The following is a 55,498-nucleotide window of genomic DNA, read 5'->3' on the forward strand; positions in this document are numbered from 1 at the left end:
GCTGGTCAGCCGCCTGATCGACCAGTTGCAGCCCCCCATCACCAAGGAAGCCGATTCGTGATCACCCTCGACCTGATCCTCCCCGACACCCGCTACCCGATACATATTGGCCACGGACTCCTGGAACAGGTCGAACTATTGCTTCCCCACCTGCCCATCCCCAAGGTGGCCATCGTCAGCAACGAAACCGTCGCGCCGCTGTACTTGGCGCGGCTGCGGCAAGCGCTTGAAAGCCGCGGCGTGGCCTGCGCCAGCATCGTCCTGCCCGACGGCGAAACGCACAAGGACTGGCAGACGCTCAACCTGATCTTCGACGCCCTGCTGTCCGGCAACGCCGAACGCAAGACCACGCTGATCGCGCTGGGCGGCGGCGTGATCGGCGACATGACGGGCTTCGCCGCCGCCTGCTACCAGCGCGGCGCGCCCTTCATCCAGATTCCCACCACGCTGCTGGCGCAGGTGGACTCGTCGGTCGGCGGCAAAACCGCGATCAACCATCCGCAGGGCAAGAACATGATAGGCGCGTTCTACCAGCCCAAGGCGGTGATCGCCGACATGGACCTGCTCGCCACCCTGCCCGACCGCGAACTGTCCGCCGGCCTGGCGGAAGTGATCAAATACGGCCTGCTGGGCGACGCCGACTTCCTTGCCTGGCTGGAAGACAATATGGCCAGGCTGAGGGCGCGCGACAGCGCCGCGCTGCAATACGCGGTGCGCCGCAGCTGCGAGATGAAGGCCGCCATCGTCACCGAAGACGAAAAAGAAAACGGCGCGCGCGCGCTGCTCAATCTGGGACACACCTTCGGCCACGCGATAGAAGCCGGGCTGGGATTCGGCGCCTGGCTGCACGGCGAAGCCGTCGCCGCCGGCATGGTGCTGGCCGCCGCCGCCTCCGCCGAGCTGGGCTGGCTTGCCGCCGCCGACCTCGATCGGGTGCGCCGGCTGATCGCCGCCGCCGGCCTGCCGGTGACATCTCCCGCCATGCCCGTCCACCGCTGGCTGCAGCTGATGAGCCACGACAAGAAAGTGGAAGCCGGCACCATACGCTTCGTGCTGCTGCGCGCATTGGGCCAGGCCGTGATCCAACCTGGCCTGGCGGACAGCCTGCTGGAGAAGATTCTGCGCGAAAACAGCTGAGTCCACGGCTGAGCGGCCCAGGTAGGGATTTATACGGATTGCCAAGCCGCCTTCCTCGTCAGAATAATCAACAGACTACATAAGATGTTGTACCACCGAGGGGGAGAAACAGAATGGATGTATTTACGGCCTTGGCCAGCAGCTTGGCCCTGATGCTTGTCTATTATTCGCTTCGCCAGTTCTGGCGTCGCCTGCGCTACACCAAGCCGGTCCACCGCGGCATCGATCCGGTTGGCGAGGCCGAAGTCTATCTCGCCTACGGCCGCACCAAAGAGGCGGTCCGGGTGCTGAAAGACTCCCTCAAAGACGATCCGGACAATCTCCACGCCAAAGTGGCATTGCTGCGCGCCTATTCCAGCGCCCGCAACAGCGAAGCCTATGTGTTGCTGGCGCGCGATGTGCAGGCGCAGGTGCAAGACCAGCCGGTCTGGCACACCATCCAGGAGAACGGCCGCCAGCTCGCGCCACAGGATCCGTTGTTCGACGCCAAGTTGTAAACCGGCCAGTCATGTAACTGATGCGCGCCCCAGTCGGCGCGCAACTCGAGCTTATACAAGCAAAACCGGCTACCAACGCGGCACGGCACGTTGCCCAACTCAGCACCATCCTGGCGCACAATGCCCCGCGTAAGCCCACTCGCAGACGGAGGGGCGCTTCATGCCATTCGCAGCACCATCCACACCCCTCGCAAACGCAAAAAAACCACTCAAGGAGTGGTTTCTTTAACCGGATATCCGGCTATGGTTACGCTGATACCTGACTAGCCTTGCCATACTGCAATTTATATAAGGTGGACAGCAAAACCGCCTGTACCGTGGCATATACAGAAGCGTACATAACCAAGCCGAGCGTGATATGGGTGTAACCGACAATGAAAAAGATAACATTGCAAACCAGCCCAATCTTGCCGATCTTCACAAGCTCGGGCTCGCCTGAAACCGCCGCCTTCCAATAAGGATAGCTGCCCCCTACATAGAAAATGACATACGCCAGCAAACCGACCGAGCCCAGACTGGCCGCATTGAAGAACAACTCGCCATGAGTATCAGCCGCATCCGCAACCGGAAGACCAACAAAGCCCTGCTCATATAGTGCATGCATCACCGGTGGTAAATCCCGGCCGACGCCAAAAATCGGATGCATCTTGAATATATGCCATGAAGCCAGTGCCATATCCATACGCATGCTTACCGAGCCATCTTTTTTTCCAACAAAAAAGGCATGGTATTCCGATACCGCCAAGTCTATGCGGTATTTGACGATTGCACTGCAGAAGTAAGACAGCACGAGAAGCGCGAACACAAGCAACAAAATACCGGCAAAACTCTTCCAGTTAAAACCAAACACGGTTGTAAACAGGAATAGCGCTGCAACGACACCCGCAGCCCAAACCCCGCGCGACTCCGAAAAATACAGAACCAAGTATGTAGTTGCAATCACGACAATCGAGGCAACCCGATTCCAGCCACCAAGACTATATGAATAGAGGAAGAAAATCGTGCCAAACAACAAGCAGAATGCAGAATACGGAATAGTATTCGTAAATGCTGTCGCAATGCGCAGATCACCGCCATGGGTCATATTCCAATAGCCGAATATCAGCATCAAGAACACGGCAGCGGCAAAAATCCACCGTGCCGATTTCAGATCGAATCTGGCGCTATGGCACATCGCTACGAATAACGGAATAGCCAGCATGGTTCTGGAGGCTGAATCCGCGAAACGAAATCGAGGATCGCCGGAAATCAGCTCTCTACAAATAATCGCCAAGCCAAGAATAGACATGGCGAAAATCCAGGGCCTATACAAATCCCAGCATATCTTGAAATAGTTTTTCCTGAAAGAAAGGGCTATGCCAATCAAGGAAAGCAAGCAAGCCACTATCGTAGCGCTACCCCTCCAGACAAAACCCAATGCGATGACAATAAATGTCAATCCCCAAACAAGCCAATCATAACGTAAGTCGCGCTGACGCTCTATTGCCATATCAATCATCTCACCGCCCTCTTTAAAAGGAAAAATGGCCGTAAAGCCCATGGTGCCAACGAATAGAAGAACATCCTGATTTTAAAGCTCAAAGCGACTCCTGGTGCATCTACCAAATATTTAAACCTGCCCATCCAACCTGCTTGCTTTCTTAACATAAACTCAATCAGACACTCTTTTTGATAGAGATTCACCAGATACGTCAGCAGTGCCGGCGTGGCATGCTTATTCCCAGCGACTTCTATCATATGCAACAACTCGATTTTGGTATTATCCAGCTTTTTAACAAATGCCGAGACAACAGCTTCAACAGTCAAGTGTCGCTTCTTATATGTCGTGCCCCCCCGCCTATACAACACCAACGGTTCAGGAATTGTCACAGCCCCACCGGCCCCAAACGCCCTAAAAGCCATGACCATGTCCTCAGCCACCACGCCTCGCGGTATGCCGGAAAATTCATCATATAGCCGCCGCGTCCATGCCTGAGCTGCTCCGATCAAAACCGGATGCCCCTGAAGCCAAGCATCCACGCTATTATAGTTCGCAAGGTCGTCAACCTTGATCACCCCATGCACATTACCAGCCGAATCCAAATCCTGCAGATAAGAAGCCAGCAAGTCGGGCTTTCGGCCATGCGCAAGCCAACAAGCCACTAATGATGAGACTCGTTGCGGCAACGAAATGTCATCGCCAGCGGTAACGACAAATAGCTCGCCTGAAGCATGAGATACCGCAACATTCAGATTAGCGCCGATTCCGACGTTGGATATATTGCAATTCAAAATCAGCTTATGCGGCCCCTGGTAGTTATCGCAATACGCCGATACAATATCAAAAGTTGAATCACTCGAACAATCGTCCGAAACAACAATTTCCAGATTGGCATAATCCTGAGAAAGCGCGCCTTTTAGCGCATCTAAAACATAATGCTCTTGATTATAGGTAATCAGGAGCATGGAAACTTTTGGCAGTGATTCCATCAGTTACTCCAACAATGCCAGCAAATCCAGCACATGATCTTCCAATGAATAAGGATAATGAATAGACTGGGATGCCAAGGAGGCCGGGTCTCTTTCCAAGTGCTTAGCCTGCCTGACCACTCGCTCCAGGCATGTCCTCAATGCCGCCGCATCCCGTTTGAAGACATGACAGCCTGGCTCGGACAATATTTCCGTCGCACCTACCGTATCGGCAAATAAAACGGGGGTGCCGCACAAAATTGATTCTGGGCCCACCATGCCAAATGCTTCATATTTTGAGGCCAGGATCGTCGCATCCGCCGCCGCATACAACGGGGGCATTTCATCGCAGAACCCTGCGTTGATAACCTTATCGCTTTTCAGCGGCGCTTTTCCCGCCGCTACCAACACAACATCTTCATCCATGCGACCAATCGCATCCAGGATGATGTCTGCGCCCTTCAAATCATGATTATTTGATGGAAACAAGAGCATGAACTGGTTTGGTCTGATACCAAGCTTCTGTCTAACCTCTTCGCGATTGGCCCTGGCATCCAATGAAAACTTGTGGGTGTCTACGGGAGGATATAAGACTTTTATTTTGGCCTCATCAATACCATAATATTTCTGGATTTCCTTCCCCACTCTCCCAGAATGAGAAACGATAGTCGATGCGCCAGCATAAAACCTGGTCTCATTCGCGATGGTCAATCTGTCATAAATACCAACACTGGATTTACCCTTGTCATTCAGGTGACCGATATGCGTACCACCCACAATCGCCAAGTCGACATCACCGAACACCCTTGATATGCCAATGGTTTTCCAGCCAGTTCGACAAGACCTCAGAGCCATACGTTCAAACAATATGTTATTTAGCCTGGAGAACGGTGTTCTATTTGGGAAAACCACGAAATCAAGGCCATTCGGGGGATCGGGCCAATTCACAACTCGCGCGATGACCTTTACCGGAATACCCCTGCGGCACAACTCCGCTATCACATCCATCACATAGCGTTCCATTCCACCGCCCTGGCGAATGGAGTGAAAGATAAAATTGATGCCAGAAATATCACTCATTCCGATTTTCCATTCGACAGCCAACCAGGATCAATATCCAATGAGGAAATACCTTTCAAGGCCTTGACATGCTCGCTGCGGATTGACGCCTCGAATCTTCTCCAGTTTTCACCCTCAAAACTTCTATCATTTTCCTTATGCCAGAGATGCAGAACCGGCATGGCGAAACGGCCATTCTTGATGCCCACTCCATTGCGAATCAAGCGAACAGCGAAGTCCGAATCCTCATAGCCCCAGCCGGAAAATGTGGCATCAAATCCATCTACCATCAAATAATCTTCGCGCCAAACACCGATATTGCAACCACGCAGCAATTTCCAACTATCTTTTCTTTTCTTGCGCCACTTTGGCAAATCAAGCCGCAACCAACCCAAAAAATTGTTGATATTTTTCCTCAGCCGATGAGCAAGCCAGGAAAATCCCGTCCAATTGGATACCGGACGGCATTCACCGGAAACATAGCTCAGGGTAAATCTTTCGGACATCAATACCCTATTGCCGGCGACCACCCAGCCGCGTTCGGCAAGCTTGGCGTGCTGAAACAGGAAGTCCGACTGTGGGATGCAATCCCCGTCCAGGAATATCAGATAATCACCCCGCGCCTGCAGCGCCGCCCGGTTCCGAATCTCCGCCAATCGGAATCCCAAGTCCTCATGCCAAACATGCTGGAGCCGATCATGGAAAATCTTCTGATGGGCCTTCACCACCGCTTGGGTTGCAGGACCGGAGCCATCGTCGGCAACAATGATTTCCCAATCACCGGCAAGCATGCCCGATTGGTGGTGAAAACCAGACAATACTGCATCAAGCGCATCAGGCCGATTATAGGTACTGATCAAAACTGTTATTTTCATTCATCAAACCAGCCATATGAATTCAGACAGCAGATGCCTTGGAAACCTGCCGTAGCCGAAATAGCCTTGTGGCGAACACGGACACATCAGACCTTTCCGCTCCTTCTCAGCTCCAAAGCATGGGCATACTTCAGATAAGAACCGATGCCTTTGCACATCGACAAGGTCAAGCCATCCAAACCGGCCAGAAATCCCAGCTTGATCACATAGTGGCGGAAAAAAGCCCAGCCGCCATGCAGCGCCGGATGCCAGGGATAGATTTTCTTGCCGCTTTTAGCCAGGCCCACTGAAAGCCATTCGGCATACTTGCATTTTGCGATCATGTCCGGATAATTCCGGTACGAATAATGCGTAATATGAACCGCTACCTTCGTCGAAGTCGCCGCCTTGACACAAGTATGCGCGACAACCGGCGTGAAATCGGCCCGGTGGCGATTGAACAACCTCTTCACATAATCGGGGTATTGACCGGCATAAGGCGTGAAGCGGTCGCCAATATAATTGCGGCGACGCGTTTCGACCAGATCCACGCCCAGGGCGTCCAGATCGGTATTCTTCACATAAGCGATGAAATCCGGCTCCAACCTTTCATCGGCATCCAGATTCAGTACCCAGGCATGCCGGCAACGCGGCAAGCCCAGGCTTCGCTGAGGACCATCGCCCAAAAAAGGTTTCTGTACAATGACGGTCGCGCCTTCGGCCTCAGCCAGCGCAATGGTGCCATCGGTGCTACCTGAATCGACAACAACGATGTCATCACAAACCGCTCTCAACGACCGCAGGCAATCGACAATATTGTGCGCTTCATTAAGCGTTATCACCAAACCACTGATAGCCATCCGCATTCTTTCATCTCAGCTGCCAAATTGCAGCAGATATAGCTTTGAATAAATTCCCTGTTTGTCCAGCAGGTCCTGGTGTTTGCCGATCTCGGCGATCTCGCCCTGGTGCATCACTACGATGCGGTCGGCACTTTCTATCGTGGACAGACGGTGAGCAATGACGATCGTCGTCCGGTTTTTCATCAGATTATCCAGCGCCGACTGCACCAGCCGCTCCGACGCGGTATCCAACGCGCTGGTTGCCTCATCCAGAATCAGAATTGGCGCATCCTTCAGAATGGCCCGCGCGATCGCCAGCCGTTGTCGCTGGCCGCCGGACAGGCGAGTGCCGTTTTCGCCGATCAGGGTATCAAGCCCCTGCGGCATCGCCTCGATGAAGTCCAGCGCGTTGGCTGCGCGCGCCGCTTCGCGGATCCCGTCGCGCGTGACATCGCCCAAACGCCCGTAAGCGATGTTCGCGGCGACGGTGTCGTTGAACAACACCACATCCTGGCTGACCAGGGCGATCTGCTCGCGCAGGCTGACTAGGCTGATCTGCGTCAGCGGCACATCGTCCAGCAGTATCTGGCCGGCAGTCGGCTCGTAGAAGCGGGGAATCAGGCTGGCCAACGTGGTTTTCCCACCTCCGCTGGAGCCAACCAGCGCGATGGTTTCGCCAGCGCGGATGTCTAGGTTGATATCACGCAATGCCGGTCGCTCCGCGCCTGGATACTGGAATGACAGCTGCTTGAACCGGAAATTTCCTTTGGTCGAACCCAAACGGATCCGGCCCTCATCCGGCTCCGCACGCTCGTCCAGGAATTTGAACACGCTTTCCGCGGCGGCTAACCCCTTCTGCACCGTCTGACTAATGCTGGTGATGCGCTTGATCGGCGCGAACAGCATCAGCATCGCGGTCAGGAAGGACATGAAATCGCCGGCGGAAAAACTGCCATGCTGCGCCAGCGTGCCAGCGAAATACAGGATCACCGCCAGCGCGCAGGCGATGATCAGCTGGGTGACGCCGGTGCTGGCAGCGCTGGTAGCCCGCTCCTTGACCATATTGTGGCGGATAGACTCCGCCGAGCGGCTGAAGCGCTCGCTCTCGTAGTCCTGGCCGCCGTAAACCTTGACCACGCGCTGGCAGTCTATGCTCTCGCCCAGAATCTGGGTCATTTCGGCCATATCCTGCTGGTTTTTGCGCGACAGACCGCGCAGGCGCTTGCTGACGTAGCGGACACACCAAGCCACGATCGGCATCACCGCCAGGCAGATCAGCGTGAGGCGCCAGTCGGTTATCAGCAGCAAGGCCAGCAGGCCAATCACCGTGATGCCGTCTTTGATCACCACGGTGATCACATTGAAACCGGCCTCGCTGATCTGCGTCACGTCGAACACCACCCGCGAGACGATGCTGCCCGACTGGTTGTTGTCGTAGTAATTGACCGGCAGCCGCACCATGCGGGCGAACATTTCCTGCCTCAGCGTCTGCACCAGATGGCCGGACAGCCAGCTGGAAGTATATTCGTTGATGTAGCTGGTCAGGCCGCGCAGCATGAACAGGCCGACGATGGCCAGCGGCGTCCAGACGATGGCGTGTGGATCGCGGTTGACGAAGCCGCCGTCGATCAGCGGCTTCATCAGCCGGGCGAACATCGGCTCGGTAGCCGCCGCGATGGTCATGGTCAGCATCGACAGGATGAAGACCTTCCAGTAGGGCCGCAGGTACAGCATCACCCGCTTGTAGAGCGCGAAACTGGTTTTGTTATCTAAGAATGACATGGACGAATTCTATCGAAACTGCAGGTTGTGATTCCAATCGCCAATCCGGCTCGCTCGCTGATCTGATGGCATATCGCCGCAGCGTAACAACCGGAGTTCAGGCAAACATGTGCCGGCAGGTTTTTTTGTTAGCAAGCGTGACTCGGGCGGGTTTCGGCCAACAGCGACTCGACCTCGGCCAGCACCTGGGCCACCGCGATCCGCTCGATGCATTCGCTGCGCTCGCCGCCGCCACAACCGGCCAGATTGCAGGGTCGACAGGGCAGGTCCAGCGAAACCTGGCGATGCGGCACCCGCCATGGGCCCCACACTTTGTCCCGCGATGGGCCAAACAAGACCACCACCGGCGTTTGCACCGCCGCGGCAAGGTGCATGGGCAGGGAGTCGACGCCGATGAACAATCGCGCCTGCGCGATCAGCGCCGCCAATTGCTTCAACGACAGCTGTCCGCTCAAATCCACCACCGGCCGCCGCACCCCTGCCCGAACCTCGCGGATCATGGCGTTTTCCTCCGCCGACGGCGCGCCGCTCAACACGACCTGCCACTCTTGCTCATGCAAAGCGTTGATCAGGCCGGCCACCTTGTCCGCCGGCCAGCATTTGTAGAACCAGCGCGACCCCGGGTGAACCAGGATGAAACGGCCCGCCGCGACGCCATTGGCTTGCAGCAAGGCGCTCACGCTTTGCTCGGCTTCGGCGCCGGGCACCACCGAAAGGGCGGTTTCCGCTTCCTTGGGATAAATTCCCAGCCGTCGCAGCGCGTCGAGATGCCATTCGACGATATGGCGCTTGTTACCCAGCACCAGACCATGGCGGTGGGTGAAAGTTTTCCGGAAAAAGCGCCCGCGATCGGGGACGTCCGGCACCACCGACCAGCGCGGCTTCAGCAGCCTCACCAACGAGGTAGCGCGATTATTGTCGTTGAGCACCACGATCAACTGGTAGCCCCGCGCCTTCAGGCTCGAATACAGCGCCAGCTCATGGCGCAGCCGCGCCCAGGCGCCCAGCTTCTTCCAGCCGCGGTCTATGGTGAAGACATTGGAGATGGCCGGGTGCAGGGTCAGCATTTCCCGGGTTTCATGGTAGACCAGCGCGTCAATCTCGATGTGAGGCGCATGGTTTTTCAGCACGGTGAACACCGGCGAGGTCAGCAGCACGTCGCCGTGGTGCATCAACCTGATCACCAGCGCCCGCCTGACCTGGGATAGATCGATCGCGTCTTTTAGCATAAATAAAAACCGGGCTTAATCGCCCGGCTCTGCATTCAGCAGTTGCAGTAGATCGGCTATTTTATCAGGGTCTTCCGATCTGAGCATGCGCGTCGTGATCGAGGCGATCTCGTCCAGGTGGGTGGTCAGCACCTGTTGCTTCACCGACAGCAGATTGGCCGGATGCATCGAGAACTTGCGCAAGCCCATCCCCAGCAGCAGGCGGGTGAGCTTGGCGTCGCCGGCCATCTCGCCGCACACCGACACCGGCACATTGGCCTTGATGCCGCACTTGATGGTGTGCAGGATCAGCTTCAGCACCGCCGGGTGGATCGGGTCGTACAGGTGGCTGACGGTGTCGTCGTTGCGGTCTATCGCCAGCGTGTACTGGATCAGGTCGTTGGTGCCCACCGACAGGAAGTCGACCAGCTTGGTGAAGCTGCCGGCCACCAGCGCCGCCGACGGGATTTCTATCATCGCGCCCACTTCGATGTCTTCGGCGTAGCCTATGCCCTCGTCGCGCAGCTCCGACTTCGCGTATTCGAACTGCGCCAGCGCCTGCCGCAATTCCGGCAGCGAATTCACCATCGGGAACAGCACGCGTATCCGGCCATAGGCCGAGGCGCGCAGCAGCGCGCGCAGCTGGGCGCGGAACATCAAGGGCTCCGCCAGGCACAGCCGGATGCCGGTCAGGCCGAGCGCCGGGTTGTCGGCCTGGTCGTGGCCCAGCCATTTCGGGCTCTTGTCAGCGCCCAAGTCCATGGTGCGGATGGTCACCGGCATGCCCTTCAGCGCCACCGCCACGTGGCGGTAGGCCTCGAACTGCTCGTCCTCGGTCGGCAGCGTGTCGCGACCCAGAAACAGGAACTCGCTGCGGAACAACCCCACCCCCACCGCGCCGGATTCGCGCACGTCATCGACGTCCTGCGGCCGCTCGATATTGGCCAACAGCTCGATCACCGAGCCGTCGCGAGTGACCGCGCTGGACTTGCGGATCGACGACAGCTTGCGCCGCGCGCCGCGCCAGGCCCGCTGCCGGCGCCGGTATTCGTTCAGCACCAGCGTGTCCGGATTGATGATCACCACGCCCTGCAGGCCGTCGACGATGATCATCTCGTCCTCGCGGATCAGCTCGCGGCCGTGGTGCAGCGCGATCACCGACGGCAGATCCAGGCTGCGGCCCAGGATGGCGGTGTGCGAGGTGGCGCCGCCGACGTCGGTGATGAAGGCGGCGAAGTTGGAATCCTTGAAATACACCATGTCGGCCGGCGACAGGTCGTGCGCCACCAGGATGTGGTCGTCGACCAGGTCTTCCTGCGCCGGCAATTGCGGCGCGTCGCCGTCCAGGTTCTTGAAAATGCGCTCGACCACCTGCAGCACGTCGTTCTTGCGCTCGCGCAGGTAGTCTTCCTCGATGGCGTCGAATTGCTCGATCAGGTGGTCGCACTGCAGCTTCAGCGCCCATTCGGCGTTGCAGTGCTGCTTTTCGATGATTTCGCGCGGCTCGCGCGAGATGGTGACGTCGCCCAGCAGCATGATGTGCAGCGACAGAAAAGCGCCGAGCTCCGCCGGCGCGTTTTCCGGGATGCTGCCCCACAGCATCTCCAGCTCCTTGCGCGTGGCGCGCACGGCTTCGTCGAAACGCGCCTTTTCCGCCGGAATCTCGCCCTCTTCCAGCAAATAGTGCGCAACATCGTCCATGCTGCGCGAAATCAGATGGGCCCGGCCGATGGCGATGCCGCCGCCGATGGCCACCCCGTGCAGGATGATGCTCATTGTCCCCTCCCCTGGCGGGCCGATGTTATTGTCGCTGTGCCCGCCCCATTCCCGCCGCCGACGGCGGCGGGCTCCCTGAACGGCCGGGGAAAGCCGGCCACCCGCTCAGCGCCGCGTCACTCCGCTTCGTCAAAGCGGTTGTTGATCAGCGCGATCAGCGCCTCCAGCGCCTGCTGCTCGTCCTCGCCGCTGATCTCCAATTCCACCTTCGCGCCCTTGGCCGCGGCCAGCATCATCACGCCCATGATGCTCTTGCCGTTGACGCGGCGGTTGTTGCGGGCGATGAAGATATCGCTCTTGTAACGGCTGGCCAGCTGGGTGAATTTGCTGGACGCGCGCGCGTGCAAGCCCAGCTTGTTGATGATTTCGACTTCAGATCGCAGCATTTCCTTCCCCCGGGATAATGTAAAGCACGCCTTCCAGCCCGCCGGTGATCGCCTTGCTGACGACGATCTCCAGCGGCTGGCTGCTGTAGCACAGCGCTCGCACCAGCATCGGCAGACTGGCGCCGGCCACCGCCTCGACCCGGCCTGGGCGGATCAGCCTGCTGGCGATATTGGATGGCGTGCCGCCGTACATATCGGTCAGCACCATCACGCCGTCGCCCTGATCCAGCCCGTCCACCAGGCCCTGCGCTTCTGCCAGCTTGCGTTCCGGGTCTTCGGTCTTGTCCACCACCATCACCGCCAGATTGTCCGGTTCCCGGCCCAGGATGTGCTTGGCGCAATCGGCCAGGCTACGCCCCAGGTCTCCATGTGCAATTATCAGAACACCTACCATGCCTGAGTCTTCGAATTGGTGCGGCCCGGCGCCTGCCGGCCGCGTTATTTGAGCAAAGCTCGAACCGCGCGGGCCCGAATCCGCCCGCGCATCCGCAGATCAATCTTCCTGAATTGTAACAGCTGAATTCTCGCTGCGGCGGTACCAGGCCAGCTTGTCCGCCAATTCCACCACTTCGCCGACGATGATCAGCGCCGGCGAGGCGATGCCGTGCGAGGCCATCAGACCAGGCAGCGTCGATAAAGTGCCGCACACCGTGCGCTGGCGCGCGGTGGTGGCCCACTCCACCGCCGCCGCCGGCGTCGCCGCCGCGCGGCCGTTGGCGATGAAGGCCTGGCATAGCTCGGCCGCCGTCGACACCCCCATGTACACCACCACCGTCTGCTGCGGCCGCGTCAACGCCGGCCAGTCCAGCGCGATGCTGCCGTCCTGCTTGTGGCCGGTGACGAAGGTGACCGACTGCGCGTAGTCGCGGTGGGTCAGCGGAATGCCCGCATAGGCCGCCGCGCCGCTGGCCGAGGTGATGCCGGGCACCACCTCGAAGGCCACGCCGTTTTCCGCCAGCGTGGCGATTTCCTCGCCGCCGCGGCCGAAGGTGAACGGGTCGCCGCCTTTCAGCCGCAGCACCCGCTTGCCCTGCCGGGCCAGGTCCACCATCAGCTGGTTGATGTCGTCCTGCGGCAGCGCGTGGTTGGCGCGCGCCTTGCCGACATAGACGCGCTCGGCGTCACGCCGCACCAGCTGCAGCAGCTCCGGCGCCACCAGCTTGTCGTACAGCACCACGTCGGCCTGCTGCATCAGCCGCAGCGCGCGGAAGGTCAGCAGGTCGGGATTGCCCGGCCCGGCGCCCACCAGGTAAACCGCGCCGACGGTTTCCGGCCCCGCGCCGGCCAGGCGCCGCTCCATTTCCGCCGCCGCCTGCTCCTCGTGTCCGTTCAGCACCGCGTCGGCCAGCGGCCCTTCCAGCGCGTCCTCCCAGAAACGGCGGCGCTGGTCCACATCGGGAAAGCGCTGCTTGCTGCGCTCGCGAAAACCGGCGGCGAAGCGGGCCAGCCGGCCGTAAGCGCCGGGAATCAGGCTTTCCAGCCGCGCCCGCATCATCCGCACCAGCACCGGCACGCCGCCGCCGCTGGCGATGGCTATCATCAGCGGCGAGCGGTCGACGATGGCCGGCGTGATGTAGCGCGAGGCCTCGGCGTCGTCCACCACGTTGACCAGCACTCCCAGCGCCTCGGCATCGCGCGCGACGCGGCGGTTCAGTTCGTCGTCCTCGCTGGCGGCGACGACCAGGCGCTGGCCGCGCAGCTGCTCCGCCGCGTAGGCGCCGGCCAGGTGGGTCAGCTCGCCGCGGCCGGCCATTTCGGCCAGCTCCGGCGCCAATGCCGGCGCCGCCACCTGCAGCCGCGCGCCGGCCGCCGCCAGCAGCCGCGCCTTGCGCAGGGCGGCCTCGCCGCCGCCCACCACCAGACAGGGCTGCTGTTGCAACTTGAGGAAAATCGGGAAGAAATCCATTCAGCACTCCGCGCCGCGCGGCCGTCCGGCGGCCGCGGCAGCCATTTCGCTTGCCAGGGCGGAACCCTCCGCCTTTTCGTCATCAAGCATACTGTATTTGTTGCATAAATACGACGCTTGGCCGCGGCGGCGCAGAGTCCTGGACGGAACACCGGCTGCTGATGTCAAAATTCCCGCTTTGGTTTGCCGCCTTTCGCCTGGAGCGCTGTTTGACCCGCCGACCCTCCGCCTTGCCCATCCTCCCCTGTCTGCTCCCGCTCCTCGCCCAACCGGCCTGGGCCGCGGCCGGCCATGGCGCGTCGATGAGCCAGGCCGGCTGGCTGCTGGCCATGCTGGTCACCGCGCTCTGGCTGCGGGGCCGCCAGCAACGGCGCAAAGCCCGCGCCACGCTGCAGGACGCCTGCCTGGGGCTCTTGGAGTTCGATCTGGCGCGCCAATACGTGCGCGGCAGCGTCCATACGCTGCAACGGCTGCTGGGCCTGCCGGCGCACACCCGCGGCATGGACTGCGCGCGCTGGCTGACTCTGCTGCACCCCGAAGACCGCCCGCGCTTCGGCGAACTGCTGCGGCAGCCGCCGCAGATGCCGGAAGCCGGCTACGAATTGCGCATCCGCCATTACAGCGGCCACTGGGAATGGCTGGAAATGAGCCTGCAGCCGACCTGGCGCGCCGGCAAGGTCAGCGCGCTGACCGCCATCTGCCGCGTCATCACCGCGCGCAAGCACAGCGAGGCGGCGATGATGCGCCGCGAGCAGCAGTTCCGCACCCTGGTGGAAAACTCGGAAGACATCATCGCCCGCTACGATCTGGAGCTGCACTGCCTGTTCATCAACCGCAGCGTGTCGCGCTTCTCCGACCTGCCGCTGGAAGAACACCTGGGCAAGACCCCGCGCGAGAAAGGCTGGACCGACGAGGCCAGCACCCGCTTCGAAATGGAATGCCGCCAGCTGATCAACAACTGGGAAGCGCGCAGCTTCGAGCTGGAGCTGTACAAGGACCAGCAGCGCCATATCTTCGAAATCCGGCTGTTCCCGGAATTCGACAGCGCCGGCATGCTGAAGACCATCCTGTCGGTGGACCGCGAAGTCACCGCCAGCCGCCAGGGCGAGCGGCTGCTGGCGGAGGAAAACGCGGTGCTGGAAATGATAGCCGGCAACCATCCGCTGCCGCAGACGCTCAACCAGATCTGCCAGATGATGGAATCGCAGCAGCCGCGCGGCCTGTGCAGCATCATGCTGCTGGACGAGGACGGCGCCGCGCTGCGCTTCGCCGCCGGCCTCAGCCTGCCGCCGGCCTACCGCAAGGAGGTGGAGCGCGTCGCCGTCGGCCCCAGCGCCGGTTCCTGCGGCACCGCCGCGCACTGGAAGCGCACCATCGTTGTGGACGACATCCAGGAAAGCCCGCTGTGGGCGCACGCGCGGCACAAAGCGCAGCCCTTCGGCCTGCGCGCCTGCTGGGCCACGCCCATCTTCTCCAGCGACCGCCGCCTGCTGGGCACCTTCGCCACCTATTACCGCGAACCGCGCAGCCCGACGCCGGAAGAGCTGGCCCTGGCCCACCGCAGCACCCACATCATCGCCATCGCGCTGCAGCGCCACGGCCACGAGAAGCAGCTGTTCCGCCTGGCCACCCAGGACAGCCTGACCGAGCTGAGCAACCGCCGCCAGTTCATCGAGCTGGCCGACCGCGAAGTCGAGCGCAGCCGCCGCAACCACGGCCCGCTGACGGTGCTGATGATGGATCTGGACCATTTCAAGGACATCAACGACCTGCACGGCCACGCGCTGGGCGACGACGTGATCCGCCACTTCGCCCAACTGTGCCGCGAAGTCCTGCGCGCCAGCGATTTGTGCGGCCGGCTGGGCGGCGAGGAATTCGCCGCGGTGCTGCCCGACACCCGGCTGGAAGACGCCTTGCTGGTGGCGGAACGGCTGCGCGCCGCGGTCGCCGCGTCCCGGCTGCCGACCGACGACGGCGAGCTCGGCTACACCGTCAGCATCGGCGCGGCGATGCGGCTGCCGGCCGAATCGGACATCGACGAAGTGCTCAGCCGCGCCGACAAGCTGCTGTACCAGGCCAAGCGAGCCGGCCGCAACCGCATTTGCGCCGACCTGGACGCGCCGGCGGCGAATGCGCCGCTTTCCGGCTAGAATGGCGGCCTTTCCCACCGAACGCCCCGCCGTGAACCACTGGCACGCCGCCTACCTGTCCCATCCGCTGTACGCGCCGCTGCGGCCGCTGCTCGCCGGCCTGACGCCTAGCGACTGGCCCGAGCAGCCTGACTACGACCGCCTGCTGGCGGCCGCCCGCGCCGCCGGCCGCCCGCTGCCGCCGGCGCTGCGCTTCGTCTGCGGCCTGGAGCCGGATGGCTATTACGAAAGCCATATCGCGGCCACCGGCGAAGTGCCGACCCGGCGGCAAAACTGGCACGACTGGTTCAACGCGCTGGCCTGGCTCGCCTGGCCGCAGGCCAAGTCGGCGCTGAACCGCCGCCACGCGCGCGCTCTCTCGCGCGGCGAAACCCGGCGCGGGCCGCTGCGCGACGCCGCCACCCTGCTCGACGAATGCGGCGTGATCGTGGCGACAGCCGACCCGGAGCTGGGCCGGGCGCTGGACGACATGCGCTGGCGGCGGCTGTTCATCGAGCGGCGCGCCGACTGGGGCCGTAGCATAGCCGCCCACACGCTGGGCCACGCGGTGATGGAGATGGGGTTGACGCCGCACATAGGCTGGTGCGGCAAGGCGCTGATTCTGGAGGTGGCGCCGGACTTCTTCGCGCGCGACGACGCGGCGCGGCAGCGGCTGCTCGATGCGGCGCTGGCGGCGCGGCTGGACGACGACGCCTTCCTCGCCAGCCCCCGCGCGCTGTGCCCGCTGCCGCTGCTGGGCATTCCGGGCTGGTGGCCGGACAACCAAGACCCGGCCTTCTACGACAATACCGGCTACTTCTGCCCGACGCGGCGGGCGAAGTCCGCCACCGTCTCGGCCTGAAGCCCGCCGGTCAGCGGCGCCAGCAGCTCGGCCAGCGCCGTGCCCAGGGCATCGCCGCGCCCAAGGTCGCGGCGGTAGACGAACAGTTCGAACAACTCCGACAACGGGATCGCCGCCGCGCGCTTCATCAGCACCCAGGCGTCGCCCTGTCCCTTTTGCACGTAACCGCGCCGCGCCAGCTTGTCCAGCACCAGGCCCAGCTCGTCGTAACCCACCTTCACCGCCTGCCGCAGCTGCGGCGGCGTCATCGCCTCGCCGCGCGCATGGGCGGCATCCAACAGCAACAGCACCGCCAGCGCGTCCAGGAAACGGCGCTGCGGCTGATTGCGGCGGCGCCAGGCATCGCCCTCCCAGTAGGACAGCGCCGAGGTGAACACCGCGCCGGCCAGCACCACCAGCCACAGGCAATACACCCACAGCAGGAAGATCGGGATGCTGGCGAAGGCGCCGTACACCAGCTGGTAGCTGGCGATCTGGCCGATGTAGAAGCCGAAGCCGGCCTTGGTGGCCTCCAGCAGCACCGAAGTGGCCAGCGCGCCCCAGATCGCGTGCTTGATCGGCACGAAGCGGTTGGGCACGATGCGGTACAGCAGCGACAGCACCAGCGCGGTCAGCACGATGGTGCCGCCCGCCTCCACCAGGCTGGCCAGCAAGGGCAGGTTTTTCTCGAAGCGGGTGACGCGGAACAGCCAGCGCCACGACAGCAGGCTGCCGCCCAGCACCAGCGGCCCCAGCGTCAGCACCGTCCAATACACCATGCCCTGCTGCAGCCACGGCCGGCCGCGGCGCACGCCCCAGATCGCGTTGAAAGTGCGCTCGATGGTGGACATCAGCATCAGCGCGGTGACGCCCAGCATCACGATGCCGGCGGCAGTGAGCTTTTCCGCGTTGTCGGCGAACTGGCGCATGTAGACGGTGATCACCTTGCCGGCGAACTCCGGCACCAGCGTCGACAGCAGCATGATCTTGAAGCGGGTGCTGTAGTCGGAAAACACCGGAAACGCCGAAATCACCGTCAGCGCGATGGTGAACAGCGGCACCAGCGCCAGCAGCGTGGTGAAGGTCAGGCTGCCCGACACCTGCAGCACGCGCAGGCCGCCCATGCGGCGCGCGAGGAAGCGGGCAAAGCCGAAATAGGGTTCGAATCGTTGGACTTGCATGGCCGCAAAGGTAATGGCAAAGCGCCGATGAGGCAAGCCGGCGCGCTTTGCCCTATCATGCGGCGATTATTGATGAATGCGAGGTTTTTCATGCTAGACATCCTGGTGCTGTATTACAGCCAGCACGGCGCCACCCGCGAGCTGGCCCGGCTGATCGCGCGCGGCGTCGACAGCGTGCCCGGCTGCCAGGCGCGGCTGCGCACGGTGCCCAAGGTTTCCACCGTGTGCGAGGCCAGCGAGCCGGCCATCCCGGAAAACGGCGCGCCCTACGTGGAAAAGCAGGATCTGATCGACTGCGCCGGCCTGGCGCTGGGCAGCCCCACCCGCTTCGGCAATATGGCGGCGGCGATGAAATACTTCCTCGACGGCACCAGCGGCGAATGGATGCAGGGCGCGCTGTCCGGCAAGCCGGCCTGCGTGTTCACCAGTTCGGCGTCGATGCACGGCGGCCAGGAATCCACCTTGTTGACCATGATGATCCCGCTGCTGCATCACGGCATGGTCATCGCCGGCCTGCCCTATTCCGAAACGGCGCTGGCGGCGACGCAAACCGGCGGCACGCCGTATGGCGTCAGCCATGTATCCGGCCTGGACAACCGCCAGGCGATCAGCGAGCACGAAAAGGCGCTAGCGCTGGCGCAAGGGAAGCGGCTGGCGGAGTTGGCGGTGAAGTTGGCGGCAAATTGAGGTGCGAGTAAGAAGCAGCCGATCTAAACAAACTGAAAATGAAGTGTGCTCACTTCTTGCCCGTTTTCGTCTTGGCATTAACGAGTGCTGAAGCCGCTAATCCTTTAGTTAATTTGCTTGTTGCTTTGCTTCTCAACGCCTTCGATGCGGCTGAAGCGACGGCTTTTGAAGTCCGAACAGAGTTTTTCTTACCACTCATAGCTTGGCTCCTTACATACCAACCACTACAAAATGTGCAAAAAATTAACCCAACACACTAGATATAGTAACAAAAAGGCCTAACTGCAAATATTCTCTCTTCGGGAGGATGAGACCGCTCCGCGGACAATGTTTGGGTGCCGGTTCCGTCCGGCAAACGGGCCAGGGGCTGTACGGCCAGCCCTGTCGCTGAGCGAATCGAAGATTCGCACGCAGAGGCGATCCCAGGCCGCCCCCGCAGCCCGCGAAGCCCCGACAAACAGACACTGGGCAAGGAGCCGCCGAAACTACATGCGTGCGAATCTTTGACTCGTCCAGCAGTACGCGCTCCCGTCGCGCGGCGTCGAACAAATCGGCGGCTTAAAACCTTGCCCAGCGCCTTTTTGCCGGCGCGCGCCAAAGGGAGAAGGGGCACGTCGCTCACGCTCTACCCCTTGTAGGGCGGAAGCCGCAACGGGGCGTTCCGCCATCTTTCCTTCGCTGAGACTTGTCCAAACGATTAGGGCCGAACCGACGCGCCCCTCCCCCATCAGAGCAAACCGTCTCCAAAGCCACTCCCAAGGTTTTAAGACGCCCTTTGTTTGAGCGGGGCGACGCTAGCGCCCAGCGAGTTGGGCGGCGCCTTGGGAATGGCTTGGGAGACGGGATTTCGCAGCGCTGCTGGGGCGGCCTGGGATTGAAAAGGAGCTGGCCGCGCTGCCCCCCCCCTTTTCCGTCCGCCAGGCGGAACCGGCACTCAAATTTCATCCGCGAAGCGGACACCAACCGGTGCGTCGCCCCTGCGGGGTGACGCACCCTACGACACCGCCAAGAAACTGCTAGGCGGCGCGCCCAATTCCCGCTTGAACATGGTGGCAAAGGCGCTTGGGCTGGCGTAGCCCAGGTCCAGCGCCACCTTCAGCACGCTGTCGCCGCAGGCCAGCCGCTGCAGCGCCAGCATCAGCCGCGCCTGGCGCCGCCACTGGCCGAAGCTGAGGCCGGTTTCGCGGCGGAAGCGGCGCTGCAGGGTGCGCGGGTCCAGCGCCAGCTCGCGCGCCCACTCGGCCGCGCCGCGCGCGTCGTCCGGTTGCGCCAGCCAGCCATCGCACAGCTGGCGCAGCGCGGCCGATGACGGCTGCGGCAGCGACAAGGGCAGCACCTTGGCGCGGGCGATTTCCTCCAGCAGCAGGTCCATCACCTTTTCATCGCGCGAGCCGGCGGCGCACGGCACCGCCACCGCCATCGCCGCTACCACCAGCTCGCGCAGCAGCGGCGTCACTTCCAGCACGCAGCAAGCCTCGGGCAGGCCTTGCAGCTTGTCCTCGCGCACGTAGATGCTGCGCATCCGCACATCGCTGACCATCTTGACCTGATGCCAGGCGCCGATCGGCAGCCAGATGGCGCGCGTCGGCGGCACCACCCACTGGCCGCGCTCGGCGCTGACCAGCATCAGCCCCTCCACCGCGCACAGCAGCTGGGCGGTGGGATGGTTGTGGCGCGGCGTTTCCAGCCCCGCCGGATAGTCGCGCGGCTTGCCGCGCACCGGTTCCAGCCCGCGATCGAACTGGTTCAGATGGTCGAAGCTGTCCATGACGCCTCTTTCGACAAGATGAATGCCCTATTTTCGCAGGACCGACGAAAACGCGCTTGTTAGGATGAAGCCATCCCACCCGTACCGAGTATCGATTTCATGACCGCAAGCACCCAGCTAGCCGCGCCGGCGCAGGACACGCGCTTTCGCGTGCTCGGCGCCATCAGCTTTTCCCATTTTCTCAACGACATGCTGCAGTCGCTGCTGGTGGCGCTGTACCCGTTGCTGAAAGGCAACTACCACCTCAGCTTCGCCGAAATCGGCCTGCTGACCTTCACCTACCAGTGCACCGCCTCGCTGCTGCAGCCGCTGGTCGGCATCTATACCGACAAGAAGCCGCAGCCCTACTCGCTGGTGTTCGGCATGGGCTCGACGCTGATCGGCCTGCTCTTGCTGTCCAGCGCCGGCAGCTTCCCGCTGCTGCTGCTGGCCGCCGCGCTGATCGGCACCGGCTCGTCCATCTTCCACCCCGAATCGTCGCGGGTGGCGCGGATGGCTTCCGGCGGCCGCCCCGGCCTCGCCCAGTCCATCTTCCAGGTCGGCGGCAACGCCGGCAGCGCCACCGGCCCGCTCTTGGCGGCGCTGATCGTGCTGCCGCTGGGCCAGGGCAGCGTCGCCTGGTTCAGCCTGGCCGCGCTGCTGGCGATGTACGTGCTGTTCCGCGTCGGCCAGTGGTACGCCCATCAGCACCGCCAGGCGAAGAAGGGCGCCGCCGCCGCCAAGCCGGCGCTGCCGCCCGGCCGCGTCAAGCTGACCCTGCTGCTGCTGTTGCTGCTGGTGTTCTCCAAACACTTCTACCTGGCCAGCATCACCAGCTACTACACCTTCTATCTGATCCACCATTTCCATATCGGCGTGCAATCGGCGCAGCTGCACCTGTTCCTGTTTCTGTTCGCCGTGGCCGCCGGCACGGTGCTGGGCGGCCCGATCGGCGACGCCATCGGCCGCAAGCGGGTGATCGGCTTCTCCATCCTCGGCATCGCGCCGCTGGCGCTGCTGCTGCCGCACGCCGACCTGTTCTGGACCTCGGTGCTGTCGTTTCCGATCGGCTTCATCCTGGCCTCGGCCTTCCCGGCCATCCTGATCTACGCGCAGGAGCTGCTGCCGGGCAAGGTGGGCATGGTGTCGGGCATGTTCTTCGGCTTCGCCTTCGGCATCGGCGGCATCGGCGCCGCGGTGCTGGGCGAACTGGCCGACCTGAATGGCATCGAGTTCGTCTACCAGCTGTGCGCCTTCCTGCCGCTGCTGGGCCTAGCGTCGCTGGCGCTGCCCGACCTGCACCGCCAGGCCAAGGCCTGACGCGGCGCTTGATCCAGCGCAAACTCCGACGGCGCGCCGCCGCCGGAGTTTGCAAACGATAATAGCTAGCATTATCATGTTTTTCTGCATCCGGCTCCGCCATGGGGCCAACCCGATAAGGAAAACATAATGCGTCGCTTCGTCTGCCAGCTGGCCATCGCCAGCGTAGCCCTGTCCGCCTCCTTCGCCGCCATGGCCAAGGAATACCCGATCGGCAAACCCACGCTGAAAAACGGCATGGAAATCGGCGCGGTCTACCTGCAGCCCACCAAGATGGACCCGGACGGCATGATGCTGAAGCCGGAAGCTTCCGACATCCATCTGGAAGCCGACATCCACGCCACCAAGAACAACCCCAACGGCTTCGAAGAAGGCGCCTGGATGCCCTACCTGGTGGTCAAGTACGAACTGACCAAGGTCGGCGGCAAGACCCAGAAGGGCGACCTGATGCCGATGGTGGCCAACGACGGCCCGCACTACGGCGACAACGTCAAGCTGCAAGGTCCGGGCAAGTACAAGCTGAAATACACCGTGATGCCGCCGTCGGCCAACGAGCACGCCCACTTCGGCCGCCACGTCGACAAGGAAACCGGCGTCGCCCCGTGGTTCAAGCCGTTTGAAATCAACTACGAGTTCACCTTCGCCGGCATCGGCAAGAAGGGCGGCTACTGATTCGCGCGGCGGTAATGTGAACGCAAAGCATTATTGATTGCGATACAATGAAACGGCGCGGCCCGAAGAGCCGCGCCGTTTCACATTCCGGGATGAGGATTCGATGACTGTTCTGCGCCTGTTGGCCGCCGCCCTGCTGGCCGGCCTGTTCTCCGCTTCGGCATTGGCCGAGGAAATGCCGGTGTTCAAGCTGGAAATCAAGGATGGCTATTTCAAGCCCGCCCGGCTGGTGGTGCCCGCCGGCAAGAAATTCAAGGTGGAAGTGATGAATACCGGCAAGACGCCGGCCGAGTTCGAAAGCACGCCGCTGCGCAAGGAAAAGGTGCTGGGCCCCGGCGCGGAATCCTTCCTGGTGTTCCAGCCGCTGTCGCCCGGCGAATACAAGTTTTTCGACGAGTTCCACATGAAGACCGGCCAGGGCGTGATCGTCGCCAAATAATCTCGCGGGAATCGATATGGGACAGGTACTTTTCATTGTCTGGCGCGAAAGCGTCGAGGCCTTGCTGGTGGTCGGCATTCTCAATGCCTGGATGAACCAGAACGAAGCCGGCCGCGCCGGCAAGCCCTATCTGTGGGGCGGCGTGGCGCTGGGCGTCGCGCTGGCCATCGCGCTGGCGGTGGCGCTGTTCGCGGCCAGCAGCCTGATGGCGGGCGCGCAGGATTACTTCCAGCTCGGCATGGTGTTCATCGCCGCCGCCCTGATCGTGCAGATGGTGCTATGGATGCGCGAGCACGGCCGCACGCTGAAGAAAGAACTGGAAAGCGGGCTGAGCGAAAACGCCCGCAGCGACAACTGGTGGGGGGTCACCGTGCTGGCCGCGCTGGCCATCGCCCGCGAAGGCAGCGAGGCCGTGGTGTTCCTGTACGGCATGCTGGCCGAAGCCCAGGGCATGGAGCTGGCCAAGATGGGCGTGGCCGGCCTGGTAGGCCTGCTGCTGGCCTTCCTCACTTTCTACCTGCTGCAGCTGGGCGGCAAGGTGCTGTCGTGGCGGCTGTTCTTCCGCGTCACCGAAATCATGCTGCTGCTGCTGGGCGCCTCGCTGTTCCTCAACGGCGTGGAGAAACTGATCTCGATGGACATCCTGCCGCCGCTGGTGGACCCGCTGTGGGACAGCTCGGCGCTGCTTGACGACATGAGCCCGTTCGGCGGCGTGGTGGCTTCGCTCACCGGCTACCGCTCGCACCCGGCGCTGACCAGCCTGATCGCCTACGCGCTGTTCTGGCTGGCGATCTGGAGCCTGTTCCAGTGGCGCAACCGCCGCCAGGCCGCCGCCGCATGAAAGCGGATCCCAAGCGGCTGCGCCCGCAGCGGGTGATTCCCATCGTCGCCGCCCCGGGCGGCGGCTCCTGTAGCCCGCAGCGACAGCCGCGCGGCCTGCTGGCGCTGGCGGGCATCTGGCTGCGCGACCACGCCGCGCTGCTGCGCAAGCTGCAATGGGCGGTGGTGCTGGTTTACGCCTTCCTGCTGATTGTCCCCGCCTGCCTGCCGCTGCCGGAAGACACCGCGCGGATGTGGGACAACCTGACCATCTTCGCCCAGTTCGTGTTCTGGGGCATCTGGTGGCCGTTCGTGCTGCTGTCGATGGTGCTGTTCGGCCGGCTGTGGTGCGGCGTGCTGTGCCCGGAGGGCGCGCTGTCGGAATGGGCGGCGCGCAAGGGCATGGGACGGCCGATTCCGCGCTGGATGCGCTGGGGCGGCTGGCCTTTCGTCGCCTTCGTCCTCACCACCGTCTACGGCCAGCTGGTCAGCGTCTACCAATACCCGAAAGCCGCGCTCTTGGTGCTGGGCGGCTCCACCGTGGCCGCCGTCGCCGTCGGTTTCGTCTACACCCGCGGCAAGCGCGCCTGGTGCCGCCATCTGTGCCCGGTCAACGGCGTGTTCGGCCTGTTGTCCAAGCTGGCGCCGCTGTACTACCGCGTCGACGAGGCCGCCTGGAAAGCCTCGCATGAGCGGACGCCGGCGGTGGACTGCGCGCCGCTGCAACCGCTGCGCCACATGCAGGGCGGCAGCGGCTGCCATATGTGCGGCCGCTGCAGCGGCCATCGCGACGCGATCGAGCTGAGCCTGCGCCCGTCCAACGATGAAGTGGTGCGGGTGGCGGAAAAAGAAGCCGATGGCTGGCAGACCGCGCTGATCGTCTACGGCCTGCTGGGCGTGGCGATGGGCGCCTTCCACTGGACCATGAGCCCCTGGTTCGTATCGCTGAAGCAAGCCGCGGCGGAATGGCTGGTGGACCGCGACATCATGTGGCCGCTGGACACCGGCGCGCCGTGGTGGCTGCTCACTCACTACCCGCAGCACAACGACGTGTTCTCCTGGCTGGACGGCGCGTCGCTGATCGCCTATGTCGCCGCCACCGCGCTGGTGCTGGGCAGCGGCATCCTGGCCTGCCTCGCCTTGTCGGTAACCGTTTCCGGCCGCTGGCACACGCAACGCCTGCACCATCTGGCGCAGGCGCTGATCCCGCTGGCCGGCTGCGGCGTGTTTCTCGGCCTGTCGGCGCTGACCGTCACCCTGCTGAAGGCCGAAGGCTTCGCCATGCACTGGGTCAACGATGCCCGGCTGGCCTTGCTGGCCGGCGCCAATCTGTGGGCGCTGCGGCTGGCCTGCGGCATTCTGTCGCGCTGGAGAGGCGGCCTGAGCCGCCTGGCGGCGCTGCTGCCGTTCTGCGGCGCGCTGGCGCTGGTAGACTGCGCCTGGGGTTATATGTTCTGGTGGTGGTGACGGCGGGCATCGGCGCCGCCATTCCCCGCTCAACGCCCCTGGCCGCGTCCGCCGCGCCAGGGGCGTTTGCTATCCGGCGCGGCACGGAAGCGGCTCTTGGTTGGCGCCGCGCGCTGTGCGATAACACAGTATCCCCGTCCGTTTAGGAGCCGCCATGCGGCGTCTGCTGCCTCTGGTTTTCGCGCTGTCGCTCGGCGGTCCGGCCGCTGCCCAGCCGGCCGTCGAGCTGGCCACCGGCGAGTGGCCGCCCTACGTCTCGCAAAGCCTGCCGCAGGACGGCGTGTTCTCGCAGATCGTGCGCCAGGCCTTCCAGCGCGCCGGCTACCCGGTGCATTTCACCTATCAGAGCTGGCCGCAGGCCGAGGCGGCGGCCAAGGCCGGCCGGGCTGCGGCGGCGTTTCCCTACCGGCCGACGCCGGAGCGCGAGCAGGATTTCGACTTCTCCGCGCCGCTGATGCGCTCCACCAGCTATCTGTTCTATCACAAGCCCCACATGCCGCACCCGCCGCCGCAGTTCAAATCGTTAGACGAGCTGCGCGGCTACCGCGTCGCCGTCCAGCTCGGCTATTGGTACATTCCGCTGTTCCAGCAGCACAAGCTCAATACCCTGCTGACCAGCGACGAAGTCAACGCCTTGCGCCAGTTGCAGCTGGGCCGCCTGGACCTGGCGCCGATGACGCTGGAGCGCGGTTTTTTCCTGATCCACAGCGCGCTGCCCGGACATGAAAAGGAATTCGGCTACATCCCGACGCCGCTGGACAAGGAAACGCCGCTGGGGCTGATGTTCTCGCGCGGCTATCCGCAGGTGGCGCGCATCCGCGAGGACTTCGCCCGCGCGCTGGAGTCGATGGAGAAAGACGGCACGCTGAAGGCGATCTACCAGCGCAACTTCCCGGAAGTCACGCCGCCGCGTTGACCAGCGTGGGATTCAGCACCCGGATCACCTCCTGCGGGCTGACCCCTACCAGGAAGCCGCGCTTGCCGCCGTTGAGGTAGATGAGCGGCAGCTCGGCGATGCTGGCCTCCATATACACCGGCATCGGGTGGCGGGTGCCGAAGGGGCTGGTGCCGCCCACCTGGTAGCCGCTGTGCTTGTCGGCGGTTTTCGGGTCGCAGGGATGGACTTTCTTCGCGCCGATCTGCTTGGCCAGCATGCCGGTGCCCACCTCCCGGTCGCCGTGCATCAGCACGATCAGCGGACGCTTGTTGTCGTCCTCCATGATCAGCGTCTTCACCACCGCGTGCTCGTCGACGCCCAGCTCGCGCGCCGACACCGTGGTGCCGCCCTTGTCCTCGTATTTGTACAGGTGTTCGGTGTAGTCGACCTTGTGCTCGCGCAGCGCGCGGACGGCCTGGGTGACGGGGGCCTTGCTGGACATGATGTGTTCCCGATGCGAAACGCCACACTTTAAAACCCGGCCGCCACCTTGCCAAGCGGCGGGATCAAGCCTTGCGCGCGCGCCACCACAGCCGCAGGCCCAGCAAGCAGGCCAGAACAGCGGCGTAGATCAGCGGCTGGGTGACATCCTTCTTCACCAGCCACCAGTAATGGGTGACCGCCAGGATCGCCACCGGGTACACCAGCCGGTGCAGCTTGCCCCAATTGCGCTTCAGCCGCCGCATCCAGCCCTGGGTGGAGGTCAGCGCCAGCGGCGACATCAGCGCGATGGCGGCGAAGCCGACGGTGATGAACGGCCGCTTGGCGATGTCCTTCAGGATGTGGTGCCAGTCGAAGAACTGGTCCAGCCAGATATAGGTGGTGAAATGCAGGCTGGCGTAGAAAAAGGCGAACAGGCCCAGCATGCGCCGGCATTTCAGCGGCCAGGCCTGGCCGGTCAGGCGGCGCAGCGGCGTCATCGCCAGCGTGGCCAGCAGCCATACCAGCGTCCAGGTGCCGGTGGAGCGAGTAATGAACTCCACCGGGTTCACCGCTTCGCCCATCAGCACGATCCACGCCGCGCGCATGAGCGGCAGCAGGCAGGCGATGAACAACAAAACCTTGCCGACGGCGAGGCGGCGGTCGGCCGGGGCGGCGGGCGTTTTCATGCGCAGCGTCGTCATCAGTAGTTCTTTCTCAGGTCCATGCCGCGGTACAAGCCGGCCACCTGCTCGGCGTAGCCGTTGAACGGCAGCGTCTTGCGCTTGAAGAATTCGCCGATGCGCCGCTCGGATGCCTGGCTCCAGCGCGGGTGGTCGACATCCGGATTCACATTGGAATAAAAGCCGTACTCATGGGCGTTGGCCATATTCCAGCTGGTGGCCGGCATCGTTTCCTGCAGCCGGATGCGGACGATGGACTTGATGCTCTTGAAGCCGTATTTCCACGGCACCACCAGCCGGATCGGCGCGCCGTTCTGGTTCGGCAGCGCGTTGCCGTACAGGCCGACAGCGAGGATGGCCAGCGGATGCATCGCCTCGTCGATGCGCAGTCCCTCGCGGTACGGCCAGTCCAGCACCGCCTGGCGCTGGCCTGGCATCTCGCTCGGCCGCTGCAGCGTCTCGAACGACACGTATTTGGCGCGCGAAGTGGGATTCATCTGCTTGATCAGGCTGGCCAGCGGGAAGCCCACCCAGGGGATGACCATGCTCCAGCCCTCGACGCAGCGCAGCCGGTAGACGCGCTCTTCCAGCGGAAACTTCAGCAACTCCTCGATGGAGAAGCGGCGCGGCTTGGCCACCTCGCCGTCCACCAGCACGCTCCACGGCCGGGTATGCAGGCTGCCGGCGTTCTCCGCCGGATCGCTCTTGTCGGTGCCGAATTCGTAATAGTTGTTATAGCTGGTGATGTCCTTCAGGCTGTTGGGCTTGTCATTGGCCGCCAGCTGCGACAGCGGGCTTTTCCTGGCGTTGAGCCCGGCCAGCGTTTCGGCCGACAGCAACAGTCCGGCGGCGCCGGCCATGAACTGGCGGCGGTTGAAGTACACTTTTTCCGGCGTGATTTCCGACGGCAAGTGGTCGGCGGGTTTTCTGATCAGCATGGCGGCGCTCCTGTCGTTTCCACTTGGTCGGCTCAACACGCTGATTCTGACACCAGGCGGGATCAACCGTTCAGCGTTAAAGTGTTAGCAAAGACTATCCCGGCCCGCTTGGCCGGCGCCAATGCCGTCATGCTAAACTGCGGCCGCCGCCGCGGCGGCGCTTCCGTGCCGTTCACACCAACAATTACAGATCAGACAATGTCATGAAGAAACAACTCGCCATCGCCCTGACCGTGGGCAGCCTGCTGCTCTGCCAATCCGCCCTCGCCCGCCGCGAGCCGCTGGAACAGCCGCAACGCGTCACCCTTACCGCGCCCAACGGCGACGTCGGCAAAACCAAGGCCGCCATCATCCGCGCCGCCAGCGGCCTGCAATGGAATGTCGTGGCCGACCAGCCCGGCAAGCTGACCTTCAAGCATGTCAAAGGCAATATCGTGCTGGTGCTCGATGTCAGCTATGACGCCACCGGCTATCAGGTGCGCTACGCGTCCAGCGAAAACCTGAGCTACCAGGAAACCGAAACCGGCGCCCGCGTCCACCCCACCGTCAACCGCTGGATGGACAATCTGGTCCGCCACATCGGCGGGGACCGCACCGATGGCGACGACGACGACAAGCCGGCCAGCGCGGCCGAGTAAGCGCCCGCCCATGCAACCGGCCAAGCGCCTGTCCGGTTGCCCCGCTCCCCCCAGCCCCGCCTCTTTCCATGCCATCCAAGCTGAAATACCAGATCCAACCCGCTCCGGAGGTGGACACCGCCACCTTGCGCCGCCTGCACGCGCTGCGGCTGGCGCAGTTTCCGTTCCGCCGCGCCGACCCCGCGCGCGAAGCCGCCATGTGGCGCGAATTTCAGGATAGCTATCGACAGCGCGCCGCCTGGTCGGTGATTTTCCGCGACGCCGACGGCGCGCCGCGCGGCTTCTGGCTGGCTGTCTGCGAGCGGCCCCGGCCGCCGGCGCCGCGCGGCGTGCTGCTGCGGGTGGATTATTTGTATACCGAACCGGGCTGGCGCGGCAGTTCCGTATTGATCGCGTCCACCCTGAGGCTGCTGTGGCGGACCAAGCTGCAAGCGCCCGGCCTGCCTCTATGGTTCGGCTGCATCTGTTTTCCCAATAGTTTCATCCGGGTGGCGGCCACCTTCGAACAGGTGCGCACGCTGGCCGACGCGCCGCTGGCGGCCGCGGACCGCGCCTTGCTGCTGCAGCTGGGCGCCGACGCCGCGGGCGCCCGTTGGCGCGCGGCCAGCGGCCTCGCCGACTTCAGCGACCATCATCCGCCGGCGCTGGCCGCCGGCATCGCCGACACGCCGCGCCTGGCCAGGCACTTGGCCCGCTACGAAGCCGCCAACCCGGACTGGCGCCGGGGCATGGCCATGCCGATGTTCTGCCGGATCGGCCTGGCCACCGCCATCCGCGGCGTTTGGCACACCCTGCGCCGCGCTTGGCGGCGCAAACCGGCGGCTTGAGGCTACAACTGGTGCCAGCCCAGCCAGTACAGCGCGCAGAACAGGGCCGCGCTGATCAGCAGGGCGATGGCCAGCGCGGAAAACAGCTCGTGCAGCGTGCGGCGCTGGCTGGGCCGCAGCAGCCAGCGCGCCACCGCCCACAGCACCAGGCACAGCACGAAAAACTTGAACAGGCGTCCAAACATGATGGCAGTCGGCGAGGAAGTGCCGCGATTATCCCGGCGCGATCTCTCCCCGCGCAAGCCCGGCTTGTGGATATAATCGTCCGGTAGCCGCAGGAGACTTCGCCCAGCCTGCCCCGACAGAGGGCGGCGGACGAAGATAATTAGAAGAGGCCACCACCACTTATGACCGACACCAACTGTTCGGTAGGCATCGTCGCGCCCCAGGACGCCGTGTTCGATGTCCCATTGCCGCTGGCGAGCGGCGCCGTGCTGCCCAGCTACCAGCTGCGCTTCGAAACCTACGGCGCGCTCAACGCCGGCCGCAGCAACGCCATCCTGATCTGCCACGCGCTGTCCGGCCACCATCACGCCGCCGGCCGCCATCACCCGGACGACAAGGCCGCCGGCTGGTGGGACAATATGATAGGCCCCGGCAAGCCGATCGACACCGACCGCTTCTTCGTGGTCGCCGTCAACAATCTGGGCGGCTGCCACGGCAGCACCGGCCCCTCCAGCGTCAACCCGGCCACCGGCCAGCCCTGGGGCTCCGCCTTTCCGGTGGTGACGGTGGCGGACTGGGTGAGCTCCCAGGCGCGGCTGGCCGACCGGCTGGGCATAGAGCGCTGGGCCGCGGTGATAGGCGGCTCGCTGGGCGGCATGCAGGCGCTGCACTGGAGCATCGCCTACCCGCAGCGCGTCGCCCACGCGCTGGTGATCGCCTCCGCCCCCAAGCTGTCGGCGCAAAACATCGCCTTCAACGACGTGGCGCGCCAGGCCATCCTCACCGACCCGGAATTCCACGGCGGCGACTTCTACGCCCAAGGCGCGGTGCCGCGCCGCGGCCTCAGGCTGGCGCGGATGCTGGGCCACATCACCTATCTGTCCGACGACGGCATGGGCGAGAAATTCGGCCGCATGCTGCGCTCCGGCGAATACCGTTTCGGCTACGATGTGGAATTCGAGATCGAAAGCTATCTGCGCTACCAGGGCGACAAGTTTTCCGACTACTTCGACGCCAACACCTACCTCTTGATGACCAAGGCGCTCGACTACTTCGATCCGGCCAAGGAGCACGGCGGCGACCTGGCCGCCGCGCTGCGCCAGGCCAGCGCCAGCTTCCTGGTGGCCAGCTTCACCAGCGACTGGCGCTTCGCGCCGGAACGCTCGCGCGAAACCGTGAAGGCGCTGATCGCCGCCGGCAAGCGCGTCAGCTACGCCGAAATCGAATCGGCGCACGGCCACGACGCCTTCCTGATGACCGACCCACCCTATGTGGACCTGATGCGCGCCTACCTGTCCCGCGTGGCCGAGGAGGCGAACGCATGAACCATCCCGCTCTCCGCCCCGACCTGCGGATCATCTACGACTGGATCTCGCCCAGCAGCCGGGTGCTGGACCTGGGCTGCGGCCGGGGCGAACTCCTGGCGGCGCTGCAGGACGGCAAGCAAGTGCAAGGCTACGGCGTCGATTTCGACGTCGCCAACGTGGTCGGCTGCGTCGCCGCCGGCGTCAACGCCATTCAGGGCGACCTGGAAACTGGCCTCGCCGAATTCGAGGACCAGCGCTTCGACCACGTGGTGCTGTCGCAAACGATACAGGCGATGCGCCATACCGAGGCCATCCTCAACGAAATGCTGCGCGTCGGCCGCGAGGCCATCGTCAGCTTCCCCAATTTCGGCTATTGGCAAAACCGCTGGCAGATCCTGCAGGGCCACATGCCGGTGTCGGACACCATTCCCTACCAATGGTACGACACGCCCAACATCCACTGGTGCATGCTCGGCGATTTCGAGGCGCTGTGCGCGAAGAACGGCATACGCATCGTCCAGAGGGTGGTCATGGACAAGGGCAAGCGGGTATCCTTGTTGCCCAATCTGCGCGGCAGCCTGGCCTTCTACCGGGTGGCGCGCGGCTGATTCCGCCTCGCACAAGGAGAGATGCATGCGCCTGCTGCTGGCCATTTTCCTGCCCTGGCTGCAGTTCTTCACCATAGGCCGGCCGTTCGCCGGCCTGTTCTGCCTGGTCCTGCAACTGACTCTCATCGGCTGGATTCCGGCCGCGCTGTGGTCGGTGTACGCGCTGAGCCAGTACAAGACCGACCAGAAAATCGCCAAGGCGCTGCGGCGCTGACGCCGGCCCGGGCCGGCCCCGAATCCGGGGCCGGCCGCGTCCCGCAACCCCACACCACAAGAAAACCATGACCCTGGCCTCCATCCACTGGCGGCGCGATGTGTTCTCCCGCGCCATGCTGGTTTGCGTATTCACCGGCTTCGCCTCCGGCCTGCCGCTCTACACCCTGATCAACCTGCTGCCGGCCTGGCTGCGCAGCGAGGGCGTCGACCTCAAATCCATAGGCCTGTTCGCGCTGATCGGCCTGCCCTACACCTGGAAATTCCTGTGGTCGCCGCTGATGGACCGCTACGCGCTGCCGCTGTTGGGCCGCCGCCGCGGCTGGATGCTGGCCAGCCAGCTGGCGCTGCTGTTCGCCCTCGGGCTATTCGGCCTGTTCGACCCGCGCGCGGACATCTGGAACATCGCCGCGCTGGCGCTGGCGGTCGCCTTTTTCTCGGCCAGCCAGGACATCGTGCTGGACGCCTTCCGCCGCGAAATCCTCAGCGATGCCGAACTGGGGCTGGGCAACACCATCCACATCAACGCCTACCGGCTGGCCGGCCTGGTGCCGGGCTCGCTGTCGTTGATTCTGGCCGACCGCATGCCCTGGGGCGGGGTATTCGTGGTCACCGCGCTGTTCATGCTGCCCGGCGCGCTGATGACGCTGCTGGTGAAAGAGCCCAGCCTAGCCGCCGGCAGCCCGAAGACGCTGCGCGAAGCGGTAGTGGAGCCGTTCCATGAGTTCGTCACCCGCCAGGGCTGGCAGGGCGCGCTGTGGATATTGGGCTTCATTTTCCTGTACAAGCTGGGCGACAGCATGGCCACCTCGCTGGCGACGCCGTTCTATCTCGACATGGGCTACGCCAAGTCGCAGATCGGCCTGGTGGCCAAGCATGCCGGGCTGTGGCCGGCGGTGGCCGGCGGCCTGCTGGGTGGGCTGTGGATGATCAAGATGGGCATCAACCGCGCGCTGTGGGCGTTCGGCGTGGTGCAGGTGCTGTCGATTCTGGGATTCGCCTGGCTGGCCAGCCATGGCCGTTTCGACAGCGTCGGCGCCGAGCAGCTCGGCATGCTGGCCGCGGTGATAAGCTTCGAGGCGCTGGGCGTCGGCCTCGGCACCGCCGCCTTCGTCGCCTTCATCGCCCGCAGCACCCATCCGGCCTACACCGCCACCCAGTTCGCGCTGTTCACCAGTCTGGCCGCGGTGCCGCGCACGCTGGCCAACGCCGCCACCGGCTACATCGTCGACTCTATCGGCTGGACTTCGTTTTTCTTCCTGTGCACCGCGCTGGCGATTCCGGGCATGATGCTGCTGGTGAAAGTGGCGCCCTGGGGCGACGACCCGGCGGCCAGCAAGGCCTGAGCCTTCACGGCCGACACTGCTCGCCGCCGCCGTCCTGGCGGCACTGGCGGATATTGCCATCCTGGTCCAGCTTCAGCAGCCACTCCTCCAGGCCGGAACCGGTTTTCGCCCTGGCCTCGATGATGAAGCTGGTCTGCTCGACATTGTCGGCCGACGGCAACGCGCTGCTGAAGCCGATATCGAAAGCGGCGGTCTCGATCACCGGCAATGCCGGCCAGGCCAGCGGCCCCTCCTGGTGAAACACGCCGTGCTCGTGATACCAGCGCTGCATGAAGTGGTTGTCCTCCAGCAAGGCCGAGCGCGCCTCCTCCAGCCGGGCGCGCTGCAAGTATGACTGGTAGCCCGGCAGCGCCACCGCCAGCAGCAATGCGGCGATCGCCATGCAGCCGACCAGTTCCAGCAGGCTGAAGCCGCCGACATTTGTCTTCATTCCCTGCGCTCCTCCCAGTTCAAACGCCGCCCCGCCGCCTCGCCGTCGCCCACCCGGTACCAGCTTTGCAGGGTGACCGAGCTGTAAGGCGTGCGGCCCCAGGCCCGCACCGTGATCCGGTACAAACGCCCGGGCGATCCGTCCCGCGCCAGGAAGCCGGGATCGATCAGCTCCACCACGTAGCGCGGATTGGCCCAGCTGAGCCCGCCGCTGCGCACTTGCTGCGGACACCTGGACTGCGCCGGCTCCGGCTCCAGCGGAAAGGCGCGGCTGTTGCCGCAGGGATGCAGCAGCGGCACCGCGCCGTTCGCGCGGCGTTCCGGCGGTTCCTTGGGCTCGCACAGGCCCTTGCCCTGCGGACCATGGCAGCTGGGCGGAAACAGCCGGCCCTCGCCATACAGCTCCGCCGGCCGGGCGGCCAGGGCCGCCATGTCCAGCCGGCGGTCCAGCCGCCACACCCAGTCCTCGGCGCCCAGCAGCGCCTGCCGCGCCAACAGCTGCGCCCGCCGCCGATCCTGGACATTGTCCGCCAGCCGCTGCGCGCTGATCGTCAGCTGGGACGAGGACAAGGCCAGCATGCTCAGCGCCGCCAGCAAGGACAACACCAGCAACAAAGCGCCGCCGCGCTGGCGGCTGGCCCTCACCGCGCGCCTTAGCATGGCTGCAACGGCGTCAGCGCCGCGTCATGGCTCAGCTTGATCACCTTGTCCTCCCCGCTATCCGGATACCACTCCATCGTCACCCGCGCCGCCGCCAGGCGGCCGGCCTCGCCAGCCGTCAACGAGTCGATGCCGCGCCAGGCCCAGCGCGCATCCGGCCCGCAGCCGGTTTGCGCCAGCACCCGCAGCGACAGCGACTTCACCCCATCCAACGCCACCCGCTCGCCGCCGTCGGCGATGCCGCCCAGCGCATCGCGCATCAGCAACTGCCCCGATCGCCCCGGACGCAGCAGGCGGTACTGGCGCTGCCGCGGCAGCCACAGCTGCAAAGAGGGCAGGTGCAAGCTGCCCGCGGCCAGCGCCGGAGACAGCTCCAGCGACGGCGTCGCCGCGCCGCCGCTCCAGCTTGCCTCGCCTCCGGCCAAGCGCAGCGATTGTCCGCAGCTGACCAGCCGGCTCTCGCGCCAAGCGCGCCAGTCGCTGTCCTGCGGCTCCAGCAGCAGGCGGCTCAGTCCGCCCGCGTCGTCCAGCACCGCCTGCCGGTGCCGCAGCCAGCGCCCGGGCAGCGACAGCGTCCACGCAGTCTGGCCGAAATCCTCGCGCCGCCAGGCTTCTTGCGCGCATCCCAGACGGCCGTGCATGGACAAATCCTGCGCCAGCTGCCGCATCGCCCAGCGCGCCTCCTGCCGCCGCTCCAGGCCCTGTCCGGCCAAGCGCACCGCGCGGTCGGCCACCCCGTAAGACGACACCGCCTGCGCCAGCACGTAAGACAGCAAGGCCAGCGCCACCAATTGGCCCAACAACAAGGAACCGCGCTGCCGCGCGCGTTCAGGGCTGCAGCGGCCAGACACCGGCATGCTCCTGCCATTGCCGGCCGGCGCGGCTGCGCCAGGCCACCCGTATCGCCAACTCCCCCTGCGCGCCGCAGCCCGGCCGGGCGAGGGTGGGCGGCACGCCGCCGTCGCCGCGGCACACCACCGCCCTCACCTGTTCGGCGCGGCTGCTGCCCGCGCGCAGCGCCTGCTTGAAATGGCCGAGATCGGCGGCCGCCAGCTGCGCGGAAGTGCACGGCCCCGCGCACTCGCCAGCCGTCAGATGATCGTCATAGCCGCTTTCCAGATAATGCGGCCACAAGCTGTCCGGCCGGGACTGGATGGCGCTGGCCAGGTCGGCCACCGCGTCGTCGATGCGGCCGCGCAGCTCGGCGTCGCGCACATGCTGCAGCGAACGCGCCAGCATGCCGGCCAGCGCCAGCAAGGCCAGCATCCACGCCAGCAGCGCCACCATGGTTTCCAGCAGGCCGAAGCCGGCCTGGCGCCGCCTAGCCGCAATCATCGGACACCTCTCCCAGCCTGGCCCGCCCATCCTCAGCCAGCGTCAGCGCCAGGCACTGGCGGCCGCCGGACAGACGGAACACCATGGCGCCGGCCTCGCGCAAGCGTCCCTCCGCCGTCAGCGTCAATTGCCGCGCCGGCGCGCGCACGGCCACTCGGGCGCCGTCGAACATCGCCAGCTTCAAGCGTTCGCCGCTGTCGTAATAGCCATTGCCGGCGCCGCGGTCGGCGTAGACCAGCGCGCCCTCCGGCCAAACCGCCTGCGGCCCCGCCTGAGGCGGCAGGCAGCCCTGCAGCTCGCGGTTGCGTTTCAGATTGGCCGCGCACAGATAAACCGGCTGATTGCGCCGCAAGGCCTGGGCGCGCGCGTATTGCAGGCTGCCCAGCAAGGCCAGGCCATGGCCGCGCAGCCGCTGCCGCTCCAGCGAGCGGTCGAGCAAAGGCAGCGCGCTGCCGCTGCCGATGGCGACGATGGCCAGCACGGTCATCCATTCCAGCAATGAAATCCCGGCCTGCTTGGCTATGCCCATGCTTTCTCCGCGAATGACGGAACAGCCCACAGTCTGGAAAAACATCGCGAACTCCGCCGCCTCCCCTGTCCCAAAGCCGGAAAACGGCCATGGTCGGCCAGACCAAAGTTCAGGTTGGAAGTGATGCGAAAAGGAAAATCCCCGGCGGAACCGCTGGACGAAAAAACGGCGTCCGCAGACGCCGTTATGATGATTTGCCGCTGGCGCTCAGTGCGCCGCCTCCCAGCTGTCGCCAGCGCCGACCTCGGCCAGCAGCGGCACTTTCAGCGCCGCCGCGCCGGCCATGATTTCCGGCAAACGCCGCTTGACCAACTCCAGCTCGGCCTGCGGCACCTCCAGCACCAGTTCGTCATGCACCTGCATGATCAGCTTGCTCTGCAAGCCGTCGCGCTCCAGCCAAGCCTGCACCGCGATCATCGCCAGCTTGATCAGATCGGCGGCGGTGCCCTGCATCGGCGCGTTGATCGCCGCGCGCTCGGCGCCGGCGCGGCGGCCAGGATTGGACAGCTTGATGTCGGGCAGGTACAGGCGGCGGCCGAACACCGTTTCGACATAGCCCTGCTCGCGCGCCTTCTCGCGGGTGGTCTGCATGTACTCGGCCACGCCCGGATAGCGCATGAAGTAGCGGTCGATGTACTGCTGGGCGGCGCTGCGCTCGATATCCAACTGGGCGGCCAAACCAAACGCGCTCATGCCGTAGATCAGGCCGAAGTTGATCGCCTTGGCCGCGCGGCGCTGGTCGGACGTGACCGCGCCGAGATCGACGCCGAACACCTCGGCCGCGGTGGCGCGGTGGATGTCCTCGCCGCTGGCGAAGGCCTTCAGCATGCCCTCGTCGTCGGACAGATGGGCCATGATGCGCAGCTCGATCTGCGAATAGTCGGCCGACACGATCTGCCAGCCGGCCGGCGCGATGAAGGCTTCGCGCACGCGGCGGCCCTCGGCGGTGCGCACCGGGATGTTCTGCAGATTGGGATCGTTGCTGGCCAGGCGGCCGGTGATCGCCACCGCCTGTGCATAAGTCGTATGCACGCGGCCGGTCTGTGGATAAATCAGCGTCGGCAGCTTGTCGGTGTAGGTGGACTTCAGCTTGGCCAGGCCGCGATACTCCAGAATGCACTTCGGCAGCGGATGGTCCAGCGCCAGTTGCTCCAGTACCGACTCGTCGGTGGAATAGCCGCCGCTCGGCGTCTTCTTGACGCCCTTGGTCGGGATCGCCAGCTTGCCGAACAGGATCTCCTGCAGCTGTTTGGGCGAGTTCAGATTGAATGGCTGGCCGGCCAGCTCGTAAGCTTGCTGCTCCAGTTCCAGCATCTGGCTGCCCAGTTGGTGGCTCTGCGCCGCCAGCTTGTCGCGGTCGATCAGCACGCCGTGGCGTTCCATCTTGAACAGCACTTCGGCCACCGGCAGCTCGATGTCGCGGTAGACCTTTTCCAGATCGCCGGACAGCTCGCCGGCGAAATACTGGTTGAGCCTGAGCGTGATGTCGGCGTCCTCCGCCGAATAATTGGCGGCGATGTCGACGTCCACCTCGCCGAAACCGATCTGCTTGGCGCCCTTGCCGCAGATGTCCTCGTAGCTGACGGTGTTCTCGCCCAGATGGCGGCGCGCCAGATCGTCCATATTGTGGCGCTGGTGGCTTTCCAGCACGTAGGAGGCCAGCATCGAATCATCGGCGATGCCGCGCAGGGCGATGCCGTGGTTGGCCAGCACGTGGCAGTCGTACTTCAGGTTCTGTCCGCACTTTTTCTGGCTGGCGTCCTCCAGCCACGGCTTGAGCTTGGCCAGCGCGGCATCCAGCCCCAGCTGCTCCGGCGCGCCGGCGTAGTGGTGGTCCAGCGGCAGGTAGGCGGCATGGCCGGCCTCCACCGAGAAACTGACGCCGACGATGCGCGCCTGCATCGGATCGAGGCTGGTGGTTTCGGTGTCGAACGACACCACCCTGGCCGCCGCCAGTTTTTCCAGCCAGGCGTCCAGCTGGGCTTCGGTCAATATCGTTTCGTAATGGCGCGTCAGCGCGGCTTCGGCCGGGGCGGCTTGGGCCGCCGGCGCTGCGGCCGGTTCGGCGAACATGTCGCCCTGGGCCTGATCGCCGCGCGGCGCGGCGGGCGCGTCCTCGCCGCGCTGGGCGACAGCCGGCATCTCCGCCCCCTCGGTCACCTCGCGGTAGAAGGTGCGGAAGCCCAGATCCTGGAACAGCTCGGCCAGCCGCGGCTTGTCCTTCCGGCCGTGCTGCAGGCCCGGCAGGCCGTGCGGCAAGTCCGTCGCCAGGTTCACCTCGCAATCGATGGTGATCAGCCGCTTGCCCATCGGCAGCCAGTCCAGCGCGGCGCGCAGGTTCTCGCCCACCTTGCCGCCGACGCTATCGGCCTGGGCGACGATGGCGTCCAGGCTGCCGTATTCCTCCAGCCACTTCACCGCGGTCTTCGGCCCGCACTTGTCGACGCCGGGCACATTGTCGACCTTGTCGCCGATCAGGGTCAGGTAGTCGATGATCCGGTTCGGCGGCACGCCGAACTTCTCCTTCACCCCGGCTTCGTCCAGCAGCTCGTTGGTCATGGTGTTGACCAGGGTGACATCTGGCGTCACCAGCTGCGCCATGTCCTTGTCGCCAGTGGAGACGATCACCTTCATGCCGGCCGCCGCGCCCAGGCGCGCCAGCGTGCCGATCACGTCGTCCGCCTCCACCCCCGGCACCACCAGCATCGGCCAGCCGGAGGCTTGCACCACGTCGTGGACCGCCGTAATCTGGGAGGCAAGCTCCTCGGGCATCGACGGGCGATTGGCCTTGTATTCGGGGTACAGGTCGTCGCGGAAGGTCTTGCCCTTCGCGTCGAAGACGCAGGCGCTATAATCGAATTCAACCTCCTTCTCCAGCCGCCTGAGCATGTTCACCATGCCATAGACAGCCCCCACCGGGCGGCCATCCGGGGAACGCAAATCGGGCATCGCGTGAAAGGCGCGGTACAAGTAAGAAGAGCCGTCGATCAATAACAATGTTTTCATAAAGAGGCAGAAGTATGAGCTTGTCCGATAAGTTGCCGCAGACCAGTGACCGTCACGCCATGATGCAGCGCTTCCGTTCCCGCGAGGCCTGGCACGTGATGAAGATATTGTCGGAGTTTGTCGAGTCGGCCGAGGAACTGCAAGGCATTACCCCGGCGGTGAGCATATTCGGCAGCGCGCGCACGCCGCGCGATCACAAATACTACAAATTGACCGAGGACGTGGCGCGGCGTCTGTCCGATTCCGGCTTCTCGGTGATATCCGGCGGCGGCCCCGGCATCATGGAGGCCGCCAACAAGGGGGCATTTTACGGCAGAAGTCCGTCGGTGGCGCTCAACATCGTGCTGCCACACGAACAAAAACCCAACGATTACCAGGACCTGTCGGTCAAGTTCAACCACTTCTTCAGCCGCAAGGTGATGTTCGTCAAGCACGCGATCGCCTACGTAGTGATGCCCGGCGGCTTCGGCACGCTGGACGAGATGTTCGAGGCGCTGACGCTGATCCAGACCGGCAAGAGCCGCAAGATTCCCATCATCCTGTGCTGCAGCGAATTCTGGACCGGCCTCTTGGACTGGGTGAAAGACCGCCTGGTCAGCGAAGGCATGATCAACCCGGACGACCTCAACCTGATCCAGCTGATCGACGACCCGCAGCAGATCGTCGACACCATTTTCAAACACTACGAGACCCGCGGCTTCGACGCCTTGCCCGAAGAGCGCGAGCAGCTGCTCAACCTGTAACCACCGCATACCAATCAATAAGGACAAACCATGCGCCGCCTCACCGCCCTGCTTCTACTCCTGCCGCTGGCCCCCGCCTTCGCCGCCGACGCCTCCGCGCCGGCCAAGGCGGTGGTGCCTCCGCCCCCCATCATCAGCCAGGACAACTCCGCAGAACCCGAGCCGGAAGTGCGGCTGATCCAGAAAGGCGACGAGAAGATCGAGGAATACCGGCTGAACGGCCAGTTGTACATGGTGAAGGTGACGCCAGGGCACGGCGTGCCGTATTACCTGATCGACGACAACGGCTCCGGCACCATGAAGCAGGTCGACCCCGCCACCCGCATCATGATCCCGCGCTGGGTGCTGGTTCGTTTCTGAGGAGCAGGCATGTCGGTTTACACCACGGTCAGCCGCGAAAGCCTGCAGCAATGGCTGCAGGGCTATGCGCTGGGCCAGCTGCTGGAGCTGCAAGGCATCGCGGCGGGCATCACCAATACCAATTATTTCGTCACCACCACGCACGGCCGCTATGTGCTGACGCTGTTCGAAACCCTGCAACTGGACGAACTGCCGTTCTACCTGTCGCTGATGAGCCATCTGGCCAGGCACGGCGTGGCCTGCCCCGCCCCCATCGCCGACCACACCGACCGCTTCGCTTCGACGCTGGCCGGCAAACCGGCCTGCCTGGTCACCTGCCTGCAGGGCGCGGACGTCAGCGCGCCCACGGCCGCCCATTGCCGCGCAGTCGGCGAAATGCTGGCGCAGATGCACAAAGCCTCCGCCACCTTCCCGCTGAAAATGCAGAACCCGCGCGGACCGCGCTGGTGGAGCCGCGTCGCGCAGCAGCTATACCCGCAGCTGCCGGCCGAGGAAGCGGACTTGCTGCGCGCCGAAATCCAGTTTCAGGACGGGCACCGCTTCGACCATCTGCCGTCCGGCGTGATCCACGCCGACCTGTTCCGCGACAACGTGCTGATGAACGGCGAGCAGATCGCCGGCTTCATCGACTTCTACTACGCCTGCAACGACATCCTGCTGTACGACGTGGCGATCGCGGTCAACGACTGGGCGCGCCGCGACGACGGCAGCCTGGACGACGCGCTGGCGAAAGCGCTGCTGGACGGCTACCAGTCGGAGCGGCAGCTGAATCCGGACGAGCGCGCCAGCTGGCCGGTGATGCTGCGCGCCGCCGCGCTGCGCTTCTGGGTTTCGCGGCTGCAGGATCTTTACCAGCCGGCCAGCGGAGAACTGACCTATACCAAGGACCCCGCGGTTTTCCGGCAACTGTTGCGAGACCACGGCCAACGCACGGTCTTCTGGCTGGATTGACCGCCTTTTCCGATGGCCGCATTGCCATGTTCACAATGTTGTCATCGGATTCCACTTGAAAAGTGTGAAAATTCACTTAACATCAGTGATGAGTAGTAGCTGTTTTCCGGATTCCCGTAGTTCAACCTGAGCAAAGGATTCATCATGCTGCTAAAAAAAATCATCACCGTTACCCTGGCCGTCATGCTCGCTAGCCCGGCGTTCGCCGCCGGCGAAGAAACCGTCGGCGGCACTGCCGGAACCGCAGGCACGGCCGGCACCGCCACCGCCGGCACCGCAGGCATCGCCGGCACCACCGCCGGCATCGCGGGCCTCAGCGTCGGCACCATCGCCGCCATCGGCGCAGCCGTCGCCGCCGCCGTCGCAGTCTCCAGCAACAGCAACTCCTCGTCCTCCCACTCCGCCGCCACGCACCACTAAGCGCCGGAGCGCCGTGATTACGCGGCTCCTCGCCAGGCAGGCGGATGGCTGTCATCACGCCTGCCGGCTTTGACTCTCAAAACTAAAAAATAGCAAAGCATCGCATAGTGTCGTTTGCGTGATATGAAACGCAGCAAAAATCTGCCGCCAGCAAGGCCGTATGATTGACGCGACTCAAGGGGCTGTTCTGAAAACTTGATCCATTCCGCATCTCCGCCAACCGCGCGCCGTCAGAAAATGCGCCGCGGCGGCGGGCGCGCACAGGATCATCCTCTTGGTTTTCCGCTTCCCCTGGCCCGTTGGCGATGGATACAAGGGGGCCGCCTTTCAGGCCGGCAATAAGCAGCGATGGCTGCATCGAATAAATCCAGGCCGCAGCAATGCAGAACAAATCCAGACGCTATCTGGCTTCGGGGGTGTTACAAGGGGGCTTGCCGCTGCTTTTCGCCTGCAGCGCCATCGCCCAACCATCGCTGACCGGGCAGATGGGCTATGTCAACATGCCGTCGGCCCGCGTCGGCGAAGACGGCACCTTCAGCCTTGGCTACGGCTATGACAAGCCGTACGGCGTGCTATGGACTTCCACCACGGTGCTGCCCTGGCTGGAAGTGTCGGGACGCTACACGTCCATCTCCGGCATTCCCGGTTTCGACAATCCGCAATATGGCGGCAATTACGGCAGGTACAAAGACAAGGCCATAGACTTGAAATTCAAGCTGTGGGACGAATCCGCGCTGATGCCGGAAATCTCGCTGGGCACGACCGACATCGTCGGCAACCGGCTATGGAAAAGCACCTATCTGGTCGCCAGCAAGAATCTGCTGCCCGGCCTGGAGGCTTCGCTGGGCTATGGCAAGGACCGCATACAAGGCGCATTCGGCGGCCTGCGCTATACGCCGCAAGCGCTGCCCAACTGGTCGCTGGTCGCCGAGTACGACGCCAACAACTACCGGCAGGATCCCTACGAATCCAGCACGCTGGCCGCCGACCGGAAAAAAGGCCCGGTGGTCGGCATCGAATACCAATGGGGCTGGCTGGGCCTGCAAGTCGCCCGGCAGAAAACCCTCAACAGCGTCAATGCCCACATCGACATCCCGCTGAACGTGAAGGAGTTCGTGCCCAAGATCCAGGAGCCTGACTACTTCCGCGGCGGCCCCGACCTGCCTTCACGCCCCACGCTGGCGCAATGGAAGGACAGCGGCGACTACGCCAGCCAGCTGGCGACCGCGCTCGCCAAGCAGGACTTCAAGAACATCCGCATCGCCATGCAGCGCGACGCGCTGGTGCTGGAGCTGAGCAACAGCCGCATCTCCAATGTCGGCCGCGCTGTAGGCCGCGCCGTGCGCACCGCGCTCTATTTCGCGCCGCTGGAAACGCGCGAAATCAAGGTGGTTTACACCGAGTTCGAGCAGCCGGTCGCCACATACAGCTTTTACGACATGCCCACGCTCAACGACTACTTGCTGGGCAAGGCCAACCGCGCCCGCTTCCTGGAAACCGTCAACATCCGTCCGGGCCGCGACGAGGAAACCCAGCCGCTGGCCAGCCAGTCGCTGGCCCAAGGCCTGAAGGAAAGCATCCAGCTCAACCTGCTGACCAACCAGGAGGGCGACCTGGTTCAAGTCACCAGCAACGACGCCGAAGACAACCATTTCCACATGGCGCCGAAATTCGGCGTCTATTTCAACGACCCCAGCGGCGCCTTCCACTACGACATCATGGCCGAGGCCACCTACAAGCGCCGGCTCGCCAAGGGCCTGTATCTGGACAGCGCGCTGAGCGCCGACCTCTACAACACCATCACCGCCGTGACGCAACCGTCCAACAGCCTGCTGCCGCACGTGCGCTCCGATATCGCCGACTACAAGCGCGTCAAGGCGCCCAAGCTGAACCGCTTCATGCTCAACCAGTACATGACGCTGTCGCCCAATACCTATGCCCGGGCTTCCGTCGGCATCTACGAGGAAATGTACCGCGGCGCCGGCGGCCAGATCCTCTACTACCCCGGCGTGAAGAACTGGGCGGTGGACTTGACCGTGGACGCGCTGCAGCAACGCGACGTCCAGGGCTGGTTCGGCAAGCGCGACTACCAGACCATCACCGCGCTCGCCGCCATGCACTACCAACTGCCGCTGGGCGTCACCGCCACCGTGCGCGCCGGCCGCTTCCTGGCCAAGGACGACGGCGCGCGGCTGGAGTTGAAGCGCCGCTTCCACTCGGGCATAGAGGCCGGCTTCTGGTACACCAAGACCAACGGCAACGACATCACCAGCCCCGGCACGCCGTCCAAGCCATACAACGACAAGGGGATGTTCTTCACCATTCCGCTCAACAGCCTGCTGACCTTCGACAGCCGCACCGCCGGCGACTTCTCGCTGTCGCCGTGGACCCGCGACGTCGGCCAGATGGTGATGACGCCTGGCGACTTGTACGAAATCCTCAGCGACCCGAAGCGCGACATCAACGCCTACGACGGCCTGGGCAATTTCGCCGAACGCCCCGACGAGCAGAACCTGCCCGCGGTCAATCCGCCGCAGCCCAGCTACCACCCGTGGCCGATGATCCGGATGCGGCTGGAAGATTCCGGCACTCAGTGGCTGCAAATGGACGACAAGGCCGCCGCGCTGGGCACCATCGGCTTCGCCACCCTGACCGCGATGGCGCTGGACCGGTCGGTCAATCGCGCTTTCCAACAGCATGAGCAGAACCGCCTGGTGAAGGACTGGGGCAAGCTCGGCAAGGACCTGCCCTACGCCGCGGCGGCCCTGTCCGGCGCGGCGTTCGCATTGGGCGACGACAGGCTGAGCAACACTGGCTTGATCGCGCTGGAATCCAGCGCCGCGGCAGTGGCAGGCAGCGAGCTGCTCAAAGGCTTGGTCAACCGCGCGCGGCCCGACGCCGGCGCCGGTCCCTGGAGCACCCAGCCGTCGGGAGAATCCCGGCTGCAAAGCAGCTTCACCTCGAACCACGCCGCCGTGCTGTTCGCCGCCGTCACCCCGTTCGCCAAAGAATACGACCAGCCCTGGCTGTACGGCGTCGCCGCCTTCGGCTCGGTCGGCCGGCTGGCCAGCCGCGACCACTGGCTGTCCGACGTCACCGTCGGCGGCTTCCTCGGCTACCTGGTGGGCAACTGGCTGTGGCAGGCCCAGCGCGACGACAGCCGTTACCGCAGCAATGTGATCGTCAGCCCCAAGCAGGTAGGGGTGCAGCTTCAGATACCCATCCAATAAGTCTCAATAGCGGGAAGCCAAGCCATGACTGCAAGCATCTTGAAATCGAGCGGAAAAACCCTATTGGCGCTATGCCTGCTGGCGATCAGCAGCTGCCCGCAGGCCGCCGGCGGCGGCAACGTCAGCTACCCCAGCACCACCATGCCCGGCTATGAAACCGACAACAACAACGGGCTCCCCGCGATCAACAGCCTGCCCACCGGCCAGCAGGCATTCGACAAGCCATTCCCGCAACTACAACAACAGAACGGCCGGAGCAACCAGGCTTATCCGCAGCGCAACCAGCCTTATCTCGACGACAACGGCTACGAACTGAACCCGTTGAACGGCAAACCCAAGCTGCCGCCGTTCGCCGACTATGTCCAGAAAGCCACCGAGCAGACCCTGCCGATTTTCGGTAGCAAGCTGTTCCGCAACCCGTACAACAATTTCGAGTCGGCGGACGGCGTGCAGGTCAATCCCGACTACGTGATCGGCAACGGCGACCAGCTGCAAATCAAGGGCTGGGGCATGGTGGACATCGATCTGACCATGACGGTGGACCGCAACGGCGCGATCTACCTGCCGCGCGTCGGCAGCGTCGCCGTCGCCGGGGTGCGCTACCGCGATCTGCAAGGCGTGCTGAAGAAAAGCGTCAGCCGGGTATTCAACAATTTCGACCTCAGCGTCAGCCTGGTGCAAAGCCGCTCGGTGCAGGTGTATGTGGTGGGCCATGCCCGCCAGCCCGGCAGCTATACCCTCAACGCGATGAGCACGCTGCTGAACGCCCTGCTGAAGGCCGGCGGGCCGGACGACAGCGGCAGCCTGCGCCGCGTCGCGCTGATGCGCGGCGGCAAGGAGGTCGCCAAGGTCGACCTGTACGCGATCCTGGTGGATGGCGACAAGTCAGAGGATCAAACCCTGCGCGATGGCGACGTGATCCAGATTCCCGCCGCCGGCCCGCGCGTGGCCCTGCTCGGCGACGTCAAGATTCCGGCCATCTACGAATTCCGCGATGGCGACAACGTCGGCAACCTGCTGCACTGGGCCGGCGGCCTGGAGTCCGCCGCCGAAGGCAAGGAGTTGTGGATAGAAAAGAGCGTGAACAACCGCTTCCTCAATCTGGCGCATGTGCAGAACGACGATCGGCAGCTGTCCGGCATCGCGCTGAAGGCCGGCGACATCTTCCGTCTGCACGTGCCAGGCGCGCAGCCGGTAAGCGTGCAGAAGAACGACGAATTCGTCAGCGTCGGCGGCGAAGTCGGCCACACCGGCACCTTCCAGATCCAGAAAGGCGAAACCTTGCGCCAGCTGATCATGCGCCTCGGCGGCGTCAACGATGACGGCTATGTGTTCGCCACCCAGTTCAAACGCGAAAGCATACGCCAGATGCAACAGCAAAAACTGGACGAAGTGTCCGCCCGCTTCGAGAAGGAGCTGGAGCAAAACGCCGCCGGCCGCCTCGGCAAGCTGACCGACAAGGACGCGATCGCCTCGGTGACGGCCGAGGTGGAGCGCCAGCGCCAGATCGCCGCCAAAATGCGCGAAATCAAGGCCGAAGGACGCGTGGTGCTGGAGATGAAAGATGCCAACGCCCAGGTCAAGGACCTGCCGGATCTGGAGCTGCAGGATGGCGACCAGGTGGAAATCCCGCGCCGGCCCGGCACGGTCAACGTGCTGGGCGCGGTCTACCAGAGCAACGCCTTCATCTACCGGCCGCAACGCTCGGTCAGCGACTACCTGACGCTGGCCGGCGGCGTGGTGGACAGCGGCGACAAGTCGTCGATCTACGTGCTACGCGCCGACGGCACCGTGGCCAGCAGCAACAATGGCAGCTGGTTCTCCGGAGTCGGCGGCAAACGCATCAATCCGGGCGATACCATCGTCGTGCCGGAAGAACTGAACGCCGGCAGCTGGACCCAGTCGTTGAAGGAGTGGACCTCCATCCTGTATCAGTTCGGCCTCGGCGCCGCAGGCCTGAAAGTGCTGAAGTGAGCATGAACCCGACAGCGAAGGAGACGCAGATGCAAACCGCAACCGATGGGCGCGCCAAGGACGAAGTCGACCTGCCGACCCTGCTGGCGCAGCTGGCGCGCCACAAGCGCTGGATCGCCTCCAGCACCTTGCTGTTCGGCGCGGCGGCGCTGGCCTATTGCCTGCTGGCGAAACCGGTTTTCACCGCCACCACCAGCATCATGCCCCCGCAGCAGCAAAACAACGGCATGAGCGCGCTGCTGGGCCAGCTGGGCGGGCTGGCCGGCGCCGCCGGCGGCCTTACCGGCCTGAAAAGCCCGAACGACCTCTATATCGGCATGCTGCAAAGCCGCAGCGTGGCCGACAAGCTGATCCAACGCTACCAGTTGAAACAGCGCTACCAGCAGGACACCATGGACGCGACGCGCAAGGCGCTGCAAAGCCTGAGCAGCTTCGCCAACGGCAAGGACGGACTGATCAGCATCAGCGTCGACGACGGCGACCCCAAATTCGCCGCGGCGCTGGCGAATGGCTACGTCGAGGAGCTGAAGGCGGTGAACCAGTCGCTGGCGGTGACCGACGCCGCCAAACGCCGCCTGTTCTTCGAACAGCAGCTGAAGCAAACCAAAGACCTGCTGACCGAAGCCGAAAGCGAACTGCGCAAAACCCAGGAAAAAACCGGCATGGTATTGCCGGAAGGCCAACTGCCGGCGATCGTCGGCTCGGTCACCCAGCTGCGCACCAATATCGCCGCCAAAGAAGTGCAGCTGGAAGCGATGAAGAGCTTCGCCACCGCGCAGAACCCGCTCTACATCCGCGCCGAGCAGGAGCTGGCCGGCCTGCGCGAGCAGCTCGCCAAACTGGAAACCGGCGACGGCAACGGCCGGGACATGCTGGTGCCAACCGGCAAGGTAGCGCAAAGCGGGCTGGAATACCTGCGCCGGCTGCGCGAAGTCAAATATCAGGAAACCATTTTCGAACTGCTGTCCAAGCAATACGAGCTGGCGCGGATAGACGAGGCCAAGGACTCCTCGCTGATCCAGGTGTTGGACGCCGCCGTGCCGCCGGAGCTGAGAAGCAAGCCGAAACGCAGCCTGGTGCTGGCGCTTGGCCTGTTCGCCGGCTTGCTGGTCGGCACCCTGGCCGCTCTGCTGCGGGCCCGGCTGGACGAGCGCGGCGCGCGGCGCGGCCCATCCCAGGCCGAACCCGCGTTCGCGCTGAAGAACAACGGCTGAGCGGCGCGCGGCCCGCCCACGCGGCTGGCCGCGCCCTTCAGCGTCCTATCGCCCGCATCCGCAAGCGGTAGCCCATCCGGCAGACAAAACCCAGCGCCAACAGCACGCACATCGCGCAGGCCAGCCGCAGCGGGCTGCCCCAGGCCAGCGGCGCCAGCGCCCCCGCCACCAGGCTGGACATCATGGTCTGGCAGAACCCTTGCAGCGAAGACACCGTGCCGCGCAACGAAGGAAACTGGTCCATCAGATTGAGCGTGATGGACGGCGCCGCCAGCGACATGCCGGTGGTGTACAGCGCCAGCGGCAGCACCGCCCACGGCAGCGTCAGCTGATCCGCCGCCAGGTTGTAGGCCAGATTGGCCAGCGCCGCGGCGAACATCAGCCAATAGCCGCGCGACACGATTTCGCGCTGAGAGGCATGGCCCGCCATTCTGCCGGACAGGTAGGCGCCGAACATGATGCCGGACACCACCGGGCCGAACATCCACAGAAACTGGCTGGGCCCCAGGTGCAGGTGCTGCATCAGGAATACCGGCGCCGACGGCACATACAGGAAGAAACCGGCGAAGTTGAACGACACCGCCGCCGTCAGCAGCTGGAAATCGCGCTTTTTGCCCACCTGCCAGTAATTGGCCAGCAGATAACGGACCTTCAGCGGCTGCCGCGCCTCGCGATGGTGGCTTTCCTCCAGGCCGAACCAGCACAAGGCGAACAAGGCGAAGCCGACCAAGGCCATGAACACGAAGATGGAGTGCCAGCCGAAGGCGCCGAACAACCAGCCGCCCACCACCGGCGCAATCGCCGGCGACAAGGAAAACAGCATGGTCACATGCGACATCAGCCGCTGCGCCTCGGCGCCGTCCAGCTTGTCGCGGATAATCGCCCGGCCGACCACCAGGCCGGCGCCGCCGCACAAGCCCTGCAAGCCACGGAACAGCAGCAGCATGCCCAGGCTGTCAGACAGCGCGCAGCCAAGCGAAGCCAGGCCGAACAGCAGCGTGGTGGCCAGCACTACCGGCCGGCGCCCTATCGCGTCGGAAATGGACCCGTGCCACAGCATCATCAACGCGTAACAGAACAGATAAACCGTCAGCGCCTGCTGCATCTGCAGCGGCGAGGCCGCCAGGCTGTCGCCGATGGCCCGCATCGCGGGCAGGAAGGTATCGATGGAGAAGGGACCGATGGTGGATAGAGCTGCCAGCAGGAAAACCAGGCCGAAATGGCTGCGCGCGGATGAGGACATGGAAAAATAATCATAGATAATATTGTCATGTTAACGATAAGCACCCCGCTTGCCAAACACCAGCCGCAAAGCTTGGCAGGCTCGGCCTTTCATGCCACGATGCCGCTACCTTCCACACGCGCAGCGAGCGGATTCCGCCGCCATAACAAGGGAGAAGCCCGATGATCCGTCTTTACCACAATCCCAAGTGTTCGAAATCGCGCGCGGCGCTGGCCCTGCTGGAAGAAGCGGGCGCCGAAGTCGAAGTCGTCGAATACCTGAAGCACCCCCCCAGCGCCGAAGAGCTGGACCGACTGCTGCAGCTGTTGGGCATGGAGCCGCGCGAGCTGATGCGCCAGAAAGAGGAAGAATACGCCGACCTCTACCTTGACGACATCACGCTGGAACGCAAACACCTGATCGCCGCGATGGTGGACAACCCGAATCTGATCGAGCGCCCGATCGCGGTGGGCGACGGCCGCGCCGTCGTCGGCCGGCCGCCGGAGCAGGTGCTGCTCCTGCTGTCCCGCTAAGTTTCCCGCTTTCCCCCTGCGGCCTGCCCTCCGGCAGGCCGTTTCGCATTCCGTTCCCCATCCGCCAATCATGCCAACGACATTGACGCAACAGTCTAAGCTGGCAAGTCATTAGTGAGGTTATTATTTCTTGCAAAATAATACCGCGCGTTACTAAAATATCCACATGAGCCCAAACAAGTCCTTTGCCCAACTGGAACAGGCGATCAACCATGTCGAGGCCCGCTTCCCCGGCGTGCCGCGCCAGGAAGTGATCCTCACCCGGCTGATTTTCCATATCGTGCCGCGGCTGAGCGCCCACATGTGCGAGAGCCTGAAGCAGCACGGCCTGAACGAAACCGTCTGGATGGCGCTGTTGGCGCTGTACGCCTGCCCGAACCAGGCGCTCAATCCCAGCGACATCAGCGAGACGCTGGACTCCTCCCGCACCAATGCCACCCGCATCGCCGACGAGCTGGTGAAGAACGGCTGGGCCGCGCGCTCCGCCAGTTCCGAAGACCGCCGCAAGATCGTGCTGGAACTCACCGCCGCCGGCGTGGCGCTGGTGGAAAGCCTGCTGCCCTACTCGCGCGAAGTCCACAAAACCCTGTGGGCCGACTTCGACAGCGAGGAGAAAGCGCTGCTGGAACGACTGATGCGCAAGCTGCTGAGCAAACTCGGCGGCTGAATCCGCAAGCACTTTTTTCGCTCAAATAATAACCAGTGTGATTATCATCAGATATATCACTGCATCGCATACATCATTGATGGAGACCGACAAGGTGAACAAGAAATCTTGGCCACAGACCGCCGGGGTGCTGCTGATCAGCGCCGTGCTCGGCGGCTGCGCCAGCTTCGGCCCCGATGTCACCCCCGATCAGGCGCTGAGCGCCGAACAGCTGAAGCTGGCCGCCCCCGGCAAACAGAACCTGAGCGGCAACTGGTGGCAGCAACTGAACGACCCGGCGCTGAACCAGCTGGTGGACAGCGCGCTGAAAGACGCGCCGTCGCTGAAGCTGGCCGCCGCGCGCCTGCGCCAGGCCCGCGCCGCCGTCGGCATCGTGGAAAGCAAGGATGGCCCGCAGCTGGACGCCACCGCCAATGTCGCGCAAATCCACACCGACCAGCTCAAGCCGCTGCTGCATGAAGACTACGTCACCGCCTACACCGCGGCGCTGGTCGGCAGCTGGGAATTCGATTTCTGGGGCAAGAACCACGCCGCGGTCAGCGCCGCGCTGGGCCAGCAGCAGGCCATCGCTTTCGAAGGCGAGCAAACCCGGCTGATGCTGACCCAGGCGGTGATCGCCCAATACACCCAGCTGCAGCGCAGCCAGGCCCAGGCCGATCTGCTGGCCCAGCGGCTGGCCATCGCGCAAAGCCGCGAGAAGCTGACCCAGGCCCGCATCAACGCCGGCCTCCTGCCCGGCGACAATCAGCGCGGCAACGAAGTGTCGATCGAAAAACTGCTGCAGCAGCAAAGCGCGTTCGCCAACGACATCGAGCGCAGCCGCCACGCGCTGGCCGCGCTGACCGGCCAGGGGCCGCAAGCGCAAGCCGCGCCGCAGCCGGGCAAACTCGATCCGGCGCCGGCGCCGCAGCTGGACAGCCTGGACGCCAACCTGCTGGGCCGCCGTCCCGACATCGCCGCCCAGCGCGCGCGCGTCGAGGCGATGGACAGCTCGGTCAAGGAAGCCCGCGCCGAGTTCTACCCCAATGTGAAGCTGACGGTGTTCGCCGGCCAGACCTCGCTGGAAATGGACCAACTGTTCAAGAGCGGCTCCTCGCTGTGGGGCTTCATGCCGGCGATCAACCTGCCGCTGTTCCACTCCGGCCAGTTGCAATCCAACCTGTCCAAACAGCAGGCCGGCTACGACATGGCGGTGCAGCAGTACAACCAGACCGTGCTGGACGCGCTGCGCGACGCCGCCGACTCGGTGTCCGGCTGGCAGAACAGCCAGCGCCAGCTGAAGCAGGCCGAACGCGCGCTGGCCAGCAGCCTCAAGGCCAACGACGCGATGGCATCGCGCCTGCGCGCCGGCCTGGTCAACAAGCTGTCGCTGCTGGACGCGCAAGACGCGCTGCTCGGCCAGCAATCCGCCTACATCGACGCCAAGGCCGCCAACCGTCTGGCCTGGGCCTCCCTGAACACCGCGCTCGGCGGCGGCTTCCAAGCCCAGCCCGCCAGCCACTAAGGACATCATCGCAATGGATCAGAAACTAGAAACCGCGCAAAGCCGCAAACGCAATCTGCTGGTCGCCACCACCCTGTTCGCCGCCATCGCCATCGGCTACGGCGCTTACTGGAGCCTGGTGCTCAGCCACCAGGAAAACACCGACGACGCCTATGTCGCCGGCCATCTGGTGCAGGTCACCCCGGAAGTCGGCGGCACCGTCGCCAAGGTGCTGGTGGACGACACCCAGGCAGTCAAGGCCGGCCAGGTGCTGGTCAGCTACGACAACAGCGACGCCGAGCTGGCCTTCGAGCGCGCCCGCAACGAATTCGCCCAGACCGTGCGCCAGACCCGCCAGCTGATGGCCAATACCCAGCAGCTGGACGCCCAGGTGGCGCTGCGCCAGGCCGAGCTATCCCGCGCCGAAGCCGACCTGAAGCGCCGCAAGCTGCTGGCCGGCAGCGAAGCGATGTCGGCTGAAGAGCTGGGCCACGCCGGCGACGCCGTCGCCGCCGCCCAGGCCGCGCTGACCGCCGCCCAGGAACAGGCCAAGGCCGGCCTGGCGCTGGTGGGCAAGGACGCGCTGGCGCAGCAGCCGGCGGTGAAGGCCGCCGCCAGCCGCCTGAAGGAAGCCTGGCTCAATCTGCAGCGCACCGAGATCAAGGCGCCGCTGGCCGGCACCATCGCGCGCCGCAACGTGCAAGTGGGCCAGCGCATCGCCGCCGGCACGCCGCTGATGGCGGTGGTGCCGCTGGAAAACCTGTGGGTGGACGCCAACTTCAAGGAAGGCCAGCTGGCCAAGATCCGCGTCGGCCAGCCGGTGGAGATCAAGTCAGATCTCTACGGCGGCAAGGTGGTCTACCACGGCAAGGTGCAAGGCCTGTCCGCCGGCAGCGGCAGCGCCTTCTCGCTACTGCCGCCGCAAAACGCCACCGGCAACTGGATCAAGGTGGTGCAGCGCGTGCCGGTGCGCATCGCGCTGGACCCGCAGGAACTGAAAGACCACCCGCTGCGCGTCGGCCTGTCGATAGACGCGGTAGTGGACACCAGCAACCAGGACGGCAAATCACTGGCCGAAGCCGCGCCGGCCGCCGCCGCCAGCGAAAACAACAACACGTTGCCCGACCTGAAGCAGGCGGACAAGCTGGTGGCCGAGATCCTGGCCGCCAACGCCGCTGCCGGCAAGTAAGGAATCCGTCGCCATGAACCATCCGCCACTGACCGGCTCGAAACTGGTCTGGATCACGCTGGCGCTGTCGATGTCGGTGTTCATGCAGGTGCTGGACACCACCATCGCCAACGTGGCGCTGCCCACCATTTCGGGCAACCTGGGCGCCGCCACCAGCCAGGGCACCTGGGTGATCACCTCGTTCGGCGTGGCCAACGCCATCTCGGTGCCGTTGACCGGCTGGCTGGCCAAGCGCTTCGGCGAGGTGAAGCTGTTCACCGCCTCCACCTTGCTGTTCGTGCTGACCTCCTGGCTGTGCGGCATGTCCAGCAGCCTGGAAATGCTGATCCTGTTCCGCGTGCTGCAAGGCGCGGTGGCCGGCCCGATGATTCCGCTGTCGCAGAGCCTGCTGCTGTCGTGCTATCCACCGGCGAAGAAAGGCATGGCACTGGCGCTATGGGCGATGACGGTGATCGTCGCGCCGGTGTTCGGCCCGATTCTGGGCGGCGTCATCAGCGACAACTGGCACTGGGGCTGGATCTTCTTCATCAACGTGCCGGTGGGCCTCGCCGCCGCCTTCATTTCCTGGCGCATCCTGAAGCCGCGCGAAACCGACACCGTCGACCTGCCGATCGACAAGATCGGCCTGGCCTTGCTGGTGATCGGCGTCGGCTCGCTGCAGATGGTGCTGGACCGCGGCAAGGAGCTGGACTGGTTCAACTCCGCCGAGGTCGTCACCCTGGCGGTGGTCGCCGCGCTGGCGCTGGTCTACCTGGTGATCTGGGAGCTGGGCGAGGAACACCCCATCGTCGACCTGTCGCTGTTCAGCCAGCGCAACTTCACCGTCGGCACCGTCGCCATCAGCCTGGGCTTCATGCTGTACTTCGGCGCCGTGGTGCTGCTGCCCTTGATGCTGCAGACCCAGCTGGGCTACACCGCCACCTGGGCCGGCCTCGCCGCCGCGCCGATCGGCCTGATCCCGGTGGTGCTGTCGCCCATCATCGGTAAGAACGCGCACCGCTGGGACATGCGCTGGGTGGTGACGGTCAGCTTCAGCGTCTACGCGATCTGCTTCTTCTGGCGCAGCAACTTCAACACCGACATGGACTTCTCCTACGTGGTGTGGCCGCAGGTGGTGCAAGGCATAGGCGTGGCCTGCTTCTTCATGCCGCTGACCACCATCACGCTGTCCGGCCTGCATCCGTCGCGGATCGCCAGCGCGTCCAGCCTGTCGAATTTCCTGCGCATCCTGGCGGGCAGCATCGGCACCTCGATCACCACCACGATGTGGGACCGCCGCGAGGCGCTGCACCACTCCAAGCTGACCGAACACGTGACGCAATACGATCCGGAGTCGGTGTCTTGGTTCGGCGCCATGAGCAAGCTGGGCCTGAACCCCGGCCAACAGCAGGCGCTGACCCAGCTGCAGGTCACCAAGCAGGGCTACATCATGGCCGCCAACGAGATCTTCTGGGTCTCCGGCATCCTGTTCGTGCTGCTGATCGCGCTGGTGTGGCTCGCCAAGCCGCCGTTCACCGCCGCCGGCGGCGACAGCGGCGCGCACTGAGCGCCAGCGCCAAGGAAACGGGCAAAGCTTCGCGGCTTTGCCCGTTTTTCATTGCAGATGGCCGCCGAAGGCCGCCATGCCGCGGCTGGCCGACTTGTCGCGGTGCTGCACCCGGTACAGCGTGCGCGTCAGCGGCGGCAGGTCGGCGTCCACCGCCGCCACCGCGCCGGCGGCCAGCAGATCGGCGATCACATGGCGCGACAGGCAGCTGACGCCCAGCCCCGCCGCCACCGCGTGCTTGATCGCCTCGGAGTGGCCCAGCTCCATGCTGATCGCCAGCCGGCTCAAATGCGGCAGCAGCACCCGCTCGACCTCCTCGCGGGTGCCGGAGCCGGCCTCGCGCAGTATCCATTCCGCCTGCGCCAATTCCGCCGCCGCCACCTTGCGCCCGGCCAGCGGATGGCCGGCGGCGGCGAACACGATCAGCTCGTCCTGCCGCCACGGGCTGGCCAGCAGTTCCGGATGGTGGCACGGGCCTTCTATCAGGCCGAAGTCCACGCGGAAAGCCGCCACCGCCTCGACGATGTCGCGGGTATTGGCCACCTCCAGCTCCAGCCGCGCCCGCGGCCAGTCGCGGCGGAAGGCCGCCAGCAGCGGCGGCAGCAGGTAATTGGCGATGGTGGTGCTGGCGCCGACGCGCAGCGCCAGCGCGTCGCCGTCGAACAGGCCCTGCACATCGGCGGCCGCGTCCAGCAAGGCGCGCGCGCGCGGCAGCAGCAGCCGGCCAT

The 55,498-nt window shown here is 64.4% G+C and carries 57 protein-coding genes (2 of these 57 running past the window's edge); 30 read left to right on the forward strand and 27 right to left on the reverse strand.

The window, feature by feature from the left end:
* From aroK to MY55_RS06030, 3 genes are all read left to right on the forward strand, one after another.
* A protein-coding gene (aroK, locus tag MY55_RS06020; protein ID WP_062961531.1) for a shikimate kinase AroK crosses the window boundary here: on the forward strand, positions 1-61 show its final stretch. Its footprint begins 491 nt before the window's first position; 61 of the gene's 552 nt are visible here — the last part of the coding sequence; its start codon lies beyond the left edge, outside the window; its stop codon occupies positions 59-61.
* Positions 58-1,137, forward strand: a complete 1,080-nt coding sequence (aroB, locus tag MY55_RS06025) for a 3-dehydroquinate synthase (protein ID WP_065202104.1) — start codon at positions 58-60, stop codon at positions 1,135-1,137. Before aroK ends, aroB begins: the two co-directional genes overlap by 4 nt.
* Before the next feature lie 113 nt (positions 1,138-1,250).
* Complete coding sequence (locus tag MY55_RS06030) at positions 1,251-1,634, forward strand: type IV pilus assembly protein FimV (RefSeq protein WP_230623394.1); 384 nt, start codon at positions 1,251-1,253, stop codon at positions 1,632-1,634.
* 247 nt (positions 1,635-1,881) lie between these two features.
* Here MY55_RS06030 and MY55_RS06035 read toward each other — a convergent pair whose 3' ends face one another.
* The 11 genes from MY55_RS06035 to cysG form a co-directional block, all read right to left on the reverse strand.
* Positions 1,882-3,174: an O-antigen ligase family protein gene (locus MY55_RS06035; protein WP_065202105.1), complete on the reverse strand. Its 1,293-nt coding sequence runs from the start codon at positions 3,172-3,174 to the stop codon at positions 1,882-1,884.
* Complete coding sequence (locus MY55_RS22575) at positions 3,129-4,103, reverse strand: glycosyltransferase (protein WP_047237136.1); 975 nt, start codon at positions 4,101-4,103, stop codon at positions 3,129-3,131. The genes MY55_RS06035 and MY55_RS22575 overlap by 46 nt, the downstream gene beginning before the upstream one ends.
* Positions 4,104-4,106: 3 nt before the next feature.
* Complete coding sequence (locus MY55_RS06040) at positions 4,107-5,162, reverse strand: glycosyltransferase family 4 protein (RefSeq protein WP_043576953.1); 1,056 nt, start codon at positions 5,160-5,162, stop codon at positions 4,107-4,109.
* The gene (locus tag MY55_RS06045) at positions 5,159-6,016 is read right to left on the reverse strand and encodes a glycosyltransferase family 2 protein (RefSeq protein WP_065202106.1); all 858 of its coding nucleotides are present in this window, start codon (positions 6,014-6,016) and stop codon (positions 5,159-5,161) included. The genes MY55_RS06040 and MY55_RS06045 overlap by 4 nt, the downstream gene beginning before the upstream one ends.
* Before the next feature lie 86 nt (positions 6,017-6,102).
* On the reverse strand, positions 6,103-6,855 hold the full coding sequence (locus MY55_RS06050) for a glycosyltransferase family 2 protein (RefSeq protein WP_043576946.1): 753 nt from the start codon (positions 6,853-6,855) through the stop codon (positions 6,103-6,105).
* A gap of 15 nt (positions 6,856-6,870) precedes the next feature.
* Positions 6,871-8,619 (reverse strand): lipid A export permease/ATP-binding protein MsbA, encoded by a 1,749-nt coding sequence (msbA, locus tag MY55_RS06055; RefSeq protein WP_043576942.1) that lies wholly within the window; start codon positions 8,617-8,619, stop codon positions 6,871-6,873.
* Positions 8,620-8,747: 128 nt separating this feature from the next.
* Positions 8,748-9,803, reverse strand: a complete 1,056-nt coding sequence (gene rfaQ / locus MY55_RS06060) for a putative lipopolysaccharide heptosyltransferase III (protein WP_230623393.1) — start codon at positions 9,801-9,803, stop codon at positions 8,748-8,750.
* A gap of 60 nt (positions 9,804-9,863) precedes the next feature.
* Positions 9,864-11,603 carry a phosphoenolpyruvate--protein phosphotransferase gene (gene ptsP / locus MY55_RS06065; RefSeq protein WP_047243886.1) on the reverse strand — a complete coding sequence of 580 codons (1,740 nt, stop codon included), beginning with the start codon at positions 11,601-11,603 and terminating at the stop codon, positions 9,864-9,866.
* Positions 11,604-11,719: 116 nt separating this feature from the next.
* Complete coding sequence (locus MY55_RS06070; RefSeq protein ID WP_043576934.1) at positions 11,720-11,989, reverse strand: HPr family phosphocarrier protein; 270 nt, start codon at positions 11,987-11,989, stop codon at positions 11,720-11,722.
* On the reverse strand, positions 11,976-12,383 hold the full coding sequence (locus MY55_RS06075) for a PTS sugar transporter subunit IIA (RefSeq protein WP_043576932.1): 408 nt from the start codon (positions 12,381-12,383) through the stop codon (positions 11,976-11,978). The genes MY55_RS06070 and MY55_RS06075 overlap by 14 nt, the downstream gene beginning before the upstream one ends.
* A 99-nt stretch (positions 12,384-12,482) precedes the next feature.
* Positions 12,483-13,895: a siroheme synthase CysG gene (gene cysG / locus MY55_RS06080; protein WP_043576929.1), complete on the reverse strand. Its 1,413-nt coding sequence runs from the start codon at positions 13,893-13,895 to the stop codon at positions 12,483-12,485.
* Between the two features lie 209 nt (positions 13,896-14,104).
* Here cysG and MY55_RS06085 point away from each other — a divergent pair, with 209 nt between their 5' ends.
* Positions 14,105-16,045, forward strand: a complete 1,941-nt coding sequence (locus MY55_RS06085) for a bifunctional diguanylate cyclase/phosphodiesterase (protein ID WP_167595290.1) — start codon at positions 14,105-14,107, stop codon at positions 16,043-16,045.
* Positions 16,046-16,076: 31 nt separating this feature from the next.
* Positions 16,077-16,886 (forward strand): DUF3025 domain-containing protein, encoded by an 810-nt coding sequence (locus MY55_RS06090; protein WP_099049615.1) that lies wholly within the window; start codon positions 16,077-16,079, stop codon positions 16,884-16,886.
* Here the strand turns inward: MY55_RS06090 and MY55_RS06095 are convergent.
* A complete protein-coding gene (locus tag MY55_RS06095; protein ID WP_065202109.1) occupies positions 16,838-18,046 on the reverse strand; it encodes a YihY family inner membrane protein in 1,209 nt (402 codons plus the stop codon). The two genes, MY55_RS06090 and MY55_RS06095, sit on opposite strands and share 49 nt — an antisense overlap.
* Before the next feature lie 90 nt (positions 18,047-18,136).
* Here MY55_RS06095 and wrbA point away from each other — a divergent pair, with 90 nt between their 5' ends.
* A complete protein-coding gene (gene wrbA / locus MY55_RS06100; protein ID WP_043576922.1) occupies positions 18,137-18,733 on the forward strand; it encodes an NAD(P)H:quinone oxidoreductase in 597 nt (198 codons plus the stop codon).
* Between the two features lie 49 nt (positions 18,734-18,782).
* Here wrbA and MY55_RS23320 read toward each other — a convergent pair whose 3' ends face one another.
* Together MY55_RS23320 and MY55_RS06105 are read right to left on the reverse strand one after the other, a co-directional pair.
* Positions 18,783-18,932 (reverse strand): hypothetical protein, encoded by a 150-nt coding sequence (locus MY55_RS23320; protein ID WP_155294748.1) that lies wholly within the window; start codon positions 18,930-18,932, stop codon positions 18,783-18,785.
* Between the two features lie 795 nt (positions 18,933-19,727).
* Positions 19,728-20,501, reverse strand: a complete 774-nt coding sequence (locus MY55_RS06105) for an AraC family transcriptional regulator (RefSeq protein ID WP_043576919.1) — start codon at positions 20,499-20,501, stop codon at positions 19,728-19,730.
* 99 nt (positions 20,502-20,600) lie between these two features.
* On the opposite strand from MY55_RS06105, the gene MY55_RS06110 reads away from it, so the two are divergent.
* The 6 genes from MY55_RS06110 (at position 20,601) to MY55_RS06135 (ending at position 26,113) form a co-directional block, all read left to right on the forward strand.
* Entirely contained in the window at positions 20,601-21,800 is a 1,200-nt protein-coding gene (locus MY55_RS06110) for an MFS transporter (protein ID WP_043576917.1), read from the forward strand.
* A gap of 129 nt (positions 21,801-21,929) precedes the next feature.
* Positions 21,930-22,472 (forward strand): iron transporter, encoded by a 543-nt coding sequence (locus MY55_RS06115; protein ID WP_047238480.1) that lies wholly within the window; start codon positions 21,930-21,932, stop codon positions 22,470-22,472.
* Between the two features lie 103 nt (positions 22,473-22,575).
* Positions 22,576-22,911, forward strand: a complete 336-nt coding sequence (locus tag MY55_RS06120; protein ID WP_047238479.1) for a cupredoxin domain-containing protein — start codon at positions 22,576-22,578, stop codon at positions 22,909-22,911.
* A gap of 16 nt (positions 22,912-22,927) precedes the next feature.
* Positions 22,928-23,752, forward strand: a complete 825-nt coding sequence (locus tag MY55_RS06125; RefSeq protein WP_043576911.1) for an FTR1 family iron permease — start codon at positions 22,928-22,930, stop codon at positions 23,750-23,752.
* Positions 23,749-25,197, forward strand: a complete 1,449-nt coding sequence (locus MY55_RS06130) for a 4Fe-4S binding protein (RefSeq protein ID WP_244270659.1) — start codon at positions 23,749-23,751, stop codon at positions 25,195-25,197. The genes MY55_RS06125 and MY55_RS06130 overlap by 4 nt, the downstream gene beginning before the upstream one ends.
* Before the next feature lie 154 nt (positions 25,198-25,351).
* Complete coding sequence (locus MY55_RS06135) at positions 25,352-26,113, forward strand: substrate-binding periplasmic protein (RefSeq protein ID WP_047243889.1); 762 nt, start codon at positions 25,352-25,354, stop codon at positions 26,111-26,113.
* On the opposite strand, the gene ybaK is transcribed toward MY55_RS06135, so the two are convergent.
* From ybaK to msrP, 3 genes are all read right to left on the reverse strand, one after another.
* Positions 26,097-26,576, reverse strand: a complete 480-nt coding sequence (ybaK, locus tag MY55_RS06140) for a Cys-tRNA(Pro) deacylase (RefSeq protein WP_047248587.1) — start codon at positions 26,574-26,576, stop codon at positions 26,097-26,099. The genes MY55_RS06135 and ybaK overlap by 17 nt on opposite strands.
* Positions 26,577-26,640: 64 nt before the next feature.
* The gene (locus MY55_RS06145) at positions 26,641-27,258 is read right to left on the reverse strand and encodes a protein-methionine-sulfoxide reductase heme-binding subunit MsrQ (protein WP_065202110.1); all 618 of its coding nucleotides are present in this window, start codon (positions 27,256-27,258) and stop codon (positions 26,641-26,643) included.
* On the reverse strand, positions 27,258-28,175 hold the full coding sequence (msrP, locus tag MY55_RS06150) for a protein-methionine-sulfoxide reductase catalytic subunit MsrP (RefSeq protein WP_043576895.1): 918 nt from the start codon (positions 28,173-28,175) through the stop codon (positions 27,258-27,260). Before msrP ends, MY55_RS06145 begins: the two co-directional genes overlap by 1 nt.
* 203 nt (positions 28,176-28,378) lie before the next feature.
* Between msrP and MY55_RS06155 the strand changes: the two genes are divergently transcribed.
* Both MY55_RS06155 and MY55_RS06160 read left to right on the forward strand, forming a co-directional pair.
* Positions 28,379-28,813, forward strand: coding sequence for a hypothetical protein (locus MY55_RS06155; protein ID WP_043576892.1), 435 nt, complete (start codon positions 28,379-28,381; stop codon positions 28,811-28,813).
* Between the two features lie 68 nt (positions 28,814-28,881).
* A complete protein-coding gene (locus MY55_RS06160; RefSeq protein WP_065202111.1) occupies positions 28,882-29,640 on the forward strand; it encodes a hypothetical protein in 759 nt (252 codons plus the stop codon).
* A gap of 2 nt (positions 29,641-29,642) precedes the next feature.
* Here the strand turns inward: MY55_RS06160 and MY55_RS06165 are convergent, their stop codons facing one another.
* Positions 29,643-29,825 carry a protein MIGRI gene (locus MY55_RS06165; RefSeq protein WP_043576887.1) on the reverse strand — a complete coding sequence of 61 codons (183 nt, stop codon included), beginning with the start codon at positions 29,823-29,825 and terminating at the stop codon, positions 29,643-29,645.
* 162 nt (positions 29,826-29,987) lie between these two features.
* On the opposite strand from MY55_RS06165, the gene metX reads away from it, so the two are divergent.
* The 4 genes from metX (at position 29,988) to MY55_RS06185 (ending at position 33,279) form a co-directional block, all read left to right on the forward strand.
* Entirely contained in the window at positions 29,988-31,130 is a 1,143-nt protein-coding gene (gene metX / locus MY55_RS06170; protein WP_065202112.1) for a homoserine O-succinyltransferase MetX, read from the forward strand.
* On the forward strand, positions 31,127-31,720 hold the full coding sequence (metW, locus tag MY55_RS06175; RefSeq protein ID WP_043576883.1) for a methionine biosynthesis protein MetW: 594 nt from the start codon (positions 31,127-31,129) through the stop codon (positions 31,718-31,720). Before metX ends, metW begins: the two co-directional genes overlap by 4 nt.
* A 25-nt stretch (positions 31,721-31,745) precedes the next feature.
* Positions 31,746-31,934: a YqaE/Pmp3 family membrane protein gene (locus MY55_RS06180; RefSeq protein WP_043576880.1), complete on the forward strand. Its 189-nt coding sequence runs from the start codon at positions 31,746-31,748 to the stop codon at positions 31,932-31,934.
* A 67-nt stretch (positions 31,935-32,001) separates the two neighbouring features.
* Complete coding sequence (locus MY55_RS06185) at positions 32,002-33,279, forward strand: AmpG family muropeptide MFS transporter (RefSeq protein WP_065202113.1); 1,278 nt, start codon at positions 32,002-32,004, stop codon at positions 33,277-33,279.
* Between the two features lie 4 nt (positions 33,280-33,283).
* On the opposite strand, the gene MY55_RS06190 is transcribed toward MY55_RS06185, so the two are convergent.
* The 6 genes from MY55_RS06190 to polA form a co-directional block, all read right to left on the reverse strand.
* Positions 33,284-33,709, reverse strand: coding sequence for a type IV pilin protein (locus MY55_RS06190; protein ID WP_043576874.1), 426 nt, complete (start codon positions 33,707-33,709; stop codon positions 33,284-33,286).
* Positions 33,706-34,353, reverse strand: coding sequence for a pilus assembly PilX family protein (locus MY55_RS06195; RefSeq protein ID WP_052878042.1), 648 nt, complete (start codon positions 34,351-34,353; stop codon positions 33,706-33,708). The genes MY55_RS06190 and MY55_RS06195 overlap by 4 nt, the downstream gene beginning before the upstream one ends.
* 8 nt (positions 34,354-34,361) lie before the next feature.
* Complete coding sequence (locus MY55_RS06200; RefSeq protein WP_146008376.1) at positions 34,362-35,219, reverse strand: hypothetical protein; 858 nt, start codon at positions 35,217-35,219, stop codon at positions 34,362-34,364.
* A complete protein-coding gene (locus tag MY55_RS06205) occupies positions 35,197-35,703 on the reverse strand; it encodes a hypothetical protein (RefSeq protein WP_043576870.1) in 507 nt (168 codons plus the stop codon). The genes MY55_RS06200 and MY55_RS06205 overlap by 23 nt, the downstream gene beginning before the upstream one ends.
* Positions 35,690-36,232 (reverse strand): GspH/FimT family pseudopilin, encoded by a 543-nt coding sequence (locus MY55_RS06210; protein WP_065202114.1) that lies wholly within the window; start codon positions 36,230-36,232, stop codon positions 35,690-35,692. Before MY55_RS06210 ends, MY55_RS06205 begins: the two co-directional genes overlap by 14 nt.
* A gap of 207 nt (positions 36,233-36,439) precedes the next feature.
* Positions 36,440-39,238: a DNA polymerase I gene (gene polA / locus MY55_RS06215; protein ID WP_080770259.1), complete on the reverse strand. Its 2,799-nt coding sequence runs from the start codon at positions 39,236-39,238 to the stop codon at positions 36,440-36,442.
* Positions 39,239-39,252: 14 nt separating this feature from the next.
* Here polA and MY55_RS06220 point away from each other — a divergent pair, with 14 nt between their 5' ends.
* From MY55_RS06220 to MY55_RS06235, 4 genes are all read left to right on the forward strand, one after another.
* The gene (locus tag MY55_RS06220) at positions 39,253-39,981 is read left to right on the forward strand and encodes an LOG family protein (RefSeq protein WP_021476877.1); all 729 of its coding nucleotides are present in this window, start codon (positions 39,253-39,255) and stop codon (positions 39,979-39,981) included.
* Positions 39,982-40,011: 30 nt separating this feature from the next.
* Positions 40,012-40,341 carry a DUF2782 domain-containing protein gene (locus tag MY55_RS06225; protein WP_047237882.1) on the forward strand — a complete coding sequence of 110 codons (330 nt, stop codon included), beginning with the start codon at positions 40,012-40,014 and terminating at the stop codon, positions 40,339-40,341.
* Between the two features lie 9 nt (positions 40,342-40,350).
* Complete coding sequence (thrB, locus tag MY55_RS06230; protein WP_047237883.1) at positions 40,351-41,292, forward strand: homoserine kinase; 942 nt, start codon at positions 40,351-40,353, stop codon at positions 41,290-41,292.
* A 144-nt stretch (positions 41,293-41,436) separates the two neighbouring features.
* On the forward strand, positions 41,437-41,712 hold the full coding sequence (locus MY55_RS06235; protein WP_043576864.1) for a hypothetical protein: 276 nt from the start codon (positions 41,437-41,439) through the stop codon (positions 41,710-41,712).
* A gap of 82 nt (positions 41,713-41,794) precedes the next feature.
* On the opposite strand, the gene MY55_RS23325 is transcribed toward MY55_RS06235, so the two are convergent.
* Entirely contained in the window at positions 41,795-42,070 is a 276-nt protein-coding gene (locus MY55_RS23325; RefSeq protein ID WP_155419379.1) for a hypothetical protein, read from the reverse strand.
* A gap of 22 nt (positions 42,071-42,092) precedes the next feature.
* Between MY55_RS23325 and MY55_RS06240 the strand changes: the two genes are divergently transcribed.
* The 3 genes from MY55_RS06240 to MY55_RS06250 are packed head-to-tail and all read left to right on the forward strand — an operon-like array spanning position 42,093 to position 48,130.
* On the forward strand, positions 42,093-44,942 hold the full coding sequence (locus MY55_RS06240; RefSeq protein WP_065202115.1) for a YjbH domain-containing protein: 2,850 nt from the start codon (positions 42,093-42,095) through the stop codon (positions 44,940-44,942).
* Between the two features lie 24 nt (positions 44,943-44,966).
* Entirely contained in the window at positions 44,967-46,916 is a 1,950-nt protein-coding gene (locus tag MY55_RS06245; RefSeq protein ID WP_047237885.1) for an SLBB domain-containing protein, read from the forward strand.
* A gap of 29 nt (positions 46,917-46,945) precedes the next feature.
* Positions 46,946-48,130 (forward strand): GumC family protein, encoded by a 1,185-nt coding sequence (locus MY55_RS06250; RefSeq protein ID WP_244270660.1) that lies wholly within the window; start codon positions 46,946-46,948, stop codon positions 48,128-48,130.
* 37 nt (positions 48,131-48,167) lie between these two features.
* On the opposite strand, the gene MY55_RS06255 is transcribed toward MY55_RS06250, so the two are convergent.
* Positions 48,168-49,373, reverse strand: coding sequence for a multidrug effflux MFS transporter (locus tag MY55_RS06255; RefSeq protein WP_065202116.1), 1,206 nt, complete (start codon positions 49,371-49,373; stop codon positions 48,168-48,170).
* 161 nt (positions 49,374-49,534) lie between these two features.
* Between MY55_RS06255 and arsC the strand changes: the two genes are divergently transcribed.
* The 5 genes from arsC to MY55_RS06280 all read left to right on the forward strand — a co-directional run bounded on the left by arsC (position 49,535) and on the right by MY55_RS06280 (position 54,770).
* Positions 49,535-49,885 carry an arsenate reductase (glutaredoxin) gene (arsC, locus tag MY55_RS06260; RefSeq protein WP_043576854.1) on the forward strand — a complete coding sequence of 117 codons (351 nt, stop codon included), beginning with the start codon at positions 49,535-49,537 and terminating at the stop codon, positions 49,883-49,885.
* 166 nt (positions 49,886-50,051) lie between these two features.
* Complete coding sequence (locus MY55_RS06265) at positions 50,052-50,552, forward strand: MarR family transcriptional regulator (RefSeq protein ID WP_043576852.1); 501 nt, start codon at positions 50,052-50,054, stop codon at positions 50,550-50,552.
* 94 nt (positions 50,553-50,646) lie between these two features.
* Entirely contained in the window at positions 50,647-52,056 is a 1,410-nt protein-coding gene (locus tag MY55_RS06270; RefSeq protein ID WP_244270661.1) for an efflux transporter outer membrane subunit, read from the forward strand.
* 13 nt (positions 52,057-52,069) lie between these two features.
* On the forward strand, positions 52,070-53,224 hold the full coding sequence (locus MY55_RS06275; RefSeq protein ID WP_047237170.1) for an EmrA/EmrK family multidrug efflux transporter periplasmic adaptor subunit: 1,155 nt from the start codon (positions 52,070-52,072) through the stop codon (positions 53,222-53,224).
* Between the two features lie 13 nt (positions 53,225-53,237).
* Positions 53,238-54,770 carry a DHA2 family efflux MFS transporter permease subunit gene (locus tag MY55_RS06280; protein ID WP_047237169.1) on the forward strand — a complete coding sequence of 511 codons (1,533 nt, stop codon included), beginning with the start codon at positions 53,238-53,240 and terminating at the stop codon, positions 54,768-54,770.
* A gap of 48 nt (positions 54,771-54,818) precedes the next feature.
* Here the strand turns inward: MY55_RS06280 and MY55_RS06285 are convergent, their stop codons facing one another.
* A protein-coding gene (locus tag MY55_RS06285; RefSeq protein WP_080964078.1) for a LysR family transcriptional regulator crosses the window boundary here: on the reverse strand, positions 54,819-55,498 show its 3' portion. Its footprint extends 190 nt past the window's final position; the window shows 680 of its 870 coding nt (coding positions 191-870); its start codon lies off the right edge, out of view; its stop codon occupies positions 54,819-54,821.

Origin of the sequence: Chromobacterium subtsugae, assembly GCF_001676875.1 — a bacterium.
GTDB classification, from domain to species: Bacteria; Pseudomonadota; Gammaproteobacteria; order Burkholderiales; family Chromobacteriaceae; genus Chromobacterium; species Chromobacterium subtsugae.

Excerpts from the sequence above, each read along its gene's own strand:
- MY55_RS06030 (WP_230623394.1), top strand. The coding sequence starts at position 1,251 with ATGGATGTATTTACGGCCTTGGCCAGCAGCTTGGCCCTGATGCTTGTC.
- MY55_RS06035 (WP_065202105.1), bottom strand. The coding sequence starts at position 3,174 with ATGGGCTTTACGGCCATTTTTCCTTTTAAAGAGGGCGGTGAGATGATT.
- MY55_RS22575 (WP_047237136.1), bottom strand. The coding sequence starts at position 4,103 with ATGGAATCACTGCCAAAAGTTTCCATGCTCCTGATTACCTATAATCAA.
- MY55_RS06040 (WP_043576953.1), bottom strand. The coding sequence starts at position 5,162 with ATGAGTGATATTTCTGGCATCAATTTTATCTTTCACTCCATTCGCCAG.
- MY55_RS06045 (WP_065202106.1), bottom strand. The coding sequence starts at position 6,016 with ATGAAAATAACAGTTTTGATCAGTACCTATAATCGGCCTGATGCGCTT.
- MY55_RS06050 (WP_043576946.1), bottom strand. The coding sequence starts at position 6,855 with ATGGCTATCAGTGGTTTGGTGATAACGCTTAATGAAGCGCACAATATT.
- msbA (WP_043576942.1), bottom strand. The coding sequence starts at position 8,619 with ATGTCATTCTTAGATAACAAAACCAGTTTCGCGCTCTACAAGCGGGTG.
- ptsP (WP_047243886.1), bottom strand. The coding sequence starts at position 11,603 with ATGAGCATCATCCTGCACGGGGTGGCCATCGGCGGCGGCATCGCCATC.
- MY55_RS06070 (WP_043576934.1), bottom strand. The coding sequence starts at position 11,989 with ATGCTGCGATCTGAAGTCGAAATCATCAACAAGCTGGGCTTGCACGCG.
- MY55_RS06075 (WP_043576932.1), bottom strand. The coding sequence starts at position 12,383 with ATGGTAGGTGTTCTGATAATTGCACATGGAGACCTGGGGCGTAGCCTG.
- cysG (WP_043576929.1), bottom strand. The coding sequence starts at position 13,895 with ATGGATTTCTTCCCGATTTTCCTCAAGTTGCAACAGCAGCCCTGTCTG.
- MY55_RS06095 (WP_065202109.1), bottom strand. The coding sequence starts at position 18,046 with ATGCAAGTCCAACGATTCGAACCCTATTTCGGCTTTGCCCGCTTCCTC.
- wrbA (WP_043576922.1), top strand. The coding sequence starts at position 18,137 with ATGCTAGACATCCTGGTGCTGTATTACAGCCAGCACGGCGCCACCCGC.
- MY55_RS23320 (WP_155294748.1), bottom strand. The coding sequence starts at position 18,932 with ATGAGTGGTAAGAAAAACTCTGTTCGGACTTCAAAAGCCGTCGCTTCA.
- MY55_RS06105 (WP_043576919.1), bottom strand. The coding sequence starts at position 20,501 with ATGGACAGCTTCGACCATCTGAACCAGTTCGATCGCGGGCTGGAACCG.
- MY55_RS06110 (WP_043576917.1), top strand. The coding sequence starts at position 20,601 with ATGACCGCAAGCACCCAGCTAGCCGCGCCGGCGCAGGACACGCGCTTT.
- MY55_RS06115 (WP_047238480.1), top strand. The coding sequence starts at position 21,930 with ATGCGTCGCTTCGTCTGCCAGCTGGCCATCGCCAGCGTAGCCCTGTCC.
- MY55_RS06120 (WP_047238479.1), top strand. The coding sequence starts at position 22,576 with ATGACTGTTCTGCGCCTGTTGGCCGCCGCCCTGCTGGCCGGCCTGTTC.
- MY55_RS06125 (WP_043576911.1), top strand. The coding sequence starts at position 22,928 with ATGGGACAGGTACTTTTCATTGTCTGGCGCGAAAGCGTCGAGGCCTTG.
- MY55_RS06130 (WP_244270659.1), top strand. The coding sequence starts at position 23,749 with ATGAAAGCGGATCCCAAGCGGCTGCGCCCGCAGCGGGTGATTCCCATC.
- MY55_RS06135 (WP_047243889.1), top strand. The coding sequence starts at position 25,352 with ATGCGGCGTCTGCTGCCTCTGGTTTTCGCGCTGTCGCTCGGCGGTCCG.
- ybaK (WP_047248587.1), bottom strand. The coding sequence starts at position 26,576 with ATGTCCAGCAAGGCCCCCGTCACCCAGGCCGTCCGCGCGCTGCGCGAG.
- MY55_RS06145 (WP_065202110.1), bottom strand. The coding sequence starts at position 27,258 with ATGACGACGCTGCGCATGAAAACGCCCGCCGCCCCGGCCGACCGCCGC.
- msrP (WP_043576895.1), bottom strand. The coding sequence starts at position 28,175 with ATGCTGATCAGAAAACCCGCCGACCACTTGCCGTCGGAAATCACGCCG.
- MY55_RS06155 (WP_043576892.1), top strand. The coding sequence starts at position 28,379 with ATGAAGAAACAACTCGCCATCGCCCTGACCGTGGGCAGCCTGCTGCTC.
- MY55_RS06160 (WP_065202111.1), top strand. The coding sequence starts at position 28,882 with ATGCCATCCAAGCTGAAATACCAGATCCAACCCGCTCCGGAGGTGGAC.
- MY55_RS06165 (WP_043576887.1), bottom strand. The coding sequence starts at position 29,825 with ATGTTTGGACGCCTGTTCAAGTTTTTCGTGCTGTGCCTGGTGCTGTGG.
- metX (WP_065202112.1), top strand. The coding sequence starts at position 29,988 with ATGACCGACACCAACTGTTCGGTAGGCATCGTCGCGCCCCAGGACGCC.
- metW (WP_043576883.1), top strand. The coding sequence starts at position 31,127 with ATGAACCATCCCGCTCTCCGCCCCGACCTGCGGATCATCTACGACTGG.
- MY55_RS06180 (WP_043576880.1), top strand. The coding sequence starts at position 31,746 with ATGCGCCTGCTGCTGGCCATTTTCCTGCCCTGGCTGCAGTTCTTCACC.
- MY55_RS06185 (WP_065202113.1), top strand. The coding sequence starts at position 32,002 with ATGACCCTGGCCTCCATCCACTGGCGGCGCGATGTGTTCTCCCGCGCC.
- MY55_RS06190 (WP_043576874.1), bottom strand. The coding sequence starts at position 33,709 with ATGAAGACAAATGTCGGCGGCTTCAGCCTGCTGGAACTGGTCGGCTGC.
- MY55_RS06205 (WP_043576870.1), bottom strand. The coding sequence starts at position 35,703 with ATGATTGCGGCTAGGCGGCGCCAGGCCGGCTTCGGCCTGCTGGAAACC.
- MY55_RS06210 (WP_065202114.1), bottom strand. The coding sequence starts at position 36,232 with ATGGGCATAGCCAAGCAGGCCGGGATTTCATTGCTGGAATGGATGACC.
- polA (WP_080770259.1), bottom strand. The coding sequence starts at position 39,238 with ATGAAAACATTGTTATTGATCGACGGCTCTTCTTACTTGTACCGCGCC.
- MY55_RS06220 (WP_021476877.1), top strand. The coding sequence starts at position 39,253 with ATGAGCTTGTCCGATAAGTTGCCGCAGACCAGTGACCGTCACGCCATG.
- MY55_RS06225 (WP_047237882.1), top strand. The coding sequence starts at position 40,012 with ATGCGCCGCCTCACCGCCCTGCTTCTACTCCTGCCGCTGGCCCCCGCC.
- thrB (WP_047237883.1), top strand. The coding sequence starts at position 40,351 with ATGTCGGTTTACACCACGGTCAGCCGCGAAAGCCTGCAGCAATGGCTG.
- MY55_RS06235 (WP_043576864.1), top strand. The coding sequence starts at position 41,437 with ATGCTGCTAAAAAAAATCATCACCGTTACCCTGGCCGTCATGCTCGCT.
- MY55_RS23325 (WP_155419379.1), bottom strand. The coding sequence starts at position 42,070 with ATGCAGCCATCGCTGCTTATTGCCGGCCTGAAAGGCGGCCCCCTTGTA.
- MY55_RS06240 (WP_065202115.1), top strand. The coding sequence starts at position 42,093 with ATGCAGAACAAATCCAGACGCTATCTGGCTTCGGGGGTGTTACAAGGG.
- MY55_RS06245 (WP_047237885.1), top strand. The coding sequence starts at position 44,967 with ATGACTGCAAGCATCTTGAAATCGAGCGGAAAAACCCTATTGGCGCTA.
- MY55_RS06250 (WP_244270660.1), top strand. The coding sequence starts at position 46,946 with ATGCAAACCGCAACCGATGGGCGCGCCAAGGACGAAGTCGACCTGCCG.
- MY55_RS06255 (WP_065202116.1), bottom strand. The coding sequence starts at position 49,373 with ATGTCCTCATCCGCGCGCAGCCATTTCGGCCTGGTTTTCCTGCTGGCA.
- arsC (WP_043576854.1), top strand. The coding sequence starts at position 49,535 with ATGATCCGTCTTTACCACAATCCCAAGTGTTCGAAATCGCGCGCGGCG.
- MY55_RS06265 (WP_043576852.1), top strand. The coding sequence starts at position 50,052 with ATGAGCCCAAACAAGTCCTTTGCCCAACTGGAACAGGCGATCAACCAT.
- MY55_RS06275 (WP_047237170.1), top strand. The coding sequence starts at position 52,070 with ATGGATCAGAAACTAGAAACCGCGCAAAGCCGCAAACGCAATCTGCTG.
- MY55_RS06280 (WP_047237169.1), top strand. The coding sequence starts at position 53,238 with ATGAACCATCCGCCACTGACCGGCTCGAAACTGGTCTGGATCACGCTG.